Source organism: Streptomyces sp. NPDC039430, from assembly GCF_055639435.1.
The window spans coordinates 74,685-130,337 of record NZ_JBVKAK010000020.1 but is presented as its reverse complement, the minus strand read 5'-3'; the positions used below and the strand labels follow the sequence as shown (position 1 = coordinate 130,337).

The following is a 55,653-nucleotide window of genomic DNA, read 5'->3' as shown; positions in this document are numbered from 1 at the left end:
AGTTCTCGATCGGGTCGAGGATCTTCCAGGACAGCTCGACCTCCTCCACCCGCGGGAAGAGGTTCGAGTCGCCGAGCAGCACATCGAGGATGAGCCGCTCGTACGCCTCGGGGCTGGACTCCGTGAAGGACTCGCCGTACGCGAAGTCCATCGAGACGTCCCTGACCTCCATGGAGGTGCCGGGGACCTTCGAGCCGAACCGCATGGTCACGCCCTCGTCCGGCTGGACGCGGATGACCAGGGCGTTCTGCCCCAGCTCCTCCGTGGCCGTGTGGTCGAAGGGGGAGTGCGGCGCGCGCTGGAAGACCACCGCGATCTCGGTGACCCGGCGGCCGAGCCGCTTTCCGGTACGGAGATAGAACGGGACGCCCGCCCAGCGGCGGTTGTCGATCCCCAGCTTCACCGCCGCGTAGGTGTCGGTCTTCGACTTGGAGTCGATGCCGTCTTCCTGGAGATAGCCGACGGCCTTCTCGCCGCCCTGCCAGCCCGCGGCGTACTGCCCGCGCACCGTGCCCTCGGCGAGATCCTTCGGCAGCCGCACGGCGCCCAGCACCTTGGTCTTCTCCGCGGCCAGCGCGTCCGCGTCGAAGGAGGCGGGCTCCTCCATCGCGGTCAGCGCGAGCAACTGGAGGAGGTGGTTCTGGATCACGTCACGGGCGGCGCCGATGCCGTCGTAGTAGCCGGCCCGGCCGCCGATGCCGATGTCCTCGGCCATGGTGATCTGGACATGGTCGACATACGACCGGTTCCAGATCGGCTCGAAGAGGGTGTTGGCGAACCGCAGCGCCAGGATGTTCTGGACGGTCTCCTTGCCCAGATAGTGGTCGATCCTGAAGACCTCGTTGGACGGGAAGACCTCGTGGACGACCTTGTTCAGGTCCTGCGCGGACGCCAGGTCGTGGCCGAACGGCTTCTCGATGACCGCGCGCCGCCAGGAGCCGTCGGTCTGGTCGGCCAGCCCGTGCTTCTTGAGCTGCTGGACGACCTGCGGGAAGAACTTCGGCGGTACGGAGAGATAGAACGCGAAGTTGCCGCCGGTGCCCTGCGTCTTGTCGAGATCGGCGATCGTCGCCTTCAGGTTCTCGAACGCGTTGTCGTCGTCGAAGTCGCCCTGGACGAAGCGCATCCCCTGGATGAGCTGCTGCCAGACCTCCTCGCGGAACGGCGTGCGCGCGTGCTCCTTTACGGCGTCGTGCACCTCCTTGGCGAAATCCTCGTCCTGCCACTCACGGCGTGCGAAGCCGACGAGCGAGAAGCCCGGCGGCAGCAGACCGCGGTTGGCCAGGTCATAGATGGCAGGCATCAGCTTTTTTCGGGACAAATCGCCCGTGACGCCAAAGATGACCAGGCCCGACGGCCCCGCGATACGCGGGAGCCGTCGGTCCGCGGCGTCACGGAGCGGGTTCGCTCCGTGGGTTGCGGTCAAGGGATCAGCCCTCCGAAGGGGCGAGGCGCTTGAGCTCCGCCTCGGTCGACTTGAGCAGGTCGTTCCAGGCGGTCGCGAACTTCTCGACTCCCTCGTCCTCCAGCAGCTGGACGACGTCGTCGTACGAGATGCCCAGCTTCGCGACGGCTTCGAGGTCCGCGCGCGCCTGGTCGTACGTACCGCGCACGGTGTCACCGGTGATCCGGCCATGGTCCGCGACGGCTTCGAGCGTGGCCTCCGGCATGGTGTTCACCGTGTGGGGTGCCACCAGCTCGTCGACGTACAGCGTGTCCTTGTACGCCGGGTCCTTGACGCCGGTCGAGGCCCACAGCGGACGCTGCTTGTTGGCCTGCGCGCGGTCCAGGGCGGCCCAGCGCTCGGAGGAGAAGACCTCTTCGTACGCCTCGTACGCCAGCCGCGCGTTGGCCAGGGCCGCCTTGCCGCGGGCCTCCTTGGCCTCGGGCGTGCCCAGCGCGTCGAGCCGCTTGTCGATCTCGGTGTCCACGCGGGAGACGAAGAAGGACGCCACCGAGTAGATCTTGGACAGGTCCAGGCCGGCGGCCTGCGCCTTCTCCAGACCCGCGATGTAGGCGTCGATGACCTCGCGGTAGCGCTCCAGCGAGAAGATCAGCGTGACGTTGACGCTGATGCCCCGGCCGATCGTCTCGGTGATCGCGGGCAGACCGGCCTTGGTCGCCGGGATCTTGATCAGGGTGTTCGGGCGGTCCACCAGCCAGGCCAGCTGCCTGGCCTCGGCGATGGTCGCCTTCGTGTGGTGCGCCAGCCGCGGGTCCACCTCGATGGAGACCCGGCCGTCCTGGCCCTGCGTCGCGTCGAAGACCGGACGCAGGATGTCGGCGGCGTCGCGGACGTCCGCCGTGGTGATCATGCGGATGGCTTCCTCGACGGTGACCTTGCGGGCGGCGAGATCGGCCAGCTGGGCGTCGTATCCGTCGCCCTCCGAGATGGCCTTCTGGAAGATCGACGGATTGGTGGTGACGCCCACCACGTGCTGCTGATCGAGCAGTTCGGCGAGGTTGCCGGACGTGATCCGCTTGCGCGAGAGGTCGTCGAGCCAGATCGCGACGCCTTCGTCGGAGAGGCGCTTGAGTGCGTCTGTCATGAGAGTTCCATCTCCTACTGTTCGTATATAAGGCGTCAGCGCGCCGAAGCCGCCAGAGATTCCCGTGCCGCCGCGGCCACCGCGTCCGCGGTGAAGCCGAACTCGCGGAAGAGGACCTTGCCGTCGGCCGAAGCGCCGAAGTGCTCCAGCGAGACGATGCGTCCGGCGTCGCCCACGAAGCGGTGCCAGGTGAGCCCGATGCCGGCCTCGACCGCCACCCGCGCCCTCACGGCGGGCGGCAGAACGCTGTCCTTGTACTCCTGGTCCTGCTCTTCGAACCACTCGACCGACGGCATCGAGACCACCCGGGCCGGGATACCGGCGGACTGGAGCTGCTCACGCGCCTCGACGGCCAGCTGCACCTCGGAGCCGGTGCCGATCAGCACGACCTGCGGAGCGCCGCCCTCGGCCTCGAACAGGACGTAACCGCCCTTGGCCGCGTCGTCGTTGGCCTCGTACGTCGGCACACCCTGACGGGTCAGCGCCAGACCGTGCGGAGCGCCCTTGTCGTGCCGCTTGAGGATCTCGCGCCAGGCGATCGCCGTCTCGTTGGCGTCGGCGGGGCGGACGACGTTCAGACCCGGGATGGCCCGCAGCGCGGAGAGGTGCTCGACCGGCTGATGCGTCGGGCCGTCCTCGCCGAGACCGATCGAGTCGTGCGTCCAGACGTAGGTGACCGGCACCCGCATCAGCGCGGCCAGCCGGACGGCCGGACGCATGTAGTCGGAGAACACCAGGAAAGTGCCGCCGTAGATACGGGTGTTGCCGTGCAGCGCGATGCCGTTCATGGTCGAACCCATGGCGTGCTCGCGGATGCCGTAGTGCACCGTGCGGCCGTACGGGTCCGCCTCCGGCAGCGGGTTGCCCGCCGGGAGGAACGACGACGTCTTGTCGATCGTGGTGTTGTTCGAACCCGCGAGGTCGGCGGAGCCGCCCCACAGCTCGGGGATGACCTCACCGAGCGCCTGGAGCACCTTGCCGGACGCGGCGCGCGTCGCGACGGACTTGCCGGTCTCGAAGGCGGGGAGCTTCTCCTCCCAGCCCGCGGGCAGTTCGCCGGCCCTGACCCGGTCGAACGTCGCCGCGCGCTCCGGGTTGGCGGTACGCCAGGCGGCGAAGGTCTTCTCCCACTCGGTACGCGCCTCACGGCCGCGGTCGAGCGCCTCACGGGTGTGCGCGAGCACCTCGGCGGAGACGTCGAAGGACTTCTCCGGGTCGAAACCGAGCACCTTCTTGGTGGCGGCGACCTCCGCCTCGCCGAGCGCGGAGCCGTGCGCCGCCTCGGTGTTCTGCGCGTGCGGGGCCGGCCACGCGATGATCGAGCGGGCCGCGATGAACGAGGGGCGCCCGGTCTCCGCGCGCGCCGCCTTCAGCGCCTCGTGCAGACCCGCCGGGTCGAGGTCGCCGTTGGGCAGCTGCTCGACGCGCTGCACATGCCAGCCGTACGCCTCGTACCGCTTGAGGGTGTCCTCGGAGACCGCCGTCTCCGTGTCACCCTCGATGGAGATGTGGTTGTCGTCCCAGAGCAGGACCAGATTGCCCAGCTTCTGGTGGCCGGCCAGCGAGGACGCCTCGGCCGAGATGCCCTCCTGGAGGCAGCCGTCACCGGCGATCGCCCAGATGGTGTGGTCGAACGGGGAGGTGCCGGGCGCGGCGTCCGGGTCGTACAGACCGCGCTCGTAGCGGGCGGCCATCGCCATGCCCACCGCGTTCGCGACGCCCTGCCCGAGCGGTCCCGTGGTGGTCTCCACACCGACGGTGTGTCCGTACTCCGGGTGGCCCGGGGTCTTCGAACCCCAGGTGCGGAAGGACTCCAGGTCTTCGAGTTCCAGACCGTATCCGGCCAGGTAGAGCTGGATGTACAGGGTCAGGGACGAGTGGCCCGCCGAGAGGATGAACCGGTCGCGGCCGGTCCACTGCGCGTCGGCGGGATCGTGCCGCATCACCTTCTGGAAGAGCAGATAGGCGGCGGGGGCCAGGCTCATGGCCGTACCCGGATGGCCGTTGCCGACCTTCTGTACGGAATCCATGGCCAGGACGCGGGCGGTGTCGACTGCCCGGCGGTCCGAATCGGTCCACTCGAGCTCTGTGGTGGTCGGCTTGGTGCTCACCCTGAGTCAGGGCTCCTCTCCACATGATCGAATCCCGGTGTCTGAGGGCGCACCGGTTCGCTGTCGAGCCTACCCGCAGCGACAGTCATCTTTCCGAGCGTGTTTCCAGGGTGCGGCGCCGCCGGAGAGTTCGCCTCCCGGCGTCTCGGAGTTCACCTTCCGGCAGGTCGTGAGGACCATTCCGGGAGGGCTTTCCGTGGTGTTTCGCACCACCCACCCCCGCGAAGATCGGCATGAGGGCAACGTCTAGAGTGGCGTGGTACGCGCAAGTCTTTACCGGGCCTTCACGCCCGGAGCTTGCTGGGATTTCTCTGTCAGGGGTGTGCGTGACGGCCGTCGAGTCCCGACCCGCAGGGGTCGCTCTGACTCCGAGCTCGGGCGGCCATCGGCCGTTCGGCGCCCGCGTCAAGGCATTCGTGGTGCTGACCAAGCCGCGGATCATCGAACTGCTGCTCATCACCACCATTCCGGTGATGTTCCTCGCCGCGCAAGGTGTGCCGAATCTGTGGCTGGTGGTCACCACCTGTGTCGGAGGCTATCTCTCCGCCGGTGGCGCCAACGCGCTGAACATGTACATCGACCGTGACATCGACGCCCTGATGGACCGTACGTCGCAGCGTCCTCTCGTCACCGGCATGGTCTCGCCGCGCGAGGGGCTGGTGTTCGGCCTCACGCTGGCCGTGGTCTCGACCCTCTGGTTCGGACTCCTGGTCAACTGGCTGTCGGCGGCCCTCGCCCTGGGCGCGCTGCTCTTCTACGTCATCGTCTACACGATGATCCTCAAGCGCCGTACCTCGCAGAACATCGTCTGGGGCGGTATCGCGGGCTGCATGCCGGTGCTGATCGGCTGGTCGGCGGTGACCAATTCGGTGTCCTGGGCCGCCGTCATCCTCTTCCTCGTCATCTTCTTCTGGACGCCGCCGCACTACTGGCCGCTCTCCATGAAGGTGCGGGACGACTACGCGCGCGTGGGCGTTCCGATGCTCCCGGTCGTCGCCAGCAACCAGGTCGTGGCACGCCAGATCGTCCTCTACAGCTGGGTGATGGTCGCGGTCTCGCTGCTGCTGACCCCCCTGGGGTACACCGGCTGGTTCTATACGACGGTCGCGCTGGCGTCCGGCGGTTACTGGCTCTGGGAGGCGCACGGACTCCAGTCGCGCGCCAAGGCCGGTGAGACGGGCGCCAAGCTCAAGGAGATGCGGCTGTTCCACTGGTCCATCACCTATGTGTCGCTGCTCTTCGTGGCCGTGGCCGTGGATCCCTTCCTGCGCTGACGCGCCCCTGTACCGCACCGACTTGCTCCACCGACGGGTGGGGCGCGTGGCCAAGGCCACGCGCCCCACCCGTCGTCGGTTGATCTACCCGTGGGTAGCATCCCGTTCATGGCAGAGACCCAGCAGACAGAGCAGAGCGACGCGGCCGACGAGAGCAGGGCACTGGCCCGGCGGGCGGCGCGCGACGAGCGCCGGGCCGCCCGGCTGGCGAAGCGGATCGGCGCATTCGCCGGCCGGCACGGCGGCGCGGAGGGGCAGCTCGCGTACCTCGGACAGGCCGGTACGCGCATCGTGCTCGTCGGTGAGGACGGCGGCTGGGGCGATCTCGTCGCCCCCTCGCACGCCATCGCGAGCAGCGCCGCCGAGAAGGCGGGGCTGACCCTGCACGAGTCCTTCGACGGCGAGTTCGCCGCCAAGGTGCGCACGGGGCCGTACGAATGGAAGCGGATGGCCGGACTCCAGCTCGGTGGCCGCGAAGCCTGAGGGCGTCGGGAGAGGTCAGGGCGTTCTGAAGCCTGAGGGCGTCGTGGGACGGAGGGGCGCCCTCAGGCGTCCGAAAGGCGCCACCCGAGCGCGAGTTACCCGTTAGGACAGTAGGAGTACGGTCCACGACGGGAAACCCGATGATCGAAACAGCGTCCCTGGTGGACCAGTACTGCCACGGCGTACTCCGCACGGAACTGGGCCTCGGCGCCTTCGAGGCCCAGCTCGGCGTAACGGCGCGCGCTCCCGCGCCGGGCACCACGTTCTTCGACACCCAGACCGGGTTCGCCGTCCGGCGCTGGTGCCCGCCACTGCTCGGTCTTGAGCCGCACTGCCCGCCCGCCCGCTATCTCGCGCGCCGCCGGGAGCTGGGCGTACTGGAAACGGGACGCCGGCTGCTGCGCTCCACCGGGATCTCCACCTATCTGGTGGACACCGGACTGCCCGGCGATCTGACCGGGCCCGCCGAGATCGCCGCGGCGGGCGCGGCCGAGGCGCGGGAGATCGTCCGGCTGGAACCGCTGGCGGAACGGGTCGCCGATGTCGCGGGAGGCGCGGGCACCTTCCTGGCCGGCCTCGCGGAATCCGTGCACGCGGCGGCGGACTCCGCCGTCGCCTTCTCCTCCGTCGCCGGGGCCAGGACGGGCCTCGCCGCCTCGCCCGAGCCACCGGGGCCGGGGGAGGTACGGGGCGCGGCGGGCCGCTGGCTGGCCGGGCGCCGGGCCGGTGGCCCGCTCACCGATCCCGTACTGCTGCGGCATCTGCTCTGGATCGCGGTCGGCTCGGGACTGCCGCTGCAACTGCACGCGGGCGGCGCCACCGACACGTATCCGCGCGACGGCCACGCCGACCCGGGGGCGCTCACCGGCTTCGCGGCGGCCACGGCCGGGCTCGGCACCGATCTCGTCCTGCTGAACGGCTATCCGTACCACCGGCACGCGGCCCATCTGACGAGCGTCTTCCCGCATGTGTACGCGGATCTGGGGCCGGTACTGGCGCGGACCGGGGCCGGGGCCGCGGCCGTGCTCGCGGAGATCCTGGAGCTGGCGCCGTTCGGCAAGCTGCTGTTCTCCAGCGGCGCGCGCGGGCTGCCCGAGCTGCATGTGGTGGGCGCCCAGGTGTTCCGGGAGGCGCTGGAGCGGGTCCTCGGGGGCTGGGTGGGCGACGGAGCGTGGGCGTTACGGGACGCCCAGCGCGTCGCCAGGATGATCGCGGCCGGCAACGCCCACCGGCTCTACGGACTGCCGGACGCTCCCTGACCGCTCGCCGCCGCTTCGTGCACGGGCGTTTTCCGGCCGTGCTTCTCGGACCGCTTGTTTCTCAGGCCGCTAGCTTCCCGGACCAGCTTCCCGGACCAGCTTCCCGGACCGCTTCTCAGACCGCCGAGAGCGTCGGGTCCGACTGCGCGGGGATCTCCGTCGCCACCCGCGGCCGCTCGCGCAGGCTCATCGCCAGCCGCAGAACGGCGATCCACACCAGGCAGGAACCCAACATATGGGCGCCGACCAGGACTTCGGGGAGGTCGGTGAAGAACTGCACATAGCCGATGCCGCCTTGCGCCAGCAGCACGAGCAGCAGCTCACGAGCGCGCGCCCGGGTGTCCGCGGGGGCGTCCACCACCCGCAGCACCAGCCACATCGCCACCGCCAGCGCGCAGACGATCCAGGCGAACACCGCGTGCACATGGGCGGTGGTGGCCCAGTCGAACGGCATCCGGGGCACATCGCTGCTGTCACCGGCGTGCGGGCCCGAGCCCGTCACCGCCGTACCCGCCGCGATCAGCACCACCGCGGCGCCCACCAGCGCCCAGGACAGCTTGCGCACCGGGCGCGGGACGCGCGGCCGGGGCGCGCCGTCGCCCTCGCGGGTGCGCAGCCAGGTCAGGGTGGTGACGGTGAGCAGGATGCTGGCGAGGAAGAAGTGCCCGGCGACGGTCCACGGGTTGAGGTCCATCCACACCGTGATCCCGCCGATCACGGCGTTGCCCATCACGATCCAGAACTGCGACCAGGCGAGCCGGGTCAGCCCGCGCCGCCGCGGCTCGGCGGAGCGCGCCGCGATGATCGCCCAGCCGACCGCCGCGCACAGCACGTAGGTCAGCATGCGGTTGCCGAACTCGATCGCGCCGTGCAGCCCTTGCTCGGGGGTGGCGAAGAGGCTGTCGTCCGTGCACTTCGGCCAGGTGTCGCAGCCGAGGCCGGAACCGGTCAGCCGGACGGCGCCGCCGGTGACGACGATGACGACGCTCATCACGACGGCGGTGAGCGCGGCGCGCTGGAGCGTACGGGGTGAAGGCGTCCAGCGCTGGGCGATATACGCGAGGGGGGTCAACACGGCAACCATCGTAGGACGGAGCTTGTGCAGCTTTTCACGAGGGGTACGTATGCCGCGTCCCGGCGTCCCGCCCAACCGCTGCCGACCCGCTCCCGCGCCTACTCCCAGCGGAAGAACGCGCCCGCCGCGCCGAGGCCGAGCGCGGCCCAGACCGCGAGAATCCCGAGATCGCCCCACGGCAGCGCGGCGCCGTGCTGGAGCACCTCGCGCAGCCCGTCGGAGAGCGCCGATATCGGCAGCAGCCCGAGCACCGAGCGCGCCGCGTCCGGGAACTCGTCCAGCGGCACGATCACCCCGCCGCCCACCAGGAGCAGCAGGAAGACCAGGTTCGCGGCGGCCAGCGTCGCCTCCGCCCTGAGCGTGCCGGCCATCAGCAGCCCGAGCCCGGAGAAGGCGGCCGTGCCGAGGACGAGCAGCGGCAGCACGGCGAGCGGGCTGCCCCCGGGGGACCAGCCGAGCGCGAACGCGATCACCGTCAGCAGCACGATCTGGAGCACTTCGGTGACCAGCACGGAGAGTGTCTTGGCGGTCATCAGGGCCCAGCGCGGCAGCGGCGACACCGCGAGCCGCTTGAGCACTCCGTACCGCCGCTCGAAACCGGTGGCGATGGCCTGGCCGGTGAACGCCGTGGACATCACGGCCAGCGCGAGGACGCCCGGGGCGAGGAAGTCCACCGCCCTGTCCGCGCCGGTGTCGATGATGTCGACCGTCGAGAAGAGAACCAGCAGCAGCGACGGAATGATCACCGTCAGCAGCAGCTGCTCGCCGTTGCGCAGCAGCAGCTTCGTCTCGAACGCCGTCTGCGCCGCGATCATGCGCGTGAGCGGGGCGGCGCCGGGCGCGGGGGCGTAGGTGCCGGTGCCGCGCGTGCCTGTACCGCGCGTACCCGCGCCGCTCGTGCCGGTGCCGCTCGCGCTGGTGGTCATGAACGCAGCTCCTTGCCGGTCAGTTCGAGGAAGACGTCCTCCAGCGTGTGCCGCTCCACGGAGATCCCGTCCGCCATCACGCCGTGCTGCGCGCACCAGGAGGCCACCGTCGCGAGCAGCTGCGGATCGACCCCGCCGTTGATCCGGTAGACCCCCGAGGACAGCTCGTCGGCGGTGGTGCCGTCCGGCAGCGCCTTCAGCAGGGAGCCGAGGTCGAGCCCGGGGCGTCCGGTGAAGCGCAGGGTGTTCTCCGCGCCGCCCCGGCACAGCTCCTCGGGGCTGCCCTGGGCGATGACCCGGCCCGCGTCGATGATCACCACATCGTCCGCCAGCTCCTCGGCCTCGTCCATGAAGTGCGTGGTCAGCACCACGCCCACGCCGTCGGAGCGCAGCTCGCGTACGAGATCCCAGGTGGAGCGGCGGGCCTGCGGGTCGAGGCCGGCGGTCGGCTCGTCCAGGAAGACCAGCTCGGGGCGGCCGACGACGGCCAGGGCCAGCGCGAGCCGCTGCTGCTGGCCGCCGGAGAGCCGCCGGTAGGTGGTGCGTCCGCAGCCGCCGAGGCCGAGCCGCTCGATCAGCGCGTCCACGTCGAGCGGGCGGGCGTGCAGCCGGGCCATATGGCGGAGCATCTCCTCGGCGCGCGCCCCGGAGTACACGCCGCCGGACTGGAGCATCACGCCGATGCGCGGGCGCAGCCTGGCGGCGTCGGCGACGGGGTCCAGGCCCAGGACGCGCACGGATCCGGCGTCCGGCGCGCGGTACCCCTCGCAGATCTCGACCGTGGTGGTCTTGCCGGCTCCGTTGGGGCCGAGGACGGCGGTGACCGTACCGGCACCGACCGTGAGATCGAGGCCGTTCACCGCGGTCCTGGCCCCGTACCGCTTGACCAGGCCCCGTACCTCGACGACCGGCTCTCGGGAGGTCCGGCCCGCGGCGGAGCCGCTTTCGGGCAGCCGGTCATCCGGGAAGTCGCTGTACATGCCGGGAAGTCTAGGCAGCCGGACAGGGCCTCAATCCCGCGGGGGTGAAACGGCGATCGCACGCCATTCGGAGCCCCGACTTCCGGGTGCGCACGACCATCACAGTGGCATGAAGCGCCCGGAGGCGAACCGAGCCCTCTATAGATTAGGTAACCCTAAGTGATGAAGCGCACCGGAAGCGGGCTTCCACCTCGGTTGTCAGGACCGGAGGAATTACGCAACAATGGCGTTGTGAAATACGTTGGCGAGGCTTCCCGGGAGGAACTCGCGACCGGCGAGCACTCCACTCGCAACCGGGTCGCGCGGTCCATCCTGGACCACGGCCCGTCCACCGTCTCCGATCTGGCGGGGCGCCTCGGGCTCACACAGGCGGCCGTCCGCCGTCATCTGGACGCGCTGGCGGCCGACTCCGTGGTGGAGCCCCGTGACCAGCGGGTCTACGGCTCGCGAGGGCGCGGCAGGCCCGCCAAGGTGTTCGCCCTGACCGACTGCGGCCGGGACGCCTTCGACCAGTCCTACGACCAGCTCGCCGCCGACGCCCTGCGCTGGATCGCGGCCGCCGCCGGCGGTGGCGAGCGGGGCGAGGCGGCCGTCGCCGCTTTCGCCCGTGCCCGTATCGCCGGCCAGTCCGAGGGCTACCGGGAGGCGGTCGAGGCCGCCGAGCCCGGGAAGCGCACGGAGGCACTCGCCAGGGCGCTGAGTGCCGACGGGTACGCTGCTACGGCGCGTAGCGCGCCGAACCGGCAGGGCGAGCAGCTCTGCCAGCACCACTGCCCGGTCGCGCACGTCGCCGAGCAGTTCCCCCAGCTGTGCGAGGCGGAGACGGAATTCTTCTCCCAGCTGCTCGGGACCCATGTGCAGCGGCTGGCCACCATCGCCCATGGCGACGGGGTCTGCACGACCTTCATTCCCCGCGCCACCCCACAGACCACCCATCACGCTTCTGAAAGCACAGCCGGGAGGAACCCCGCATGACGCTCCCCACGGAGACTGCCCACCCTGAGCTTGAGGGTCTGGGTACGTACGAATTCGGCTGGGCCGACTCCGACGCGGCCGGCGCCGCTGCCAAGCGCGGTCTCTCGGAGGCTGTCGTCCGCGACATCTCGGAGAAGAAGAACGAGCCGGAGTGGATGCTCAAGCTGCGGCTCAAGGGTCTGCGCCTGTTCGACAAGAAGCCCATGCCCAACTGGGGCTCGGACCTGTCGGGCATCGACTTCGACAACATCAAGTACTTCGTGCGGTCCACCGAGAAGCAGGCGGCCTCCTGGGAGGAACTGCCGGAGGACATCAAGAACACGTACGACAAGCTCGGCATCCCGGAGGCGGAGAAGCAGCGCCTCGTCGCCGGTGTCGCCGCCCAGTACGAGTCCGAGGTCGTCTACCACCAGATCCGTGAGGACCTGGAGGAGCAGGGCGTCATCTTCCTGGACACGGACACCGCGCTGAAGGAGCACCCGGAGCTCTTCCAGGAGTACTTCGGGACGGTCATCCCGGTCGGCGACAACAAGTTCGCCTCGCTGAACTCGGCCGTGTGGTCCGGCGGATCGTTCATCTACGTGCCGAAGGGCGTGCACGTCGACATCCCGCTCCAGGCCTACTTCCGTATCAACACGGAGAATATGGGCCAGTTCGAGCGGACGCTGATCGTCGTCGACGAGGACGCCTACGTCCACTACGTCGAGGGCTGCACCGCCCCGATCTACTCCTCGGACTCGCTGCACAGCGCCGTGGTCGAGATCATCGTCAAGAAGGGCGGCCGCTGCCGCTACACGACGATCCAGAACTGGTCGAACAACGTCTACAACCTGGTCACCAAGCGGGCCGTGGCCTACGAGGGCGCGACCATGGAGTGGGTCGACGGCAACATCGGCTCCAAGGTCACCATGAAGTACCCGGCCGTCTACCTGATGGGCGAGCACGCCAAGGGCGAGACCCTGTCCATCGCCTTCGCGGGCGAGGGCCAGCACCAGGACGCCGGCGCCAAGATGGTCCACATGGCCCCGCACACCTCCTCGAACATCGTCTCCAAGTCGGTGGCGCGCGGTGGCGGCCGTACCTCGTACCGCGGTCTGATCGAGATCGGCGAGGGCGCCGAGGGCTCCAAGTCCAATGTGCTCTGCGACGCGCTGCTGGTGGACACCATCTCACGCTCCGACACCTACCCGTACGTGGACGTCCGCGAGGACGACGTGTCCATGGGCCACGAGGCGACCGTCTCCAAGGTCTCCGAGGACCAGCTCTTCTACCTGATGAGCCGCGGTCTCTCCGAGTTCGAGGCCATGGCCATGATCGTCCGCGGCTTCGTGGAGCCGATCGCCAAGGAGCTGCCCATGGAGTACGCGCTGGAGCTCAACCGGCTGATCGAGCTGCAGATGGAGGGGTCCGTCGGCTGACCGCCGCCCGGCCCTCGCCCGACCAGCAGCGCCCGTAATCCCTTACGCAGAGGCAGAGAGAGAGCACGACGACAGCCATGGCTGAGGCTCAGAACATTCCGGTGGGCTCCACGACCGCCGGTTCGATCGCGGTGGCCGCCGAGTCGACCGTCGCCACGCGCATGAGCGCGCCCCCCTCCTACGATGTGGCGGACTTCCCCGTCCCGCACGGCCGCGAGGAGGAGTGGCGGTTCACGCCGCTGGAACGGCTGCGCGGTCTGCACGACGGCAGCGCCGTCGCGCGGGACGGCGGCGTCACGGTCGAGGTGACCGCCCCCGAGGGCGTCATCGTCGAGACCGTCGGCCGTGACGACGCGCGGGTCGGCAAGGCCGGCATCCCGGTGGACCGGGTCGCCGCCCAGGCGTACTCCTCGTTCGAGAAGGCCTCGGTCGTCTCGGTGCCCAGGGAGACCGTGGTGAGCGAGCCGATCCGGATCGCCGTCCGCGGCGAGGGCGGGGTCTCGTACGGTCACCAGATCATCGAGCTGGGAGCCTTCGCCGAGGCGGTCGTGGTCATCGACCACACCGGGGACGGCGTGCTCGCCGCCAATGTCGACTACCTCATCGGGGACGGCGCCAAGCTGACCGTCGTCTCCGTACAGGACTGGGACGACAAGGCCGTCCATGTCGCCCAGCACAACGCGCTGGTCGGCCGCGACGCCTCGTTCAAGTCGATCGTGGTCACCTTCGGCGGCGATCTCGTACGGCTCCAGCCGCTCGTACGGTACGCGGGCACCGGCGGCGAGGCCGAGCTGTTCGGCCTCTACTTCACGGACCGTGGCCAGCACCAGGAGCACCGTCTCTTCGTCGACCACAACACCCCGCACTGCAAGTCCAACGCGGCCTACAAGGGCGCTCTCCAGGGCACGGACGCGCACGCCGTATGGATCGGTGACGTGCTCATCCGCGCCGCGGCCGAGGGCACCGACACCTATGAGATGAACCGGAACCTCGTCCTCACGGACGGCGCCCGGGTCGACTCGGTGCCGAACCTGGAGATCGAGACCGGTGAGATCGCCGGCGCCGGCCATGCCTCCGCCACCGGCCGGTTCGACGACGAGCAGCTCTTCTACCTGATGGCCCGCGGCATCCCGGAGACCGAGGCCCGCCGGCTGGTGGTCCGCGGCTTCTTCGCCGAGCTGGTCCAGAAGATCGGCCTGCCGGATGTCGAGGAACGTCTGATGGCCTCGATCGAGGCGGAGCTGGAGGCGTCGGTCTGATGGCCTACGTCCGAGTCTGTGGGCTGGGCGAGCTGGAGGAGGACACCCCGAAGAGGGTGGAACTCGACGGCACGCCCGTCTCCCTCGTCCGCACCGAGGGCGAGGTGTTCGCGATCAACGACATCTGCTCGCACGCGAACGTGTCCCTCTCCGAGGGCGAGGTCGAGGACTGCATGATCGAATGCTGGCTGCACGGCTCCAGCTTCGACCTCCGTACCGGAAAGCCGTCCGGCCTGCCCGCGACGCGCCCCGTCCCCGTTTACCCCGTAAAGATCGAAGGGGACGATGTGCTCGTCTCCGTCACCCAGGAGTCCTGAGTCACCCATGGCAACGCTTGAAATCCACGACCTGCACGTCTCCGTCGAGGCGGAGAACGGCCCCCGCGAGATCCTCAAGGGCGTCGACCTGACCGTCAAGCAGGGCGAGACCCACGCCATCATGGGCCCCAACGGCTCCGGCAAGTCGACCCTCGCGTACTCCCTCGCGGGCCACCCCAAGTACACGATCACCGGTGGCACCGTGACCCTGGACGGCGAGGACGTCCTGGAGATGACCGTCGACGAGCGCGCCCGCGCCGGTCTCTTCCTCGCCATGCAGTACCCGGTCGAGGTCCCCGGCGTCTCCGTCTCCAACTTCCTGCGCACCTCCGCCACCGCCGTGCGCGGCGAGGCCCCCAAGCTGCGTACCTGGGTGAAGGAGGTCCGGGAGACCATGGAGCGTCTCCAGATGGACCCCTCCTTCGCCGAGCGCAACCTGAACGAGGGCTTCTCCGGCGGCGAGAAGAAGCGGCACGAGATCCTCCAGCTCGAACTGCTCAAGCCCAAGATCGCGATCCTCGACGAGACCGACTCCGGCCTCGACGTCGACGCGCTGCGCGTGGTCTCCGAGGGCGTCAACCGCGTCCGCGAGAGCGGCGAGGTCGGCACCCTGCTGATCACGCACTACACGCGGATTCTCCGCTACATCAAGCCCGACTTCGTGCATGTCTTCGCGCAGGGCCGGATCGCCGAGTCCGGCGGTGCGGAGCTGGCCGACAAGCTGGAGAACGAGGGCTACGAGGCGTACGCGAAGGGCGGCCCCGTGAGCGGAGTGAACTCAGAGGAGGATGTCGCGTGACACGGCTGCCGGGCCTTCTCACAGGATCGGATCGGCTGCTCGACGAGGCGATCCGCAAGGATTTCCCCATCCTCGACCGGGTGATCCACGACGGCAAGAAGCTCGTGTACCTGGACTCCGCGGCGACCTCGCAGAAACCGCGCCAGGTACTCGACGCGCTCAACGAGTACTACGAGCGGCACAACGCGAATGTCCACCGCGGGGTGTACACCATCGCCGAGGAGGCCACGGCGCTGTACGAGGGCGCCCGTGACAAGGTCGCCGCTTTCATCAACGCGCCGAGCCGCGACGAGGTGATCTTCACCAAGAACGCCTCCGAGTCGCTCAACCTCGTGGCGAACATGCTCGGCTGGGCGGACGAGCCCTACCGGGTGGACCACGAGACCGAGATCGTCATCACGGAGATGGAGCACCACTCCAACATCGTGCCGTGGCAGCTGCTCTCGCAGCGCACGGGCGCGAAGCTGAAGTGGTTCGGCATCACCGACGAGGGCCGCCTCGATCTGTCCAACATCGACGAGATCATCACGGAGAAGACGAAGATCGTCTCGTTCGTGCTGGTCTCCAACATCCTGGGCACGCAGAACCCGGTCGAGAAGATCATCCGGCGCGCGCAGGAGGTCGGCGCGCTGGTCTGCGTCGACGCCTCGCAGGCCGCCCCGCACCAGGTGCTCGACGTACAGGCGCTCCAGGCCGACTTCGTCGCCTTCACCGGCCACAAGATGGCCGGCCCGACCGGGATCGGCGTTCTCTGGGGCCGCCAGGAGCTGCTGGAGGACCTGCCGCCGTTCCTGGGCGGCGGCGAGATGATCGAGACCGTGTCGATGCACTCGTCGACGTACGCCCCGGCGCCGCACAAGTTCGAGGCGGGTACGCCCCCGATCGCCCAGGCCGTCGGTCTCGGCGCGGCCGTGGACTATCTCACCGCGATCGGCATGGACAGGATCGCCGCGCACGAGCACGCCATCACCGAGTACGCGGTGAAGCGGCTGCTGGAGGTCCCCGGCCTGCGGATCATCGGCCCCGAGACGGCCGAGGACCGCGGCGCCACGATCTCCTTCACGCTCGGCGACATCCACCCCCACGATGTGGGCCAGGTCCTCGACGAGCAGGGCATCGCGGTCCGGGTCGGCCACCACTGCGCGCGGCCGGTCTGCCTGCGGTACGGAATTCCCGCGACCACGCGAGCGTCTTTCTATCTGTACTCCACTCCGGCCGAGGTCGACGCTCTGGCCGAAGGGCTTGAGCACGTCCGTAACTTCTTCGGATGAGGACCTGAGAGGGCAGGGGCAGTTCGTGAAGCTGGATTCGATGTACCAGGACGTCATCCTGGACCACTACAAGCACCCGCACGGGCGCGGTCTCCGGGACGGCGACGCCGAGGTGCACCATGTCAATCCGACGTGTGGTGACGAGATCACGCTGCGTGTCCGGTACGAGGGTTCGCTGATCGCGGATGTGTCGTACGAGGGCCAGGGCTGCTCGATCAGCCAGGCCAGCGCGTCCGTACTGAACGACCTCCTGGTCGGCAAGGAACTGGCCGAGGCGCGGAAGATCCAGGGCGCCTTCCTGGAGCTGATGCAGTCGAAGGGCCAGCTGGAACCCGACGACGCGATGGAAGAGGTGCTGGAGGACGCGATCGCGTTCGCCGGCGTCTCGAAGTACCCCGCCCGCGTGAAGTGCGCGCTGCTGAGCTGGATGGCGTGGAAGGACGCGACGGCCCAGGCCCTGGGCGACAGTGCGACGAAGGAGACGGCATGAGCGAGAACGAGACCCTGACGATCAAGCCGGCCTCGGAGGACGAGGTCCGTGAGGCGCTGTACGACGTCGTCGACCCCGAACTGGGCATCGACGTCGTCAACCTCGGTCTGATCTACGGCATCCACATCGACGATTCCAATATCGCCACCCTGGACATGACCCTGACGTCGGCGGCGTGTCCGCTGACCGATGTGATCGAGGACCAGGCGAAGGCGGCGACGGACGGCATCGTCAACGAACTCAAGATCAACTGGGTCTGGATGCCGCCGTGGGGCCCGGACAAGATCACCGACGACGGCCGCGAGCAGCTGCGCGCGCTGGGCTTCAACGTCTGAGCGACTGAGCGTCGGACCACGCGAGAGGGCCCCATGATCCCGGCCGGATCATGGGGCCTTTCGTGTCTTCCAGCCGTGGGCGGGGGTTCCGGCGGCTTCGGCCAGGGTGGGGGCCAGGTTCTCGGTGCGGATGCGCTGGTCGACGTAGAGGAGGTTGAGCACCAGCTGGGGGAAGGTCGTCGTGAGGAACTGCATGATCAGCTGGGCGACCAGGATCAGCAGCAGCAAGCCGCTCACGGCCACGAGGATCTGTCCGGCCGTCGGGTCGCCGCCGAGGGCGGACGGCGTCAGCGGATTGCCGACGGTGGTCAGCGCGTTGATCAGCTGCTGGATGACGAAGCCCGCGAGGGACGCCATGGCGAAGGCCAGCAGCGAGATGCCGCAGATCCGCCACCAGGCGCCGCGCACCAGGCCGGCCGAGCGGCGCAGGGACGCGAGCGGGCCGCGGGATTCGATGACGGCGACGGCGGGGGCCAGGCTGAGACGGACCCAGAGCCAGACCGCCGGCGGCGTGACCGCCAGGGCGCCGAGGAAACCCAGCGGTATCAGCCAGAACAGACTGGCGGGTGAGCCGTCCATGGCGATGTAGGTGATCAGCGTGGCGGTGAAGCCCAGGGTGAGCAGGGCCACCGGCAGGACGGCGATCAGCCCCGTGAGGATCACGGCGCCGAGGACCGCGGGGAACCGGGAGAGCGCCCGGCGCCAGACCGCGCCGAAGGTGGTGGGGCGGCCCAGGACGGCGCTCTGGACGACCGAGGAGCAGGCGGCCTGGACGACCGCGTTGGCGACGAGCAGGATTCCCATGCCGAGGAGCCAGACGCAGCCGAACGCGATCAGCAGCGGCCGGACGTCGTCCCAGGACGGATCCACGCCGTGGGGTGTGTCGACGACCTCGCGCAGTCGGTCACCGACCAGGGCATAGGCGACGGCCAGCGCGGTCGCCACGGCTGCCACGGCCATGCCGTACACCGCGGCGGCCACCCCGAGCAGCTGCTTCCAGTACCCGCCTATGGTGGCGAACGCGCCGCCGAGTATGTCGCCGAGGCTGAGCGGGGCGAGGGGTATCACCCCGGGCTTGGGAGGCGGGGGCGGAGGCGTCCAGCCGCCCCAGCCGTAAGGCCCGCTTCCATAGGGCCCGTTCCCGTACGGCCCGCCGGGCCCGTTCCCGTACGGTCCGCCCTGACCACTTCCGTACGGCCCGCCGGGACCGCTCCCGCGCCCGCCACCGCCGCCCCACCCCGTCGTGCCCTGCGCCACCGCTGCTCCGCTCCCGCTGCTCCGATCCGGATGACACACCGTAACCGGTGGGTCCGACAGTGGGATGCCGGGACGGTGTGTACAGCCGTACGCATCGATGCGTACACTCGTACGCATGGGATACGGACTGCTTGCCGCGGCGATCGCGGCGGAGGTGGCCGCGACATCGGCCATGAAGTACAGCGAGGGCTTCACCAGGCTGTGGCCCTCGCTGATCACCGTCGTGGGCTACGTCATCGCCTTCGCCCTGCTCGCGCAGACCCTCAAGACCATTTCCATCGGCACCGCCTACGCGATCTGGGCGGGTGTCGGCACGGCGGCCATCGCCGCCATCGGGATGGTCTTCATGAACGAGTCACCGGCGCCGGCGAAACTGCTGGGCATCGGCCTCGTGATCGCGGGCGTCGTCGTGCTCAACCTCGGAGGGGCCCACTGATGACCCGCCGTTACGACCCCGACCGGCGCCAGCGGATCATCGACGCCGCGATCCGGGTGGTCGGGCGGGGCGGAATCGCCGGACTGAGCCACCGCACCGTCGCCGCCGAGGCCGATGTGCCGCTCGGCTCCACCACGTACCACTTCGCCTCGCTCGACGAACTGCTGATCGCCGCGCTGCGGCAGACGAACGACAGCTTCGCGGCGGCCGTGCGGGAGAGCGGCGCCCTCGCGGATCCGGACTGCGACATCGCCGGTGAGCTGGCCCGGATCACCGGGGAGTGGCTCGCCGGAGACCGTACCGGCGTGGAGCTGGAGTACGAGCTGTATCTCGCGGCGCTGCGACGGCCCGCGCTGCGCCCGGTCGCGGGGGAGTGGTGCGCCGCGCTCGGGGACGAGGTGGCCAGGCGCACCGATTCCGTCACCGCGCGCGCGGTGGTCGCGCTGCTGGACGGGATCTGCCTCCAGGTGCTCCTCACGGACGCGGTGTACGACGGCGAACGCACCCGCGAGATGCTGACGCGGCTGATCCCGTCGGCGGCCTGACCCGCGTGGCGAGCGTGGCCAGCAGAGGCGAGCGAGGCGAGACTCGCGGGAGCGCCTGGGCCGCCCGTCCGTCCCGCCCGCCCGTCCGTCCCGTCCGTCCCGTCTCCCTCTCCCGGGCGGGAGATCACGTGGCGATGCGCCCGTCACCTGAGACCGGTTCGCCCGCGCCCCGCCGGGACCGTTAAGTTCGGAGCATGACCGACACGTCTTCCTCCAGTTCCCCCCGCACCACCGGCGCCGTCGCCGCCGGCCTCGCCACCCTCGCCGAGGACGGCACCGTCCTCGACACCTGGTTCCCCGCCCCCGCGCTCGCCGCCGAGCCCGGCCCGGCCGGCACCGAGCGGCTGACCGCCGAGCGCGCCGTGGAACTGCTCGGGGAAGGCGCCGCCAAAGCCATCGGTCCCGACGCCCGCCGCGGGGTCGAGGTCGTCGCCGTCCGTACGGTCATCACCTCGCTCGACGACAAGCCGCTGGACACGCACGACGTGTATCTGCGACTGCATCTGCTCAGCCACCGGCTCGTCCAGCCGCACGGCCAGAGCCTGGACGGCATCTTCGGTCTGCTCGCCAATGTCGCCTGGACCTCGCTCGGCCCGGTCGCCGTCGACACGCTGGAGACGGCACGGCTCAGCGCCCGCGCCGAGGGGCTGCACCTCCAGGTGACCTCGGTCGACAAGTTCCCGCGGATGACCGACTACGTCGCCCCCAAGGGCGTCAGGATCGCCGACGCGGACCGCGTACGGCTCGGCGCGCACCTCGCCGAGGGCACCACCGTGATGCACGAGGGCTTCGTCAACTTCAACGCGGGCACCCTCGGCACCTCCATGGTCGAGGGCCGGATCTCGGCGGGCGTCGTCATCGGCGACGGCTCGGACATCGGCGGCGGCGCCTCCACCATGGGCACCCTCTCCGGCGGCGGCAAGGAGCGCATCGTCATCGGCGAGCGCTGCCTGATCGGTGCCGAGGCGGGCATCGGGATCGCGCTGGGCGACGAGTGCGTCGTCGAGGCGGGGCTCTATGTCACCGCCGGGACGCGCGTCACGCTGCCCGACGGCCAGATCGTCAAGGCCCGTGAGCTGTCCGGCGCGAGCAATATCCTCTTCCGCCGCAACTCGGTGACCGGCGCGGTCGAGGCCCGTCCGAACAACGCGGTCTGGGACGGTCTCAACGAGGTCCTCCACAGCCACAACTGATCAGCCACGACGAGATCAGCCGTAACTGATCGGCCACGACCGGTCCCGGCCGATCGCGACCGGTATCAACTGATCACAGCGGGGGCGGCGGTGGAGCCGACCAGCTCTCCGTACGCCGCCAGCAGCCCGTCGGCCGTCTCCCGGCCGGCGGGCCGCAGTGGTTCTCGGACCGGTCCGCCGGGCCGGCCGAGCGCGCCCAGCAGCGCCTTCGCGGTGACCGTGCCGGGGAGTCCCGAGGCCATCATCAACTCCGCCAGCGGAAGGGTGAGTTGATTGAGCCGTACGGATTCGGTGACCGCTCCCGCGTCATACGCGTCGAGCGCGGCGCGCAGCGGGCGGGGCGCGGCGTTGGCGACCGTACTGACGAAACCGGCGCCGCCGACCGCGTACAGCGGCAGATTCAGCTCCTCGCACCCGGAGTAGTACGCGAGCGAGGTGCGGGCGATCACCTTGGAGCTGCCGAGCAGGTCGTACGCGCAGTCCTTCACGGCGACGACGCGCGGGTGCGCGGCGAGGCGGAGCATGGTCGCGGGCTCGACGCGGGTGCCGGTGCGGCCCGGGATGTCGTACAGCATCAGCGGGATGCCCGACGCGTCGGCGATCCGCAGGAAGTGCGCCTCCACATCCGCCTGCGGCGGGCGGCTGTAGTACGGCGAGACCACCAACAGGCCGTCGGCCCCGGCCTGTTCGGCCGCCCGCGCGAGGGCCAGGGTGTGCCGGGTGTCCGCGCTGCCGACGCCCGCGACGACGGCGGCCCGGCCGCCCACCTCGTCGCACACCGCGCGTACGAGGGCGGTCTTCTCGGCGTCCGTGGTGGTGGGCGACTCCCCGGTGGTGCCGTTGAGGACCAGCCCGTCGCATCCCTCGTCCACCAGCCGGCCGGCGAGTTCGCGGGCGCCGGGCAGATCCAGCTCTCCGTCGGCGGTGAACGGCGTGACCATCGCGCAGAGGGCGCGGCCGAAGGGGCGAGGTGTGCTCATGGTGGCAGTGTCCGCCGAGCGAATGTGAAGGTCCACTTAGATTTGCTTCGGGTGAGAGTGAAGCAGCGCTAAAGGTGGTGGTCCCGGGCCGTCTGGCATGATCGGCGAGTGCTTCGCAGGGGGCGGGGCGGGGGAGAGGGGCGCATGGCACGGATACGCCGAACGGCCGCGTTGGCGGCGGGCTCATTGGTCCTGATCGCGGGGGCGACCGGATGCTCCGACATCAGGAACGAGATCGACGCCGCGCGGGGCGGGGGCGGGGGCGGGGGCGCGGGCACGCCGGCCGCGGCGGCCTCCGAGCCCTCGGCGGCGCTGTCCGCCGAGCCGCCCCCGGACCGGCCCGCGGGCCCCGAGCCCTGGGAGGCCACCGGTCCCGGCCGCTGTCTCGCCTCGGGGGTGGCCGTCAGCCATGGCATGGTGAACGCCGCCATGGGGATCCGGGCCGTATCGGTCGGGCTGCGGAACTGCGGGACGAAGCCCTACCGGGTCAACGGCTACCCGGAGATCGGTGCCCTGGACGAGGACCGCGAGCCGGTCGGCCTGAAACTGGTCCAGGGGAACGAGAGCACCGGCGCGGCCGATGACCCGGGGCCGAGGGAACTGACCCTGGCGCCGGGGGAGTCCGCCCGGTCGGTGTTGCGGTGGAACAACCGGATCACCGAGTCGGGGGCCCACTCGACCGGCTCCTATGTGGTCGTCGCGGCGGCGCCCGGCGAGGAACGCGAAACGCTCCCGCTGCCCCTGGACATCGGCTCGGACGGCGAACTGCGTGTCACCGCGTGGGCGCTCTCGGAGACCCCGGAACCGTCGTGAACGGGCGGGCGGGAGCCCGTACACCGGACTCCGATATCGGCATCGAAGAGTGATCGCTGGTCCGTTCGGAATGGGGCAGGATGCGTACCATGACGCGTACGCTCCGCTCCTCACCGCTCCTGGTGTTATCGCCCCCCACGCTCGCGACGGCCGTACGCGGATCCGGGGACGGCCACGCCTCCGACTACCGCGTGCCGAAAGGCTCTTCGGGGTAGCAGAGGCCGGACTGTCAGTGGGTGCTGGTGCAATGGAGACATGGAGGGCATGGAGAGCATGGACACCGAAAACGCCGATCGGGGCGATGCCGACCAGGGTGGGACAGGCCGGGGCGACGCCGGAGAAGGCGCGGCCGACGAGGGTGAACTCGCCGCATTGCGCACGGCCTTCCCGGCGGAGGGCTGCCTGCCACCTCTGGGCTGGGACGGAGTGCGCGCCTTCGAGCGCGAGCACGGAATCGTCCTGCCCGAGCCGTACCGCACGCTGGTCGCGGAGATCTGCGACGGCTGCAGCGACGGGCCCGCGGATATCGACGGGCTGATACCCCTGGCCGCGCTGCCCGCCGACTGGGGATGCGACCAGACGCAGCGGGATCTCGCGAAGCCCTTCCCGCTCACCGAGGCGTGGGTGTGGGAGGACGACCCCCGGCCGTACGAGGAGATAGAACCGCTCATCGACGAGGTCTCCAACTACGGGAGCGTCGTGCTGGGCACGGACGGCTGCGGGATGTACTGGCATCTCGTCGTCAGCGGTGCGCACCGGGGACGGATCTGGACCATCAGCGATGTGGGCGCGGCGCCGTTCGGGGCGGCCTTCGGGCACACCACCGCGGAAGACGGCTTCGCGGGCTGGGTGGCGCACTGGGCCACCACACGCAGGCCGTGGTTCGACGTCGTGGTCTGACGGGGTGACGGTGGCCGCGGCCTGTTGACCTCAACCGCACTTCACATTTGAGCATGGTGGCCGAAGGCGCACCGCGGGGGTGCGCCACAAGGAGGTTCCACCGTGTCCGTGCGCCTCGGCACCGTTCCCGAGATCACCCGCCCCGGCGTGGGGCTCGTCCTGGTCAGCACCTGGCGCGTCGGCACGCCCGAGCGGCAGCGGGCCGCGGTCGACGCCATCACCCGGGCCTGGCGGAGCAGGGAGTGGCCGGACGTCGGCCTGCTCTCGTACAGCGTCAGCACCGGCGACGACGGGGACACCCTGCGCCACTACTCGCAGTGGCGCGACCAGGAGGCGTACGACGCGTTCGTCCGCACCTACCGGGACGAGCGCAACGCCGAGATCGACGCCGCCGTGCCCGGGATCGAGCGGATGGGGCTGCGCGCGTACGAGCTGTACCGCAGCGGGACCCCGGCGGAGGGGGAGACCAGGGTCCCCGGCTGTGTCGTGCTCGTGGACGTGGAGTTCGAGGGGCCCGACACCGAACGCCGGAAGAGCTGGGTCGACACGGTCTTCGAGGCCCTCGACGGCGATCCGGCCACGCCCTCCGGCGGGATCTCGGCGCACTTCCATCTCAGCACCGACGGCACACGCGTACTCAACTACGCGGAGTGGGAGAGCGCCCAGGCGCACATCGACGCGCTCAACGCCCCGGGGGACGGCGTCGGTTCCGCCACCGAGCAGTGGAAGCGGGTGCGGACCTACCCCGGGCTGAAGCGCAGCACGGTGACGCGGCACACCCCCGCGGTCAGCCTCAGCGCCGGCTGAGCGCGGCGCCCGCGGTCAGCCGCGGCGTACGGCGCCGCCGGGTGCGGTGGCCCGGCCGCGTGTGGGGTCGGGCCGGACCACCGCGGCTCATCAGGGGCGGAAACGCAGGACCTGCGGGTCGTGGTCGCTGTTCTGCCGGGCGAACTCCGCGTTGATGTGCACGCTGTCGTAGTCGAACGCACCGGAGGTGATCGAAGGACTGGTCAGGATCTGGTCCAGGACCTGCGAGTTGCCCTGGTAGACATACGAGTAACGCTCCCCGGCCGGCAGGGACTTGATCGCCGGATACAGCGCGCCGCCGTCGGCCAGCGCCTTGGCCGCCGCCGAGAACTCGAAGTCGTTGATGTCGCCGACGACGAGTACGTCCGCGTCCCGCTGCGCCGCGAGGATGTCCTTGACGAACGCGTTCACCGACCGGGCCTGCTGGAGCCGCTGGACCTCGGAGGAACGGTTCACCGGCTGATGGTGCGAGGTCAGCCCCTCGTCCCCGCCCTTCGAGGCGAAGTGGTTCGCGATGACGAAGACCGTGCGGCCGCGGAAGGTGAACTCCCCGGCCAGTGGCTTGCGGCTGTTGGTCCAGGCCGCGTCGGCGGGGTCGACCCGGCCGGGAGAGAGCGTCAGCGCCGCGCGGCCGTGTGTGCGGACGACCCCCGTGGCCGTCGTCGCGTCCCCGCCGGGGCGGTCGGTGAACGAGACCCGCGCCGGGTTGTAGAGGAAGACCTGACGGATGTTGCCGCCGGGCTCGCCGCCGTCCTTGTTGTTCTCCGGGTCGATGGTGCGCCAGGCGTAGGAGGGGCCGCCGGCCGCGGTGATCGCCGCCGTGAACTTCACGATGGCCTCCTCGGCGGACACCGTGCCGTCGTTTGTCGCGCCCGTACTGTCCTGGATCTCCTCCAGCGCCAGGATGTCCGGCGAGGAGAGGTTCCGCACGACCGCGCCCGCGAGCGCGTCGAACTTCTCCTGAGGGTCCGAGGGGTCGAGGTTCTCGACGTTGTACGTGGCGACGGCCAGCTCGCTCCCGTGCTGCGGGCGGGTGGTCTCGGGCTTCAGCTTCCTGTCCGTGACCGTGCCCAGCGTGCGGGCGACGAGCGTGTAGCCGCCGAACTGGTTGTAGTCCAGGGGGCCTTCGGTGATACCGGACAGCGTGTCGCCGACGTTCGCCGCCGGGAACGGGCTCTGGGCCGCGGGCGCGAGCTGCTGGATCTGGAGCCGGCCGGTGTTCTGCGAGGTGTACGAGCCGTAGACCGTGCCACCGCGGCGGTTGTCGTTCTCCCGCGGCTTGACCGTCACCCACAGCTCCGCGTACGGATCGGTCGCGCCGACCACGCGTGAACCGCCGATACGGACGTTCATGCCCTCCAGCGACTCGTACAGGTCAAGCGCGTAGTGGCGCGGCTCCAGCCGCAGGCCGTTGACGCTGCCGCCCGCCGCCGGATCACCCTTCGGCGCGTACGCCGAGGGCACCGACCTCTCCGAGATCGCGACCGGCGCGGGCAGCGGGTTGCCGGAGGAGACGACCGTCACCGTCGGCGAGGCGATCTGGGTGACCGACTGGTTGCCCGAGGCCGCGCCGCCCGGGATGTACTCGCCGACCGTGCCGGAGACCTTCACCGCGTCGCCCACGGCGACGGCCGGCACGGAGTTGGTGAAGACGAAGACGCCCTCGCTCGTGGCGGCGTCGCGGTCGGGCTCCGGATCCTGGATCCAGAACCCCCGGGAACCGGAGGTACGCACGCCGGTGACGATGCCGGGCACCTCCGCCACCGGCGTCCCCACCAGCGGGGATATCCGGCCGGTTCCCTGGATGCCATGGATACGGACCCCGGAGGAGGCGGCGGAGGCGGGGGCGCCCGCGAGCAGCCCGGAGGCCATCGCGAGGGCGACGAGGGCCGGGACAGCGGCCGTTCTCGGTACGGAAGAAGGCATGAAGGCACTCCGGAAGACGAGGGAGGGGTGTTCTACGCGCGTCAATCTCTTGGCTGCGGCGGTCAGTTGTCAAGGGCCCCCGGGCGTCCGGGCGTTGTCGCGTACATGAACCGGGTGGGATAGGTCCAAATGCGTCTACGCTGGGGGCCGCATCGACCGCGTACGCCACAAGGAGAACCACCAGATGCCCGGAGACCGCCCCACCCTGCCGCCGGTGCGACTGCCCTCGGACGCGGAGCTGGCGCGGGACGCGCTCGCCGCGCCACTGCTCGCCCGCGCGGTACGGCTCGCCCGCTGGGCCGGGCCGACGACGCGCGTGGGAGCCGGCGGTGAGCTGGTCGACGAGCAGCTGCCCGCCGCGGCGGAGGTGCTCGGCCTCGGTGACGAGCTCTCGGAGGGCGACGGCGAGGCGTACGCCGGCGAGGCCTGGCGGGTGGCGGTCGACACGGGCCTCGTGGAGGTCGACGACCCGGACGAGGACGGCGGGCCGGACGGCGCCGCCGACACCGAGGGCCGCGTCACCACGGGCGAGCAGCTCGGAGTGCTCACCTCCGGCGGCCCGCAGGACATCCTGTCGCTCTGGCTGGATGCCCTGGACGTCGTCTTCGCCGACGCGACCGCGCCCGTACTGGACGATCTCGCCGCGGCCATCGGCGACGACGGCGAGATCGATCTCGAATCGCTGGACTGGGACCCGGAGCTGGAGGCGGAGTTCCTGGAGGGCGTCCTCGGCAACCTCTATCTGCTCACCCTCGCGGAGGGCGGCGGCGAGGGGCCGGTGCCCCTGCCCGTCCTCGCCGCGTCGATGATCGTGCCCGACGACATGGGCGAGCCCACCGACGACATCCTGGAGCAGGTGTCCGAGGCGATGATGCGGCTGGACGACCAGTTCCGGCTGCTGGAGCCGATCGGGCTCGTCTCGTACGTACCGGTCGACGAGGCGCTGATGGCGGAGGACACGGAGGACGGCCCCGACGCGTCGCTGCCCGTCGGCGAGGAGGACGTCGCCCGGTACGGGATGGTCCGGCTGACGCCGCTCGGGCTCTACGGGATCAGGTCCCGGATGCTGGAGGCGGGGGTCGACGCGCCCGCGGTGGGCGACCTCGCGGACAAGGACGCGCACGCGCTGCTGGACGGCGTCGCGCACTTCCCCGAGCTGTCCGCGCGCGCGGAGACGGAACAGTGGCTGACCCGGCGCGCGCCGGCCGAGGCCGCACGCGAACTCCTCGCCGCCGCGCGCGGCACGGACCCGGGCGCGCCGCTGCGCCGCCTGCACTGCCAGCAGGCGCTGTCCCTGGTGGGCGCGGAGGCGGAGGCCGCGGTACGGGAGGTCCTGGACGACGCCGAACTGGGCGGCCTGGCCCGCGTCTGGCTGGCCGAGCTGGGCGCGGGTGATGTGCCGCCGCCGCCCGAGTCGATGATCTTCTGGCTGGCCATCGACACGATCGCCGCGCAGCTGGACGCGGAGGGCGAACCGGACGAGCTCCAGGAGCTGGTCGAGGGCCTGGTGGGGCAGCACAGCGGGTTCTTCGAGGCGGCGTGGCGGGTGGAGCATCCGGCGACGGCGGAGGTGCTGGAGGCGATGGGGCGGCTGCATCGGGACAGGGCGGCGTCGAAGGACGCGCGCAAGGCGGCGTTCAAGGCGAGGTCGCGGGGGTAGGGGGGCGGTCGCCGGGTTGCGGTTGCGGTCGCGTTGTCGTGGGCCGGGGTGTGGGGGCGGTGCGGCCCGGTGGTCATGGCAAAACGCCGTCTCGGTCGCGGTGAGTGGGCCGGTGCGGTCCGGTGGGCCTCGCCCGCTGCTCTGGTAGCGGACCGGGTGGGGAGTGTGCCGCCGCCTCCCCCGCCCGCCCTCGCGCACGGCCCCGTCGCTTGTGCGGGTGGTGAAGGGGGGCGCGCAGGGGTCGTGGCCGGGACGTAGAGCGTGATGTGTGGCGCGCGGACGCCCGAACCATCGACGGGCCGGAGTCGCGCCGTACATCATGCAGTCCCGGGCGCGAGCCCCGGAGCGCACCCCGGCGACAACCCGCACCCGGAAACCGGCCCCAGCCGAAGACGACCGCACCCCGGACCACATGCCCGCACCCGGAAACCGGCCCGGCGCCGGAGACGAGCGCGTATCGGACCACGAGCCCGCACCCGGCGACGTACGCGCGCTCCCGCCGAGGCGAACCCGGACCACGCCCGCTCACCGCAGGTGCGACGCTCCGTTGAGGTCCAGGATCGTTCCCGACGACCACTCCGCCCCCGGCGACGCCAGCCACACCACCGCCCCCGCGATCTCCTCCGCCGTGCCCACCCGCCCGAACGGGCTCTGCGCGCGGATCGACTCGCCCTCCTCGCCGGTGAGGCGGGACGCCACGCGTTCCGTGGTGAAGAAGCCCGGGGCCACGGACGCGACGGCGATGCCGTGCGGGGCCAGGGAGACCGCCAGGGACTGGCCCAGGGCGTGGACCGCCGCCTTCGTCGCGCCGTAGGCCGGGTGGTCCGGTTCGCCGCGGAACGCGCCCCGGGAGCCGATGTTGATGATCCGGCCGGGCGTCCCGCGGTCGATCATGGAGCGGGCGGCGCGGTGGCTGAGCAGGGCCGTGCCCAGCAGGTTGACGGACAGGTGGCGCTGCCAGGCGGCCGCCCAGTCGTCGTAGGACGTGGTGGGCAGCGGGTGGGGCTCGTTGACGGCCGCGTTGTTGACGAGGACGTCGATCCCGCCGAGCGCCTCGGCCGCCTCGTCCGCGACCCGCGCCGCGCCCGCCGGGTCGGCGATGTCGCCGCCCACCAGCGCGTGGCCGGTGCCGGCCAGCGAGTCCAGGGTGTGGCGGGCGTCGGCGGCGCGGGTCGCGTAGTGGACGGCGACGTGGTCGCCCTGCGCGGCGAAGGCGCGGGAGACGGCGCGGCCGAGGCCGCGGGACGCGCCGGTGACGAGGACGCGGCGGCCGGTGGACGGCAGATTCATGGGGAAGCGGGCCTCTCGATGTCGGGCGGTGTTCAAGCGCTGTTTATCCGCGGGCGGGAGCGTCGGGAGCGTACCCCTGACCCCCGTGCCCCTTCAGGAGACCGCGATGCCGCTGACCCGCAGGGAATTCACCGGAAGATCCGCACTGACCGGGGCGGGGCTCGTCCTCACCGGTGCCACCGGGGCGTTCGCCACCGCGCCTGGCGCGCTGGCGGCGGAGGACGCTCCCGAGGTCGCCTCCGGGCCCGCGCCGTCGCCCGGTTACGGGCCGCTCGTCCCCGACCCGCGGGGAACGCTCGCGCTGCCGGCCGGATTCTCGTACCGGGTCATCACGCACAGCGGGGTGACCAAGCTGGAGACCGGCGAGGACACCCCGTCCAACCATGACGGCACCGCCACGTTCGAGGGGCCGCGCGGGGTGGTGCTGCTGGTCAACAACCACGAGCTGGACGGTCCGAGGGGCGACTACGAGTTCCCGGTGCCGCTCACCGAGGGGCTGGTCTACGACCCCGCCGCGGCCGGGGGCTGCACCATCGTCGAGACGCACCGCGACGGCCGTACCGCGGAGTGGGTCGGTATCGCCGGCACCTCCACCAACTGCGCGGGCGGACGCACCCCGTGGGGCACCTGGCTCACCTGTGAGGAGAACTCCGACCGGGCCGGTGAGAACGGCATGACCAAGGACCACGGGTATGTCTTCGAGGTCGACCCGTACGACCGCCGCGCCAACCGGGACCCCAAGCCCATCAAGGCGTTCGGCCGCTACGACCACGAGGCCGTGGTCATCGATCCCCGTACCGGCTACGCCTATCTGACGGAGGACGCCTCCGAGCCCAACGGGCTGTTCTACCGCTGGGTCCCGCCGCACGGCTTCAAGCACGGGCGGGGGCAGCTGCGGCGGCTCGCGGACGACGCGGGGGTGCTCCAGGCGCCCCGCTGCTTCGACGCGGGCGGCCGTTTCGTGGACGACCTCTCGCGCGCCGCGAAGATCGGCACCGTCTACGGCGTGGACTGGGTGGACGTGCCGGACCGGGACGGCAGGACCGTGGCCGTACGGGAGCAGTTCGACGGCGAGGACGTCACCCGGGCCAGGAAGCTGGAGGGCATGTGGTGGGCGGACGGCGGCGCGTACATCGTCTCCTCGTACGCCCGTGACGAGAGCCCCGGCGTGCCGCACGACGGACAGGTGTGGTTCTACCACCCGCGCCGCCGCACGCTGACGCTCAAGGTGCTGCTGGGCGTCAACGCCGACCCGGACAAGGACGGCGCCTTCGACGGGCCGGACAACATCACCGTCTCGCCGTACGGCGGGCTGGTCATCGCGGAAGACGGCGAGGGCCTCCAGCATCTCTTCGGGGCGACGGAGCGCGGACGCACGTATCCCATCGCGCGCAATGACCTCAACGACAGCGAGTTCACGGGTGTCGTGTTCTCGCCGGACGGCCGCACGCTGTTCGCCAACATTCAGGAGCCCGGCATCATGCTGGCCATCACCGGCCCGTGGCGGCGCACTCCCCGGGACTGACCGCGGCTCCGGAAGGGGTGATCCGGGCGCCCGTCGGTGGCCGGGCATGGCGCGTCGGGGCTCCTTGGGCGCATACTCAAAGTAATGACAAAGTCAGCCGGATCCCGGCGCCACCTGCCGTCCAGTCCCTTCAACCGCCAGGCCCCGGCCTCAGCCCCGCCCGAGCAGTTCGATGTGGGAGACCGTGTCTCGCATGATCAGTTCGGGTTGGGAAGGGTCATCGGAGTCGAGGGCGAACATGCCGTGCTCATCGATTTCTCGGGGCGACAGGGGAGGATCCTGAGCCCCTTCGCCAAGCTGACCAAGCTCTGAAGCCCCGACCCCGGAGCTTGGAGGCCGTGCCCCCGGGCCGCCGCGGACCCTCAGGACCCGCGACGGCGCGGGGGCATCGTGCCATCCGCTTTCGGGGGCGGCCAGGAGCACAGGTCAGAGGATCTTCGCGGCGGGCTTGACCATGCCCCGGACCGTACGGGACTTGACGAACTCCCCCAGACCGGTCATTTCCCACTCGCCGGAGAACTGCCGGATCAGCTTCGCCATCAGCACCCCGGTCTGCGGCTCGGCGGTGGTCAGGTCGAAGCGCACCAGTTCCTCGTTCGTGGCCGCGTCGATCAGCCGGCAGTACGCCTTGGCGACCTCGGTGAACTTCTGGCCGGTGAAGGAATTGACCGTGAAGACCAGGCCGGTCGCCTCGTCGGGGATCCGGCCGAGATCGACGACGATCACCTCGTCGTCGCCCGCGCCCTCGCCCGTGAGGTTGTCGCCGGAGTGCTTGATCGCTCCGTTGAGGATGGAGAGCTTGCCGAAGTAGCAGCTGTCCAGGTGGTTGCGGTTCGGGCCGTAGGCGATCACGGACGCGTCGAGGTCGATGTCCTTGCCGCGGTAGGCCGGCTCCCAGCCGAGGCCCATCTTGACCTGCGTGAGCAGCGGACGGCCGCCCTTGACCAGCGAGACCGTCTGGTTCTTCTGGAGGCTGACCTTGCCCTTGTCCAGATTGATCTTGCCGCTGCCGGGCGGGGCGGCGGGGGCCGGGGGAGCGGCGGGCGGGGCGGCGGGGGCCGGCGGAGCGGCGATACGCGGATCGGCTCCCGCGTGGGAGCGGGCGGGCGCCGGGGCCGCGACAGGGGCCGCGGCCGGGGCGGGCTCCTCCACGGAGACGCCGAAGTCGGTGGCGATCCCGGCCAGCCCGTTCGCGTACCCCTGGCCGACCGCGCGGACCTTCCACGCCCCGTTGCGCAGATAGATCTCCACGATCACCAGGGCGGTCTCGGCGCCGAGCTGGGGCGGCGTGAACGTCGCGAGCGCGCCGCCGCTGCCCGCGTCGCGGATCGTGGCCGTGGGCTCGACGCCCTGGAAGCTCTGCCCCGCCGCGTCCGGGCTGGCCGTGACGACGATCTTCTCGATGCCGGCGGGCACGGCGCTGGTGTCGACGACGATCGCGTCGGGCGCCGTGCCCCCGCCGGAGCGGTAGCTCACGCCGGGGCCCGTCGGCTGGTTGTAGAAGATGAAGTCGTCGTCTGAGCGCACCTTGCCGTCGGCGGTGAGCAGCAGGCCCGATACGTCGAGCCGCACGGGAGCGGCGACGTCCACCGCCACATGGGCGGTGGGAAGAGGGATGTTCGAGCCGGGGGTCATAGCTGTCATGCCAGACGTAACGAACGACCCCGCTTTGCCGTTCCCTTACCTTCGGCCGATCGGCCCCTCGGCCGCCCCGGGGCCCGGCGGTCTCAGTGGGGCCACCGCGGCGGGTCGGTGGCGAACGTGCCGCCGAGGAAGGCGTGGTCCCGGTTGTCCGGGTCGAGGTCGCCCTGTGCGGCGATGAGCTTCTCGGCGAACTGCTCCGAGTCGTCCTGGGGCTCGTACCCGAGCGCCCGCGCGCTCGTGAGGTCCCACCACAGCCGGGTGTTGGCGGAGGAGCCGTAGACGACGCTGTGGCCGACGTCCTCGGCGGTGAGGGCGGCGTGGAGGAGCCGCGCGCAGTCGCCTGGGCTCAGCCAGACGGAGAGCATGCGGACCGTACTGGGCTCCAGGAAGCAGGAACCGATCCGTACGGAGACGGTCTCCAGACCGTGCAGGTCCCAGTAGAGCTGGGCCAGGTCCTCGCCGAAGCACTTGGAGAGGCCGTAGAACGTGTCGGGGCGGCGCGGGGTGTCGACGGGGATCAGCGGGTCGTCCCCCCGCGGGCGCGGGGTGAAGCCGACCGCGTGGTTGCTGGAGGCGAAGACCGTGCGCCCGACGCCCTCGGCGCGGGCCGCCTCGTACAGGTTGTACGTACCCTCGATGTTCGCGCGCAGGATCTTGTCGAAGGTGGACTCCAGCGAGATGCCCGCGAGATGGATGATCGCGTCGACGCCCCGGACGGCTTCGCGCAGCGCGTCCTTGTCCGCGAGGTCGGCGGTGATGGCCTCGGGCTCGCCCTCGATGGGATTGGCGTCGAAGAGCCGCAGCTCGTAGCCGTACGCGGGCAACAGGCCCCGCATCAGGGTGCCGAGGCCGCCGGCGGCGCCGGTGAGCAGGACGGTACGGGGTGCGGGCATGGGGGAGATCTCCTCGCGGCTCGGGCCGGACGCACGGATTTCTGGACTCAGACCCGTGGATGGAATTCACATGCGTGGACAAACTAAGGAGTGGGGCGGAGTACCGTCAAGTCTCGTCCGGAGGGCGGGAATCCGCCTCTGGGTTGCGGTTTTCCGTCTTGACCCGCGGTCCGCGACTGCCCTAGCGTGGCGTTGTTCAGAGATATGGACATCGATCACAATTGTGCACGAGCGGTCGCCGCTCGACGCATGGCCCAGGGAGCGCCCGTGACCTCAGCCCCGCTCACCGCCCGCCTGACACACGTGGCCGGGCCGCTGTTCTTCCCCGTCACCGCGTACGGGCCCGACGGCGCGCTCGACCTCGACGCGTACCGCGCGCATGTCGGCGAAGGTGTCGCCGCGGGGGCCGCCGCCGTCTTCGCGTGCTGCGGCACCGGCGAGTTCCACGCCCTCACGCCGGAGGAGTTCCGCGCCTGCGTGGCCGTGGCCGTCGAGGAGACCGCGGGCCGCGTCCCGGTCGTGGCCGGCGCGGGCTACGGCACGGCGCTCGCCGTCCAGTACGCGGGGATCGCCGAGGAGGCCGGCGCGGACGGACTGCTCGCGATGCCGCCCTATCTGGTCGTCGCCGACCAGGAGGGCCTGCTGCGCCACTACACCGCGCTGGCGGGCGCCACCTCGCTGGAGACGATCGTCTACCAGCGCGACAACGCCGTCTTCACCCCCGAGACCGTCGTGGAACTCGCCCGGGTGGACGGCATCGTCGGCCTCAAGGACGGATACGGCGACCTCGAACTGATGCAGCGCATCATCAGCGCCGTACGCACCGAGGAGCCGGACCGCGACTTCCTCTACTTCAACGGCCTGCCCACCGCCGAACTCACCGGCCTCGCCTACCGGGGCATCGGCGTCACGCTCTACTCCTCCGCCGTCTTCTGCTTCGTCCCCGAGATCGCGCTCGCCTTCCACCGGGCGCTGACCACCGGCGACGACGCCACCGTGAACCGTCTGCTGGACGGCTTCTACCGCCCCCTGGTCGAACTGCGCGGCAAGGGACGCGGATACGCCGTCTCGCTCGTCAAGGCGGGCGTCCGGCTGGGCGGACGGGAGGTCGGGGAGGTACGGCCGCCGCTGAGCGAACCGCAGCCCGCGCACATCAAGGAGCTGGCCGAGATCATCGAGCGGGGCCGGGCCGCGCTGCGGAGCGGCGACGGAGGCGAGGACGGACGCGCGGACGGGAACGAGAACGCAAGCGCGGACGGAAGCGCGGACCCGGACCGCGCGGGCACCGGGACCGGCACGGAAGGCGGCGCCGCGTGAAGACCTCGGCCTTCCTCTACCCCTGGGACGTGCTCGGCGATCCCGACGCCCCCGCCAGGATCGCCGACCTCGGCGTCCGGCAGGTCACCCTCGCCTCCGCCTACCACTCCACCCGCGCGCTGACCCCGCGCCATCCGCGCCACCGCGTGGTCACCGCGGAACACAGCGCCGTCCTCTACCCGGTGGACGACGCCCGCTGGGCGCGCCACGAACTGCGCCCGTACCCCGCCGGGTCCTGGGCCCCCGGCGACGCGTACGGCGAGGCCGCGGCGGCTCTGGCCGACGCCGGACTCGACGTGCACAGCTGGGTGGTCCTCGCGCACAACTCCCGTCTCGGCGCGGAGCATCCCGGCACCTCCGTGGTGAACGCCTACGGCGACCGCTATCCCTGGGCGCCCTGCGTCGCCAGGCCCGAGACCGGCGCGTATCTGGTGGAGCTGGCGGCCGAGGCGGCCGTACGCCCCGGGGCGCGCGGTACCGAGCTGGAGTCCTGCGGCTGGTACGGGCTCGCGCATCTGCACGCCCACGACAAGATCGCGGGCGTCGGCCTCGGCGACGCGGCGCAGTACCTGATGTCACTCTGTTTCTGCGCCGTCTGCCGGGAGGGATACGCGGGCCTCGGGGCCCCGCCCGACGAACTGGCCGCCGCCGTGCGCAGCGCGCTGCGGCCCGTCTGGGCCACCGGCTCCGCCGAGTCGGGCTGGTCCTCCGTCGAGAAGCTCCTCGGCGCGGATCTCGCCGCCGTCACCGCCGAGTGGCGCGGTTCGGTCGCCCGTACGCTCCAGGAGCGGGCGGTCGCGGCCGTACGGGCGGCAGCCGGGCCCGGCTTCCAGGTGCTGCTGCACGCCGATCCGGCGTCGTACCACGTCGGCGCCAACGCCGGGGTGGACCCGGCGCACATCCTCGGGGTCGCGGACGGGGTCGTCCTGCCCTGTACGGGGGGCGCGGCGGAGGCGATGCTGAGCCCGTTCGCCGGACACGCCACCGGGGAATCCGTCCTGGCCGCCAACTTCACGGTCGTCACGGGCATGGGCGGCCAACCGGCCGCTCTCGCCGACGACGCGGCGCGGGCGAGGGCGCTCGGCGCCACCGAACTGCGGCTGTACCACGCGGGACTGGCGTCGGACACGGATCTGAAGACCGTCACGAAGGCGCTCTCAGACCTCGGTGGCTGAGCCACCGGGCGGACGCTGTCGCGGGGTCTTCCTCCGCGCGTGACCGGGGGCGGCCGGCGCCCATGCGGTGAGCAGCCCGGCCGCTCCGGTCAGCGGCAGCAGTACGGCCGGGTCGGCCAGCGCGATCAGCCCCGCGCCGAGCGCGAGCACCAGTGCGTTGGGCACATACATCTGCGTGTGGGCGGTGGCCGCCGTCCGGCCCACGACCGCGGCCGGGACCTCGCGCCGCACCGCCGTCAGCGCCGCGATCAGCACGCACGGCAGCCCGGCGCCGACCCCGGCGGCGCTCGCCGGCACCACCGCGTCGTACGGCAGCGCCCGCGCCGCCACGGCCGTCGCGAACAGCGCGATACCGGCGGCGGCGAACACCCTCTCCGGCCGCCGCCGCAGCAGCGGGCCCGCCACCAGCCCCGCCAGTACGGACCCGGCGCCCTGCACTCCCGTGCGCCTCCCGCACGTCTCCTGTACGGGCCGTACGGGCCGTACGGGCTGTGTGGGCTGTACGGGCGTCAGCGTGGCCTCTGAGGACGCGGTCGGCACATCGGGCGATTCGCCCTACTCCCGGATACGGAAAGGGCCTTGGACGGGCTCCAGGCGGCTCAGCGCGGCATCGGGGCGGCTCCGTGCGGCACCGGGCCGGTGGGGGGCTGAGCGTTCTCCGTAACGCCCGTGAAGCATGTGCTCAATGGGGCAGTCATCGACGGCTGATGAAGTCCAGCCTGCACCCCCCGCACGGCACGCACCTTCCGGAGGTTCCGTTGAGCCAGCCTCAGCCACCCGCACAGGAGCAGTTGGACGCCTACATACGGACCAGGCTGGCGCTGGCCGGCGTCGACCTCGATCTGCTGCCCACGCGGTTCGACCCCGCTACCGGCGTGCCCACCCGTGACCAGGCGCTGCGCTCGCTGCGGACCTTCGTGGCCACGGTTCCCGCGGCCATAGCGGGCTGGACGCCGCCGGTGAGCGGTGCGCCGGCCGCCGCGTACGCGCAGCAGGCCGCGCCGCCGCTGCTCTATCCGTCGATCACCGAGGCGTGGACAGGAAAGGCGGACGGACGATGAGCCGCGCCGTCAACCGCCGGATCTTCCTGGCCGGTTCGGCGGCCGTGACCGGCGCCGTCGTGAGCGGCACCGCCCTCGCGCCGCCCGCCGCCGCCCTCTCCCCGGCGAGTGCCAAGAGCGCCGAGAGCGCCAAGACCGCCGAGAGCGCCAGGAGTGCCACGCCGTACGTCCCCGACCTCGACGCGGCCGGCATCGAGGTGCGTGACGCGGCGCGCCGCGACCCCACGGAGGCGACCCTCGCCGAGGCCGCGGTCCTGATGAGCCGCCGCAAGCTGACGTCCACCACCCTCGTCGAGGCGTATCTCGACAGGATCGAAACCTACGACTCCACCTATCAGGCGTACGCCGAGGTGACCGGCGAGGCCGCGCTCGCCGCGGCGCGCAGGGCCGACCGGAGCGGCGGCCGGCGCGGGGTGCTGACCGGCATCCCGCTCTGCGTCAAGGACAACTACTTCACGCGCGGTGTGCCGACGCGCTGCAACTCCCAGATCTTCGCGGACCTCGTCCCCGGCCACGACGCCACCGCCGTGGCGCGGCTCACCGCCGCGGGCGGCATCGTCCTGGGCAAGGGCCAGATGGGCCCGCTCGCCACCACCCGCGCGACCACCCCGAACGGGACGGTCACCACCGTCAACGCGTGGACGCCGGACAACCCGGCCACCGATCCTGGCGGTTCCTCCACCGGTCCCGCCTGCGCGGTCGCCGGCCGGCTGGCCTCGTCCTCCATCGGTACGCAGACGGGCGGATCCATCGTCCTGCCCTCCAACCGGCAGAACCTCACCGGGCTGAAGCCCACCATGGGCCGGATCTCCGCGTACGGCGTGATCCCCCTGTCGTACACCCGGGACCATCCGGGACCGCTGGCGCGCGACGCGATGGACGCGGCGCTGATGCTCGCCGTGATGGCGGGGCCCGACGCGCACGACCCGCGCACGCTCGGCCTGCCCCGCCTGCCCGATCTCGTACGGGCCGCGACCCCGGTGGTCTCGCGGGGCGGCGCCGTACGGATGCGCAGGGCCACCCGGATCGGGGTGCCCGCGGACTTCCTCGGCGCCGAGACGGCGGTGCGCGGGGCGTTCCTCGACCGGCTCGACGCCCTCCCCGGCGTGACGCTGGTCGACATCACCTATCCGGCCGACTGGGCGCTGCTGACCGGCACGTTCAACGACGCGCGGCTGTCCGAGCGGACGGAGCCGTTCCGGCACTGGCTGCGCGAGGACCCGGCCTTGTTCGGCGTCTCGCTGCTCAGCTGGCTCCAGGGGCTGATGCTCTCGGGCGACGAGTGGATCACCGCGCAGCGGGCCAAGAACCATCTGCTCCGCGAGGTCCTCGACGGTGTTCTGTCCCGCTGCGACGTGCTGCTCCAGACGGGACCCGTGCCGTTCGACATCCTCGGGCTGCCGGAGATCGCGTTCCCCATCGGGTTCACCGCGGGGCTTCCGTCCGGGGTCATCCTCGGCGGCGCGCCGTACGAGGAGGACCGGCTGCTGGAGGTCGCGGCGGCCTATCAGGCGGTGACCGACTGGCACACCCGGCGTCCCGCCGACCCCGCGGCCCCGGCGGCCCCCGGGCCGAGCGCCCGGCGCGCGGCGGGCGCGGGCCGGCCGCGGCTCACGGCCGAGGAGGCGGCGGCCCGGAGCGCGTAGCGGTCCTCGACCGGTCCTGCTCGATCCCTCTCCCCCCGGCCGTGCCACAGGGCGCGCACGGCCGGGGGGGAGAAGGGGGAACCCGGTCGCCCGGTCACCTCGGGCAGGTCATCTCAGCTCACCCGGTCATGGTCATTTCAGCGCCGCCGTCATCATCTTCTGCGCGATCGGCGCGGCCAGACCGTTCCCGCTGACCTCCGAACGCGCCGCGCCCGAGTCCTCCACGACGACCGCCACGGCCACCTCCTTGCCGGTGGACGAGTCCTTCGCGTACGAGGTGAACCACGCGTACGGCGTGTTGACGTTGTCCACGCCGTGCTGCGCCGTGCCCGTCTTGCCGCCCACCTCGGCGCCGTCGATCCGCGCGTTCGTCCCCGTACCGTCCTCGACGACCGTGACCATCGCGCTGCGCAGCTGCTCGGCCGTCGACGAGGAGACGATCCGCCGCGTATCGCCGTCCTGGTACGACTGGAGCGTGTCCCCGCCCGCGTCCACCACCTTCGACACCATGTGCGGCGCCGCGAGCAGCCCGTCATGGGCGAGGGCCGCCGAGACCATGGCCATCTGGAGCGGGGTCGCGGTCACATCGAACTGGCCGATCCCCGTCAGCGCCGTCTGCGCCGGGTCCATGCCCGACGGATACACGCTCTCCGAGGCGCGCACCGGCATGTCCTGTGTGGTGTCGCCGAAGCCGAACTTCTCCGCCATCGCCCGCACCTTGTCCTGGCCGAGGTCGTCGGCCATCTTCGCGAAGACGGTGTTGCAGGAGTATTCGAGGGCGGTGCGGAGGGTGGCGTTCTCGCATGGCGCGGAGCTGTTCTCGTTGCGCAGGACGGTGGTCGTGGTGGGCAGGGTGTACGGATCGGGGCTGTCGGTCCGTTCGTCGACCGAGCCGTACAGACCGTCCTCCAGCGCCGCCGCCGCGACCACCAGCTTGAATGTCGAGCCCGGCGGCAGCGGCTGTCGCAGGGCGCGGTTGACCAGCGGCTTCTCCGCGTCCCCCGTGAGCCGCTTCCAGGCGTCGCCGTCGGTGGTGCCGCTGATCTCCGTGGGGTCGTACGAAGGGGTGCTGACCACGGCGAGCACCCGGCCGGTCGCCGGGTCGATCGCGACGGCCGCGCCCTTCTTGCCGCCCAGCGCGCGGTATCCGGCCTCCTGCACGGCGGGGTCGATCGTCGTCAGGACATCGCCCGGCGCGGTCTGCTTGCCCATGATCGCGTCCAGCGGGTTCTTCAGCCGGCTGTCCGTCCCGTCCAGGACGCCGGAGTAGATGCCCTCCAGCTGGGTGGAGCCGTACGCCTGTGAGCTGTAGCCCGTGACGGGCGCGTAGAGCGCGCCGTCCGTGTACGTGCGCTCGTACGCCAGATCGCCGCTCGCCGTCTTTCTGGAGCCCGTGACCGGCGAGCCGGCCACGATGATGTCACCGAGCGGCTGCGCGTACTGCGCCATGATGTTCCGCCGGTTGTGCTTGTCGTCCGCGAGGGCCCTGGCCTCGTACGCCTGCACCCAGGTGGCCCGCACCAGCAGGGCGAGCACCAGCAGCAGACAGATGACCGCCGTGTGTCTGATCGTCTTGTTCATCCCGTATGAGGGACGAGCGGCGGCGCGGACGGCGTTCCCGCCCCGCACGCTTCTCAGGAATTCCTCATCCGCGATCCCTCAAGCCGGGGGCGGGCGGGCCGGGGACCTGTCCGGGACCCGGCAGGTCAGAGCCGCCGGGTGGCGAGCGTGAGCCGGTCGCGCGCGTCGAACAGCGTGTCCTTGATCATCTGCTCGTGTCCGGGGGTGAGCCGGGCCACCGGCACCGAGCAGCTGATCGCGTCCCGCGCCGGTGTCCGGTAGGGGATGGCGATACCGAAGCAGCGCAGCCCGAGCGTGTTCTCCTCGCGGTCCACCGCGTAGCCCTGCTCGCGTACGGTGTGCAGCTCCTCGATGAGCTTCTCGCGGTCGGTGATGGTGTGCTCGGTCAGGGCGGGCAGGGTCTCCGGCAGCAGCTTGCGCACCTGCTCGTCGCTGTGGGTGGCCAGCAGCGCCTTGCCGAGCGAGGTGGAGTGGGCGGGCAGCCGGCGGCCGACCCGGGTGAACGGCCGCAGATAGTGCTGGGACTGGCGGGTGGCGAGATAGACGACGTTCGTGCCGTCGAGCCGCGCGAGGTGGATGGTCTCGCTGGTGTCGTCGGAGAGCCGGTCCAGCGTGGGGCGGGCGGCGGCGACGACCTCGTCACCGTCGATGTACGAGGTGCCGACCAGCAGCGCCCGTACGCCGATGCCGTACCGCGTGCCCGTCGCGTCCGTCTCCACCCAGCCCAGCTCGACGAGCGTGCGCAGCAGCATGTAGAGGCTGGACTTGGGGTAGCCGACCGCTTCCTGGACGGCGGCGAGCGAGTGCATGCCGGGGCGTCCCGCGAAGTACTCCAGCAGCTCCACCGTCCGCACAGCGGACTTCACTTGTGCCCCACCGGTCTCCGCGCTCGACATCGTTCCTCGCCCCTTCTCGCCCACTGGACTTGCTCTCCTGACCACTCTTGACCACACGGAACGCGCGGAAATAGAGTCCCTAAGGATTCACCATCTAGAACTCTGTTCAGAATACCGAACAAGTTCCGAGAGGTGGCAACGGTCCGTACGTCGCCCGCTCGGTCGGTACGTCAGTACATCGGGAACATCGGGAACTTCGGTACGTCGGTACGTCGGTACGTCGGGAAGGAAAGTCGCGGTGGCAGCAGCATCAGTCTGGAGTGTCGACCCCCGAACAGGGAAGCAGCGCGAGCAGGTCGCGCACGAGGCGACGGCGGAGGAGGTCGACCGCGCGGTGCGCGGCGCGCACGCCGCTCGTACGGCGCTCGCCGACCGTACCGCGCGCGCCGCTCTGCTCCGTACGGCGGCCGATCTGCTCGACGAGGCGGGCGGGCACATCATCGAGGCCGCCGACGCGGAGACCGCGCTCGGCCCCGTCCGGCTCACCGGCGAACTCGCCCGGACCACCGCCCAGCTGCGGGCCTTCGCGGAGGTCGTCGACGAGGGGGCCTTCCTCGACATCCGCATCGACCACGCCGACGCGGACCGCACCCCGCCCTGGCCCGATCTGCGCCGCTGGAAGGTGCCGCTCGGGGTCGTCGCCGTCTACTCCGCGAGCAACTTCCCGCTCGCCTTCTCCGTGCCGGGCGGCGACACCGCGAGCGCGCTCGCGGCGGGCTGCCCCGTGGTCGTCAAGGCGCACCCGGACCACCCCGCCACCTCCGAACTGTGCGTCTCCGTGCTGCGCAGGGCCGCCGCGGCGGCGGGGCTGCCCGAGGACGTGGTGACTCTGGTGCACGGCTTCGAGGCGGGCGTCGAGCTGGTACGCCACCCGCTGGTGTCGGCGGCCGGCTTCACCGGTTCCGTCCGCGGCGGACGCGCGCTCTTCGACGCCGCCGCCGCCCGGCCCACGCCCATCCCCTTCCACGGCGAGCTGGGCTCCCTCAACCCCGTCGTGATCACCGAGGCCGCCGCGGCCGAGCGCGCCGAGCAGATCGGTGCGGGGCTGGCCGGCTCGATGACGCTGGGGGAGGGGCAGTTCTGCACCAAGCCCGGATTCGTCCTGGCCCCGGCCGGTGAGCGGGGCGACCGGCTGGTGAAGTCCCTGACGGCGGCCGTCAGCGAGACCGAGCCCGGCGTACTGCTCGACCACCGGATGCGGGACGCCTTCGTCGCGGGCGTACGCGAACGGGCCGCACTGCCCGGCGTGGACGCCCCGATCACGCCAGGCGCCGGCGGCGAACACACGGTCAGCGCGGGCTTCCTGACCGTGGACGCGGAGCTGCTGGCCACCGGGGGAGCGCACGATCTGCTGCTGGAGGAATGCTTCGGACCGGTGACCGTCGTCGCGCGGTACACCTCACGGGACGAGATCACCTCGGTGCTCTCGCGGCTCCCCGGCAACCTCACCGCCACCCTCCAGCTCGCCGAGGAGGAGGCCGACGGAACCGCGCCCGGCGCCGCCGGACTGCTCGCGGAACTGACCCCGCTGGCCGGACGCGTCCTGGTCAACGGCTGGCCGACCGGTGTCGCCGTCGCGCCCGCACAGCACCACGGCGGCCCCTACCCGGCCACCACCTCCACCTCCACCTCGGTCGGTGCCACGGCGATCGAGCGCTGGCTGCGCCCGGTCTCGTACCAGTCCACCCCGGCCGCGCTGCTCCCGCCGGAGCTGCGCGACGACAACCCCCTGGACCTGCCGCGGCGGGTGGACGGCCGTCCGGAGAACTGACCCACGAGAGCCGGGCGCCGAGCATGGGAAGCACGACATGGGAAGCACGACATGGGAAGCACGGCATGGGGAGTACGGCACGGGGAGCACGGCATGGAGAGTCGAGTCGAGAACTGTGAGCCGAGAACGGTGAGCCGAGCATATGAATGACCGGACGATCGACCTGCCAGGACTGCCGTTCCCGCTGCGGCCGTACGGCCCCGAGGGCGCGTGGCACTACGCGGACGGAGCGCTCACCGGCCGGGCGGGCGCCCGTCAGGACCGCTTCGTACCACCGGCGGGCGCGTCCCTGGAGCCCGCCTCCGACGCGCCCCGTCTGCTCGGCACCCCGGACGGCGACTTCCAGCTGATCGCCCGCGTCACGGTCGGCTTCGCCGCCGCCTTCGACGCGGGGGTGCTCACCCTGGAGGCCGACGCGCGGAACTGGGCGAAGCTCTGCCTGGAGCTGTCCCCGGAGCGCCCGACGATCTGTACGGTCGTCACCCGCGGCCACTCCGACGACGCCAACTCCTTCGTGGTGGACGGCGACAGCCACTGGCTGCGGATCAGCCGCACCGGCCGGGCGTTCGCCTTCCACGCCTCCCCGGACGGCGAGCGGTGGACCTTCGTCCGGGTGTTCACGCTGGGCACGGCCGAGCAGGCCGCGGCGGCGCGCGTCGGCTTCCTGGCGCAGTCGCCCACGGGCGACGGGTGCGAGGTCACCTACGACAGGATCGCCTTCCGGCCGGAGGGGCTCGCGGACGCGCGGGACGGCAGCTGAGACCCCACCGCGCCGGGGGCGCGCCACCGCGCGCCGGGGAACCGGCCGCCGCTCCCGGCGCGTCCCCGGCCCTGTGAACATCCCCATGACCCAGCCCATGAGCACCCCGGCGATCAGGACCGCGGTGCCGGGCGACCTCGACGCCGTCGCGGCTCTGCACGCCGAGGCCCGTGCCACGTACTACCGCGGCCATCTGCCGGAGGACGACTACGACGGCCCGGCCGAGCGTGCCCGTACCCGCGCGGGGTGGGCGCGGGCCCTCGCCGGGGAGGACCCGGAGGCGGCGGTCCTCTGTGCCCTGGACGACACCGTGCTCACGGGCATCGCCGCGTACCGCCCGGTCGAGGGCGTCCTGACGCTCACCCAGTTCCATGTCGCCCCGGCGAGATGGCGCCGCGGCATCGGCGGCGCGCTGCACGCCGCGTGCGTCGGCGCCTGGCAGCGCGCCGGCGCCGGTACGGCACGGCTTGAGGTGTACGAGCACAACACGCGCGCCCAGTCCTTCTACGCCCGCCAGGGCTGGTACCCCGACCCGCACCAGCCGCGCCATGACACCCACCTCGTACTGCGGTTCGAGGTCCCGGAGCCTTGATGGCCGGCCCGGAGGGCAATGTGTACAGCGGGTAAGTCACCCGATGGGGTGGAAGGTCATCGAGTGGCGCATAAGGAGCGGTTAAAGACCGGTCGGCCGGGATAGGTTCGGTCTCCTCGTGAGCCGGCTCCGGGTGAACTCCGTGGCCATGAGTGGGTCTCCGAGCGAGTGGACGCTCCCCGCGAAGAATGTGAAGAGACGGCATGCCCGACCCTGAATTGCCCGACCCGGACCCCGACGAACCCGGCGAACCCGGCGAACCCCACGTCGCGGCGTCCGGCCCGGCCCCCGGCCGCCGGCCCGAAAGGCCCGGTCCGGCCCCCGGCCCGGGATCCGAAAGGCCTGGTCCGGCCCCTGGTCCCGCGTCCGAAACGCCAGGCCCGGCCCCCGGTCCCGACTCGGCCACCCCCGCCCTGGCCGGCTCCACGATCGCCGTCAGCGGAGCCACCGGCTTCCTCGCCTCGTACCTGCTGCTGCATCTGCTGCCGCAGGGCACCCGGGTGGTGGCGCTGGTGCGCAAGCCCGCGCACCGGGCCATGGCCTCGCTCATGCTGGCCCTGCGTTCGGCCGGGGCGCCGGCCGAGACCGTACAGCGGGTGGCGCGTCAGGTGCGTGCCGTCCAGATCACCCTCGACCGCCCCCGGCTCGGCCTGTCCGAGGGCGAGTTCCAGACGCTCGCGGACAGTGTGGACGCCGTTCTGCACTGTGCCGCCCTGACCAAACTGCACGGAGACGCCTGGGAGTTGCACCGGACCAATGTGGAGGGCACCCGGCAGATCCTCGCACTGGCGGCGGCCGGCCGCCGCGCCCCGCATCTGTTCCATGTCAGCACCGCGTTCGTCGCCGGAGCACGCTTCGACGGCCTCGTACCCGAACGGCAGTTGCAGGCCGACGGCTTTCTCACGCCGTACGAGGAGTCCAAGCACCGAGCCGAGCGGCTGGTCCATGAGTGGGCGCGTACGCGGGGCCGGAGCGCCACGGTCTTCCGGCCCAGTGTGCTGATCAGCGACCGGGCCGCGCTGCCCTGCGCACCGCAGCACACCTACGCCGTGCTGGCCGCCAAGCTGACCCTCTTCCTGAGGCACGGCCCCCGGGCCCTCGTCGAGTCCTCCGCGCCGCTCGACGCCACGGGACGACTGACGATCCGGCTGCTGGGCGCTCCGGACGCCAGCATCAACCTGCTGCAGGTCGATGACGCGGCCCGCGCGATGCTGCGCCTCGCCGAGCAGGTGACCACCACCACGAGCACGCCGGACGCACCGCCCGGGGCGCGCGTCCACCACATCGTGCATCCGACCGAGACGCCGGTGACGCGCGTGAACGAGGCGCTCCAGCGCCGCGTGCCCTGGCTGCGCCTCGCGCTGGTCTCCGACCGGCCCTACCCCAGCGGCCTGGAGCGTGCGGTGGATCTGTACGGCGCCGAGGCCACGGCCTATCTCGGGCCGCGGCGGCGCTACGAACGCACCAGCCTGTGCGAGCTGGAGCGCCGTCGGCTGGTCCGTCCCCCGGCGCCGGTCGACAACCCCTATCTGGACGCCGCACTCACCCCGCCCGCCATGGCCCGCTGACGCGGCCGGCCACCCGAGGAGACACCATCAGCGATTCGACGCGAGACCGGTTCACCGTTCTCGGCCGCGAACTCCCCGGGACCGGGGCGGACTTCGCGGCGGCCGTGACGCCGGCGCGGGCCACGCGGGCCACGGACGTCGTCGGGCGACCGCGTGCGACAGCGGCCGGGGCCTCATGACCGCGCGTCACGCCGCCCTCGTCCTCACCACCGCATGACGGGCGCGCCCTCGCCGGCCCAGGGGCCGGTCCCGCTGGCCTGTCCGGCCCTGCACGAGCGCGGATTCACCGCCGCCGCGCGGCGCCTCACCGCACCGGACGGGCCCGCCCTGCGCCCGGTCACGCTCGGCGGCGGTCTGCGCGCGTGGGCCGCCACCGGCCCCGCCGTCGCGCGCGGCGTTCTCACCGACCCCCGGCTGACCAATGACATCGGTGAGGTGGGCGGGCCGGTACAGGGCTTCCCCGACCGCCGCTACCCCGAGGACTTCTTCGCCCACGCGCCGCAGCTGCTCTCCGCGTCCGGGGAACGCCACCGCGGGCTGCGCCGTATCGTCGCGCCGTACTTCACCGCCGCCGCGACGGAGCGTACGGGCGCGCGGCTGCGGGACGCGCTGGACCGGATCATCGGCTCGCTGGCCGGGCGCGGCCGGATCGACATCGTCACCGATCTCGCCCTGCCCCTGGCCGGGGCGACGGCCGGGGAGATCCTCGGTATCGTCCCCGAGCGGCGCGACGCGGCGGTGACGGCCGCCCTCGCCGCCAGTGGCGCGGTCCCGGGCACCGAGGAGGCCCGGTCGGCCCACCACGTCTTCGCCCAGACCGTCCTGCACATCATCGGCGCCGCGCGCCGCTCCCCGGACCCCAGTGCCGCCACGGCGCTGCTGCACGCCCGGCAGACCGGGCGGATCGGCAACGCCGAACTGGCCGGAATGCTCGGCATGCTGCTGATCGGTACGGTCGACTCACTCTCCACCGTCGTCCCGTCAGGCGCCCTCATGGCCTTGCGGCGCCCCGAGGTGCGGCACGGTCTCGGCACCGGTCACGGCGGCGGCCCCGCGTACACGACGGCGGTCACCGAGGAGATCCTGCGGCTGAACCCGCCCTTCCAGCACACGGGTTGGCGGTTCACCCGGGACGACTGCGTGCTCGCGGGCATTCCGCTGCCGCGCGGCGCCGTGGTCGTCACGTCCGTACTCGCGGCCAACCTCGACCCCGCCGCCTGGCCGGACCCGCTGCGCGCCGACCCGCTGCGTGGCGACCCGGCGCGGGCCGACGCGCACCGCCGTACCGTCGCAGGTCATCTCTCCTTCGGGCACGGCCCCCACTACTGCCTCGGCGCGGCGCTCGGACGCCGGCTCGTGCACGAGGCGCTGACGGGCCTTTTCCGCCGCTTCCCGGGGCTGAGTCTCGCCGCCCCTCCCGACGGACTCACCTGGCACGGCACCTGTCTGCGCCGGCTCGACCGGCTTCCCGCGGACACCTGCCCCCGGACCCTGTAGGCGCTCGCAGGGGCCGGTGGAAGAGACAGATTCTACTTAGCTTAGGCTTGCCTAAGTATCTGTGATCGTGGGTGTGTCCGTGCTGCCCACGACAACCTGAAGGACACGCATGCCAGCCTGGTTCACCCGCGCGCGTCGTCGGACGCTCGCCGCCTCGGCCACCGCCGCCGCGTTCGCGCTCGTTCTCGGCGGCTGCTCGTCGAGCGACCCGGAGCCCGCCGCCGCCTCGGCCGGGAGCGACGGGGCCGGAGCCTTTCCGGCCACGATCAAGAGCGCCCTCGGCGACGCGAAGATACCCGCACAGCCCGAACGCGTCGTCACGTTGGGGCAGGGGTCGGCCGAGACGGCCATCGCGCTGGGCCACACACCGGTGGGCATCGAGAGCTATGCGTGGGGCAGCGACAGGACCGGCTATCTGCCGTGGATCCACGAGGCCGTGACCAAGGCGGGCGACCAGCTGCCGACCCAGTTCGCGGGGGGTGAGGACATCGACCTGGAGGCCGTCACCGAGCTCGAACCCGATGTGATCCTGGCCCCGTGGTCGGGCGTCACCCAGGAGCAGTTCGACATCCTCTCGGACGTCGCGCCGACCGTCGCCTACCCCGATCTGGCGTGGAGCACGAACTGGGACGAGCAGATCGAGATCATCGCCAAGACGCTGGGGCAGCCCGCCGAGGCGAAGACCCTCATCTCGGAGATCGAGAAGCAGTTCGCCGACGCCGCCGCGACCCGGCCGACGTACAAGGACGTCTCGTTCTCGTACATCTACACCTCCGGGCCCGGCACCCTCGGTGTGTTCCAGAGCGAGGAACAGCGGGTCGAGATGGTGTCGTCCCTCGGGCTCACCGTCGACCCGGTCGTGAACACCTTCAAGGAGACCAAGGGCACCGACTCGGCGCTGATCGGCCTGGAGAACGCCGAGAAGCTCGCCGGCAGCGATCTTGTCTTCACGTTCTACACCGACGCCAAGACCCGCGAGGAGACCGAGGCGCAGAAGCTGTACGCCGCGATCCCGGCCGTCAGGCGCGGCTCCGTGGTCGCCAGTGCCGACAACTCCTTCGTCACGGCGTCGTCGATCATCAACCCGCTCACGGTCCCCTGGGTCATCGACCGCTATCTGCCGCTGATCGACAAGGCCGTCGCCAAGCTCGGCCGGTGAGCCGGACCCGACCGGTGCGTCGAGTACGGCCCATGACCCGAGCCGGCCCGGAGAGACGTGCCAGGAGCGGGCGGACCAGCACCTCACGGCGGGTGTACGCCCTGCTCATCGGGGTGGCCGTGCTGGCGTGCGCCCTGCTCGCGAGCGTCATGTTCGGCAGCAGGACCACCTCGTTCGGCGACGTCCTCGGCGTACTGTCCGGCACCGCCGACCCGTATGTCACCACCGTCGTCGAGAGCCGCTACCCGCGGACCGCGCTCGGACTGCTCGCCGGGCTCTGTCTCGCCGTCGCCGGCACCCTGACGCAGGGCGTCACCCGTAACCCGCTGGCGGACCCCGGGCTCCTCGGCATCAACGCGGGCGCCGCCGCGAGCGTCGTCGCCGCGACCGCGTTCCTGGGGGCCTCGGGCGCCATCGACACCATGTGGTGGGCGCTGCCCGGCGCCCTGCTCGCCGGACTTGTCGTCCACGCCATCGGATCGGCGGGGGCGAGTACGACCCCGGTGCGGCTGGTGCTCGCGGGGGCGGTGCTCTCCGCTGTGCTGATGGCGTTCATCCAGGCCGTCACACTGAGCCGGCTGAAGGTTTTCGACAGCTACCGCTACTGGGTGGTCGGCGCCCTCGGCGGCAGGGACTTCGACGTCCTGCTGCCGGTGCTGCCGTTCGCCGCGTTCGGGCTGGTGATCGCCCTGCTGCTGGGCCCCGCCCTCAACACGATGGCGCTCGGCGACGAGTCCGCCGCGTCCCTCGGGGCACACCCGGCGCTCGTGCGCGGGGCCGGACTGTTCGCGGCGACGCTGCTGAGCGCGGCGGCCACCGCGGCCGTCGGCCCCATCGCCTTCGTGGGACTGGCCGTGCCGCATCTGGTGCGGGCGCTGGTCGGGGTCGACTTCCGGCTCCAGATCGCGTTCTCGGCCGTCGCCGGCCCCGCGCTGCTTCTCCTGGCGGATGTGGTGGGCCGGGTCGTCCTGCGCCCACAGGAACTGATGGTCGGTGTGGTGACCGCGTTCATCGGGGCGCCCGCGCTGCTCTACGCCGTACGCCGGATGAGGGGGACCGCATGACGACGCCCAGGACCGCGTCCCGGACCGGGGCAACGGCCCGGCCGCCCGGCTGTCTGACGATCGGTCGCGTCGTGGCGCTGCCCGTCCGCCGTGTCTCGGTGATCACCGCGGCCGTCCTGCTGTTCCTGATCGTCGCGGGCGCGGTCGCCACACTCTCGCTGGGGCGGCTCGGTATCCCGCTCGCCGATCTCGCGGGCGCCGTCACGGGCGGAGCGCAGGGGAAGGACGCGTTCGTCCTGGAGCGGCTGCGCGGCCCGCGGCTCGTGGTCGCGGTGGGCACCGGCGCGGCGCTCGGCCTGTCGGGCGCGCTCTTCCAGTCCGTCACCCGTAACCCGCTGGGCAGCCCCGACGTGATCGGGCTCAACGCCGGGGCGGGGGCCGGCGCCGCGATCGTGGCGCTGTTCCTGCCGGGGGCGCTGCCGGTACCGATGGGCGCGCTCGCCGGTGCCGTACTCGCCATGGTGCTGGTGTACGTATCGACCGGAAGCGGATTCCGGAACCCCGGGCGGCTCGTCGTGGCCGGTATCGGGGTCGCCGCGATCGCCACGGCGGTCATCCAGTACGTGGTCTACGCGGTGGAACGGGACAAGGCGTCCGTCCTCACCGCCTATGTCAACGGCAGCCTGGCGGCGCGGTCCTGGGACGACGCCGGGACGATCTGGCTCGTGCTGCTGGTCGTGGCGCCGCTCACCGCGCTCATCGCACGCCGTCTCGGCATCGGCGAGATGGGCGACGAGCTCGCGGGCGGGCTCGGCTCCCGGCCGGGGACGACGAAGAGCGTCGCCGTCACCCTGTCGATCGTGCTCTCGGCGGGAGCGGTCGGCGTCGCGGGCCCCATCGCGTTCGTCGCGCTGGTCGCGCCGCAGACCGCCAAGCGGCTCACCCGCGGCTCCGGCCCGCATCTGACGCTGTCCGCGCTGGCCGGCGCGCTGCTGCTGGTGCTCGCGGATCTCGCGGCGCAGCGGCTGCCCCTCTTCGAGGATCTGCCCGCCGGCATTTACACGATGGCCGTCGGGGGCGTGTACCTCGGATATCTGCTGATCCGCGAATGGAGAAGAGGAATACTGTGACGGCGGCGCCGGCGGGCGCACAGAAGAGCGATTTCCCGACTGCTTTCGGGTGACGCACCGGCCTTTGAGCCTCCGCGCTCGGGCCATGTCGTGGAGCCTCATGGCGTCACGACGAAGGAGTCACTCCGCATGCGTCCTCGCACCACTCTGGCCGCCGCCATCGGCGCCCTCGCCCTGCTTGTCGCCGTACCCGGCTCCGCTTCCGCGGCCGAAGGCGAATTCACCTATATCTATACGGACATCGCGGGAAAGCCGCGGGTCGGGGGAGTGGTGAACCCCGGCGACCGGGTCTGCGTCACCATCCCGGAAGCCGCCGGTGAATACGTACCGCCCGCGCATACGCCCCGCAACCACACGACGGCCTCCGCGCTCGTCTTCACCGGTCCGGACTGCGACGGCGAGCAGTACAGCCTGCGCCCCGGCGGCTCGGCGAGCGAGCGTCTCAAGCTGCGGTCCGTCGTGTTCTTCCAGCGTTCCTAGCGTTCCTGGCGTTCCCGACGAAAGCGCCCCGCCCCGTCCGGCTCACCGAGCCGGGCGGGGCATTCCGCTGTCCTGGAATTCACCGGTCCTCGGGGGAGGGAGTGGCCGCTGTTTCAACCGTCCGGGAAAGCGGGCAATCATGCGTCGTCGTTCCGCGGGTCAGTACTTTCCGTGGGCCAGTACATTCCGTGGGCCAGTACTTTCCGTGGGCCATGACGCCGAACAGGAGACCCAGCATGGAATACGAAATGCGCGCGGAGTACGCGGAGGGCGCCTCACCCCATGACCCGGAACCCCGGTTCGAGGTCTGGCACATGGCACGACTGGACGGGACGACCGCGCTGTGCGGGCGCGAACTGGAGCCGGACGCCGCCAGACAGAGTGCGCACGCGTGGGGCACACCCGCGGGGCGGCCCCTCTGCCACGCCTGCGGCGCCTCGTACATCCACCAGGTGCCGCACGACGTCCCGTGAGGGACCGGGGGGCCGAGGGGCCGGGGGGCCGGGGGGCCTGGGGCGGGCCGGGAATCCCACGGGCCGCGGACGCGTTGCCGTAGCGCCGGAGGCTGCCTCCGGCAGACCTTCGGCAACGACACCCACGACCCTGGAGAGAAGCGGAAACATGCGCGTCGAGATCTGGAGCGACATCGCCTGTCCCTGGTGCTACATCGGCAAGGCCCGGTTCGAGAAGGGGCTCGCCGCCTTTGCCCACCGGGACGAGGTCGAGGTGGTGCACCGGTCGTTCGAGCTGGATCCGGGGCGCGCCAAGGGGGACACCGGGCTGGTCGTCGACATGCTGGCGGCCAAGTTCGGGCGCAGCCGTACGGAGGCGCTCGCCATGGAGGAGGGCGTCGCCGCCAACGCGCGCTCCGAGGGGCTCGGGTACCGGATCGAGGGGCGCGATCACGGCAGTACCTTCGACATCCATCGGCTGCTGCATCTCGCCAAGGCCAGGGGCCGCCAGGACGAACTGCTGAACCTCGCCTACCGGGCGAACTTCGCCGAGGAGCGCTCCGTCTACGACCAGGAGACCCTGGTGGCCCTCGCCGTCGAGGCCGGTCTGGACGAGGCGGAGGCCCGCGGGGTGCTTGCCGACGCGGACGCGTACGCCGACGCGGTGCGGGCCGATGAGCGCGAGGCGGCCGAACTGGGCGCGAACGGCGTGCCGTTCTTCGTGCTCGACCGGCGTTACGGCGTCTTCGGCGGGCAGCCCGCCGAGGTGTTCACGCAGGCGCTTGAGCAGGCGTGGCAGGGGCGGGTGATCACCCCCGTCGGCGGGGCGTCGGCGGACGCGGCGGTCTGTGACACGGACGGCGCCGACGGCTCCTGCGCGATTCCGCAGGCCGGGGCCCATTCATAAGGATTGCTTGGGAGTGCCCTTCAGCCATGCGCGATTGACTATGAGGTGGCCGGGTTCCAGGGTGGGTTCATGGACTCCCTGGGAGGCGCAGAGTTCGCGCCGGATACGACATATCTGAATACGTCGAGCTGCGGTCTGCTGCCTCGCAGGTCGGTCGAGGCCGTGCAGGCGCTGGCCAGGGAGAACGGGACCGGCCGGGGCGGTGAGGGCGCGGGCAGTTTCGAGACCGTGGGCGCCGCGCGCGACTCCTTCGCGCGGCTGGCCGGGGTGCCCGCCGAGCGCGTCGCGGTGGGCGGCTCGGTCGCCGTCCATGTCGGACTGATCGCGTCCGCCCTGCGGCCCGGCGACGAAGTCCTCTTCCCCGAGGGCGAGTTCAGCTCGGTCGTCACCCCCTTCGCGGTCCGCGGTGACCTCGTGCTCCGGTACGCGCCGCTGGAGAAGCTGGCCGCGGAGGTGGGGCCGGGCACCGCGCTGGTGGCCTTCTCCGCGGTGCAGTCCGCTGACGGCAGGGTCGCCGATCTGCCCGCGCTCCGGGCCGCCGCGGCGGCGCACGGCGCCCGTACGCTGCTGGACGCGAGCCAGTCGGCCGGCTGGCTGCCGCTGGACGCCGGGGCGTACGACTACACCGTGACCGGCGGGTTCAAGTACCTGCTCTGCCCGCGCGGTACGTCCTTCCTCACCGTGACCGAGGAGGCCCAGGAGGCACTGACGCCCCGGCACGCGGGCTGGCTGGCCGCCGAGGACGTCTGGGGCAGTACGTACGGGCCCGTCGAGCGGCTGGCCACCACCGCGCGTCGCTTCGACGAGCCGCCGGCCTTCCTCTCGTACTACGGCGCCGAGCGGTCCCTCACGCTGCTGGAGGAGATCGGCGTCGACGCGATCCACGCTCATGACACCGCGCTCGCCGCCCGCTTCCGCGCGGGGCTGACCGGGCTCGGCCATGAGCCGGTGCCCGGCGAGTCGGCGATCGTGTCCGTCCCGGGACTGACGCACCGCCACCCCGATCTGCGCCGGGCCAAGGTGGCGGTGTCGCTCCGCGCCGGGTACGTGCGGGCGTCGTTCCACCTCTACAACACGACGGCCGACGTGGACCGGGCGCTGGACGTGCTCGCCGGCTGAGGGCGGCCGGCGGGACTCCGGACGTACGCGTCCAGGTGCGGTCCTGCTCTCCGGCCGGACAGGCCCTGGAGGAACGTCCCAGGAAGCCCCGGGTCCGTTCGTGGGAGGGGTGGTCGAGCACCTCCCGGGGCGTCACCGTCTCACCCGGCAGCCGCTTCCGCGTCGCGTACGACCGCCCCCCATGTCCGCATCGCCACCAGCGGGCTCACGGAGGACCCGGGAGCCCTGGACGAGACGGCGTCACTGATCGCACCGGCCGCCTTCGCCGCGGCCGGCCGGATGGACTGACGACCGTTCCGGGCAGTCCGCCGTCACCCCGCAGAGGTTGGCCTCGACCTTGGCGAGCAGCCGGGCCAGCTCCGCCTGTTCGGCGTCGTCGAGTCCCGCGAGGGTGTGCTTCTCCAGCTCCGTCCAGGCGTCCGCCACCTCGGAGCGCAGCGCGCAGCTGTCGCCGGTGGCCGTGACCAGTACGGCGCGCCGGTCCTGGGGGTCGGCGGAGCGCTCTACGTACCCCGCGTGGTCGAGCCGCTGGAGCATCTTGGTGACCGTCGAGGGGTCCAGATCCATCGCCTTGATCAGCTCGGACTGCCGTACCGCGTCCGCGTCCCACAGATGCATCATCAGGAACTCCTGCCCCGGGTAGAGGCCGGTGCGCCGCAGCAGTTTCCCCGCGGCGATGCGGTGCAGCCGGGCGACCCGGGAGAGGGCGTGGCTGACCGGGCCGCCGCGCGCGGCGCCGGGCGGTCCGACGGGACAGGCGGGGTCGCCGGAGGTCGTGGGCGGGTCCGAAGTCATGGTGACGAGTTTAACTTGGTCGGCCAATTATCGACCCCGGGAATGGACTAGGGTGACGGGCGGTTGATTACTTGGCCGACCACATAACGTGTCTGCCGTGTGTCGCGCCGCAGCGCCGCGCTCGTTCGTCCCGTCCTTTCACGACCGCTAGGGGAGCCCCCATGACCACCGCGTTCGACCCGATCGACCTGTCGGGTACGCAGCTCACCAACCGCATCGCCATGGCCCCGATGACCCGCAGCCGCGCCTTCGGCCCCGGTCACTCGCCCACCGACTCGACGGTGGAGTACTACGCGCAGCGGGCCTCGGCGGGGCTGATCATCACCGAGGGCACCCAGCCGTCCGTGGTCGGTCAGGGCTACCCCGACACTCCCGGACTGCACAGCACGGAGCAGATCGCGGCCTGGCGCAAGGTCACCGACGCCGTACACGCCAAGGGCGGCAAGATCTTCGCGCAGATCATGCACGCGGGCCGGATCGGCCACCCGGTCCTGCTGCCGGAGGGCCTGGTCCCGGTCGGCGCCTCCGCCGTCGCCGCGCCGGGGCAGGTCTTCACGCATGACGGCCCCAAGGACTTCATCGCCCCGCGCGAGCTGACCTCCGACGAAGTACGCGAGACCATCGCGGACTTCGCCGCGGCGGCCCGCAACGCGATCGAGGCCGGCTTCGACGGGGTCGAGCTGCACGGCGCCAACGGCTATCTGATCCATCAGTTCCTGGCCCCCAACTCCAATCTGCGCACCGACGAGTGGGGCGGCTCCGACGAGGCCCGCATCCGCTTCGCGGTCGAGGTGACCCGCGCGGTCGCGGCGGAGATCGGGGCCGAGCGGACCGCGATCCGGGTCTCGCCCGGCAACCCGTACAACGGCGTGTCGGAGCCCGACCCGGAGCCCGTGTACACCGCGCTGGTCAAGCAGCTGGAGCCGATCGGCCTCGCCTATCTGCATCTGATCGAGAACAACCGTGAACTGACGGTCGCGCTGCGCAAGCTGTTCTCGGGGACGCTCATCCTCAACGCGGCGACCGAGGGCTTCACCGGCGCCGGCGAGCTGGCGCTGATCGAGGACGGCACCGCGGATCTGCTCTCCTTCGGGGCGCTCTTCCTCGCCAACCCTGATCTGCCGGCCCGGCTCAAGGCGGGCGGCCCGTACAACGCCCCCGACCCGGCCTCCTTCTTCGGCGGCGACGACAAGGGCTACATCGACTACCCGGCCCTGGAGAGCTGACCCGGACCGGCCGATGAGAAGGGGGGGGGGGGGGGGGGGGGGGGGGGGGGGGGGGGGGGGGGGGGGGGGGGGGGGGGGGGGGGGGGGGGAGGGGGGGGGGAGGGGGAGGGGGAGGGTATGCGCACGA

53 protein-coding genes (1 of these 53 cut by a window edge) are annotated in these 55,653 nt (G+C 71.6%); 37 read left to right on the top strand and 16 right to left on the bottom strand.

Annotated elements, in window-relative coordinates:
* The 3 genes in view from zwf to tkt are tightly spaced (at most 35 nt apart) and all read right to left on the bottom strand, a layout consistent with a single transcriptional unit that may run on beyond the window.
* On the bottom strand, positions 1-1,426 hold the 5' portion of the coding sequence (gene zwf, locus ACZ7LS_RS33030) for a glucose-6-phosphate dehydrogenase (RefSeq protein WP_382530985.1). The gene continues 107 nt to the left of window position 1, outside the view; only the first 1,426 of its 1,533 coding nucleotides appear in the window; the start codon lies at positions 1,424-1,426; its stop codon lies off the left edge, out of view.
* Between the two features lie 4 nt (positions 1,427-1,430).
* Positions 1,431-2,549 carry a transaldolase gene (gene tal / locus ACZ7LS_RS33025; RefSeq protein ID WP_382530987.1) on the bottom strand — a complete coding sequence of 373 codons (1,119 nt, stop codon included), beginning with the start codon at positions 2,547-2,549 and terminating at the stop codon, positions 1,431-1,433.
* A 35-nt stretch (positions 2,550-2,584) separates the two neighbouring features.
* Positions 2,585-4,660: a transketolase gene (gene tkt / locus ACZ7LS_RS33020; protein WP_382530989.1), complete on the bottom strand. Its 2,076-nt coding sequence runs from the start codon at positions 4,658-4,660 to the stop codon at positions 2,585-2,587.
* Between the two features lie 326 nt (positions 4,661-4,986).
* On the opposite strand from tkt, the gene ACZ7LS_RS33015 reads away from it, so the two are divergent.
* The 3 genes from ACZ7LS_RS33015 (at position 4,987) to ACZ7LS_RS33005 (ending at position 7,676) form a co-directional block, all read left to right on the top strand.
* Positions 4,987-5,934 carry a heme o synthase gene (locus ACZ7LS_RS33015; RefSeq protein ID WP_382530991.1) on the top strand — a complete coding sequence of 316 codons (948 nt, stop codon included), beginning with the start codon at positions 4,987-4,989 and terminating at the stop codon, positions 5,932-5,934.
* Between the two features lie 108 nt (positions 5,935-6,042).
* Positions 6,043-6,417, top strand: coding sequence for a hypothetical protein (locus ACZ7LS_RS33010; RefSeq protein ID WP_382675002.1), 375 nt, complete (start codon positions 6,043-6,045; stop codon positions 6,415-6,417).
* A 140-nt stretch (positions 6,418-6,557) separates the two neighbouring features.
* Positions 6,558-7,676, top strand: a complete 1,119-nt coding sequence (locus ACZ7LS_RS33005; protein ID WP_382529842.1) for an amidohydrolase family protein — start codon at positions 6,558-6,560, stop codon at positions 7,674-7,676.
* 115 nt (positions 7,677-7,791) lie between these two features.
* Here ACZ7LS_RS33005 and ACZ7LS_RS33000 read toward each other — a convergent pair whose 3' ends face one another.
* The 3 genes from ACZ7LS_RS33000 to ACZ7LS_RS32990 all read right to left on the bottom strand — a co-directional run bounded on the left by ACZ7LS_RS33000 (position 7,792) and on the right by ACZ7LS_RS32990 (position 10,657).
* Entirely contained in the window at positions 7,792-8,760 is a 969-nt protein-coding gene (locus ACZ7LS_RS33000; protein ID WP_382529844.1) for a COX15/CtaA family protein, read from the bottom strand.
* 89 nt (positions 8,761-8,849) lie between these two features.
* Positions 8,850-9,677 (bottom strand): ABC transporter permease, encoded by an 828-nt coding sequence (locus ACZ7LS_RS32995; protein WP_385137007.1) that lies wholly within the window; start codon positions 9,675-9,677, stop codon positions 8,850-8,852.
* Entirely contained in the window at positions 9,674-10,657 is a 984-nt protein-coding gene (locus tag ACZ7LS_RS32990; protein ID WP_385137005.1) for an ABC transporter ATP-binding protein, read from the bottom strand. Before ACZ7LS_RS32990 ends, ACZ7LS_RS32995 begins: the two co-directional genes overlap by 4 nt.
* 231 nt (positions 10,658-10,888) lie before the next feature.
* Here ACZ7LS_RS32990 and ACZ7LS_RS32985 point away from each other — a divergent pair, with 231 nt between their 5' ends.
* From ACZ7LS_RS32985 to ACZ7LS_RS32950, 8 genes are all read left to right on the top strand, one after another.
* Positions 10,889-11,632, top strand: a complete 744-nt coding sequence (locus ACZ7LS_RS32985; RefSeq protein ID WP_382529850.1) for a helix-turn-helix transcriptional regulator — start codon at positions 10,889-10,891, stop codon at positions 11,630-11,632.
* The gene (sufB, locus tag ACZ7LS_RS32980; protein ID WP_382529852.1) at positions 11,629-13,050 is read left to right on the top strand and encodes a Fe-S cluster assembly protein SufB; all 1,422 of its coding nucleotides are present in this window, start codon (positions 11,629-11,631) and stop codon (positions 13,048-13,050) included. Before ACZ7LS_RS32985 ends, sufB begins: the two co-directional genes overlap by 4 nt.
* A gap of 77 nt (positions 13,051-13,127) precedes the next feature.
* On the top strand, positions 13,128-14,309 hold the full coding sequence (sufD, locus tag ACZ7LS_RS32975; RefSeq protein WP_382529853.1) for a Fe-S cluster assembly protein SufD: 1,182 nt from the start codon (positions 13,128-13,130) through the stop codon (positions 14,307-14,309).
* Positions 14,309-14,626 carry a bifunctional 3-phenylpropionate/cinnamic acid dioxygenase ferredoxin subunit gene (locus tag ACZ7LS_RS32970; RefSeq protein ID WP_129769626.1) on the top strand — a complete coding sequence of 106 codons (318 nt, stop codon included), beginning with the start codon at positions 14,309-14,311 and terminating at the stop codon, positions 14,624-14,626. Before sufD ends, ACZ7LS_RS32970 begins: the two co-directional genes overlap by 1 nt.
* Positions 14,627-14,633: 7 nt before the next feature.
* Entirely contained in the window at positions 14,634-15,425 is a 792-nt protein-coding gene (sufC, locus tag ACZ7LS_RS32965; protein WP_356517190.1) for a Fe-S cluster assembly ATPase SufC, read from the top strand.
* Complete coding sequence (locus ACZ7LS_RS32960; RefSeq protein ID WP_382529856.1) at positions 15,422-16,696, top strand: cysteine desulfurase; 1,275 nt, start codon at positions 15,422-15,424, stop codon at positions 16,694-16,696. The genes sufC and ACZ7LS_RS32960 overlap by 4 nt, the downstream gene beginning before the upstream one ends.
* A gap of 25 nt (positions 16,697-16,721) precedes the next feature.
* Positions 16,722-17,186, top strand: a complete 465-nt coding sequence (gene sufU, locus ACZ7LS_RS32955; RefSeq protein WP_382529858.1) for a Fe-S cluster assembly sulfur transfer protein SufU — start codon at positions 16,722-16,724, stop codon at positions 17,184-17,186.
* Entirely contained in the window at positions 17,183-17,521 is a 339-nt protein-coding gene (locus ACZ7LS_RS32950; protein WP_129769630.1) for a metal-sulfur cluster assembly factor, read from the top strand. The genes sufU and ACZ7LS_RS32950 overlap by 4 nt, the downstream gene beginning before the upstream one ends.
* 48 nt (positions 17,522-17,569) lie before the next feature.
* On the opposite strand, the gene ACZ7LS_RS32945 is transcribed toward ACZ7LS_RS32950, so the two are convergent.
* On the bottom strand, positions 17,570-18,589 hold the full coding sequence (locus ACZ7LS_RS32945) for a DUF7847 domain-containing protein (protein WP_385137002.1): 1,020 nt from the start codon (positions 18,587-18,589) through the stop codon (positions 17,570-17,572).
* A gap of 304 nt (positions 18,590-18,893) precedes the next feature.
* Here ACZ7LS_RS32945 and ACZ7LS_RS32940 point away from each other — a divergent pair, with 304 nt between their 5' ends.
* From ACZ7LS_RS32940 to dapD, 3 genes are all read left to right on the top strand, one after another.
* On the top strand, positions 18,894-19,214 hold the full coding sequence (locus ACZ7LS_RS32940; RefSeq protein WP_382529862.1) for a DMT family transporter: 321 nt from the start codon (positions 18,894-18,896) through the stop codon (positions 19,212-19,214).
* Complete coding sequence (locus ACZ7LS_RS32935; RefSeq protein ID WP_385137000.1) at positions 19,214-19,759, top strand: TetR/AcrR family transcriptional regulator; 546 nt, start codon at positions 19,214-19,216, stop codon at positions 19,757-19,759. Before ACZ7LS_RS32940 ends, ACZ7LS_RS32935 begins: the two co-directional genes overlap by 1 nt.
* Before the next feature lie 194 nt (positions 19,760-19,953).
* On the top strand, positions 19,954-20,952 hold the full coding sequence (dapD, locus tag ACZ7LS_RS32930) for a 2,3,4,5-tetrahydropyridine-2,6-dicarboxylate N-succinyltransferase (protein ID WP_385136999.1): 999 nt from the start codon (positions 19,954-19,956) through the stop codon (positions 20,950-20,952).
* A gap of 65 nt (positions 20,953-21,017) precedes the next feature.
* Here dapD and dapA read toward each other — a convergent pair whose 3' ends face one another.
* Positions 21,018-21,932, bottom strand: coding sequence for a 4-hydroxy-tetrahydrodipicolinate synthase (gene dapA / locus ACZ7LS_RS32925; RefSeq protein ID WP_382529867.1), 915 nt, complete (start codon positions 21,930-21,932; stop codon positions 21,018-21,020).
* A gap of 144 nt (positions 21,933-22,076) precedes the next feature.
* On the opposite strand from dapA, the gene ACZ7LS_RS32920 reads away from it, so the two are divergent.
* The 3 genes from ACZ7LS_RS32920 (at position 22,077) to ACZ7LS_RS32910 (ending at position 24,452) form a co-directional block, all read left to right on the top strand.
* Positions 22,077-22,745 carry a DUF4232 domain-containing protein gene (locus ACZ7LS_RS32920; RefSeq protein WP_382674979.1) on the top strand — a complete coding sequence of 223 codons (669 nt, stop codon included), beginning with the start codon at positions 22,077-22,079 and terminating at the stop codon, positions 22,743-22,745.
* A gap of 273 nt (positions 22,746-23,018) precedes the next feature.
* Entirely contained in the window at positions 23,019-23,645 is a 627-nt protein-coding gene (locus tag ACZ7LS_RS32915) for an SMI1/KNR4 family protein (RefSeq protein WP_382529870.1), read from the top strand.
* A gap of 102 nt (positions 23,646-23,747) precedes the next feature.
* Entirely contained in the window at positions 23,748-24,452 is a 705-nt protein-coding gene (locus ACZ7LS_RS32910; RefSeq protein ID WP_385136996.1) for an antibiotic biosynthesis monooxygenase, read from the top strand.
* Between the two features lie 90 nt (positions 24,453-24,542).
* On the opposite strand, the gene ACZ7LS_RS32905 is transcribed toward ACZ7LS_RS32910, so the two are convergent.
* The gene (locus ACZ7LS_RS32905) at positions 24,543-26,378 is read right to left on the bottom strand and encodes an endonuclease/exonuclease/phosphatase family protein (RefSeq protein WP_385136995.1); all 1,836 of its coding nucleotides are present in this window, start codon (positions 26,376-26,378) and stop codon (positions 24,543-24,545) included.
* A gap of 184 nt (positions 26,379-26,562) precedes the next feature.
* Between ACZ7LS_RS32905 and ACZ7LS_RS32900 the strand changes: the two genes are divergently transcribed.
* A complete protein-coding gene (locus tag ACZ7LS_RS32900; protein ID WP_385136994.1) occupies positions 26,563-28,038 on the top strand; it encodes a hypothetical protein in 1,476 nt (491 codons plus the stop codon).
* A gap of 525 nt (positions 28,039-28,563) precedes the next feature.
* Here ACZ7LS_RS32900 and ACZ7LS_RS32895 read toward each other — a convergent pair.
* On the bottom strand, positions 28,564-29,328 hold the full coding sequence (locus ACZ7LS_RS32895; RefSeq protein WP_382529877.1) for an SDR family NAD(P)-dependent oxidoreductase: 765 nt from the start codon (positions 29,326-29,328) through the stop codon (positions 28,564-28,566).
* Between the two features lie 106 nt (positions 29,329-29,434).
* On the opposite strand from ACZ7LS_RS32895, the gene ACZ7LS_RS32890 reads away from it, so the two are divergent.
* Together ACZ7LS_RS32890 and ACZ7LS_RS32885 are read left to right on the top strand one after the other, a co-directional pair.
* Positions 29,435-30,853 (top strand): alkaline phosphatase PhoX, encoded by a 1,419-nt coding sequence (locus ACZ7LS_RS32890; protein WP_382675010.1) that lies wholly within the window; start codon positions 29,435-29,437, stop codon positions 30,851-30,853.
* Positions 30,854-30,937: 84 nt separating this feature from the next.
* Positions 30,938-31,165: a hypothetical protein gene (locus tag ACZ7LS_RS32885; protein ID WP_129769642.1), complete on the top strand. Its 228-nt coding sequence runs from the start codon at positions 30,938-30,940 to the stop codon at positions 31,163-31,165.
* A gap of 114 nt (positions 31,166-31,279) precedes the next feature.
* On the opposite strand, the gene ACZ7LS_RS32880 is transcribed toward ACZ7LS_RS32885, so the two are convergent.
* Together ACZ7LS_RS32880 and ACZ7LS_RS32875 are read right to left on the bottom strand one after the other, a co-directional pair.
* Positions 31,280-32,497: a TerD family protein gene (locus ACZ7LS_RS32880; protein ID WP_385136991.1), complete on the bottom strand. Its 1,218-nt coding sequence runs from the start codon at positions 32,495-32,497 to the stop codon at positions 31,280-31,282.
* A gap of 83 nt (positions 32,498-32,580) precedes the next feature.
* A complete protein-coding gene (locus ACZ7LS_RS32875) occupies positions 32,581-33,390 on the bottom strand; it encodes an NAD-dependent epimerase/dehydratase family protein (protein WP_382529881.1) in 810 nt (269 codons plus the stop codon).
* Positions 33,391-33,657: 267 nt separating this feature from the next.
* On the opposite strand from ACZ7LS_RS32875, the gene ACZ7LS_RS32870 reads away from it, so the two are divergent.
* Positions 33,658-34,707, top strand: a complete 1,050-nt coding sequence (locus ACZ7LS_RS32870) for a 5-dehydro-4-deoxyglucarate dehydratase (protein WP_385136989.1) — start codon at positions 33,658-33,660, stop codon at positions 34,705-34,707.
* Positions 34,704-35,882 carry a hypothetical protein gene (locus ACZ7LS_RS32865; protein ID WP_385136987.1) on the top strand — a complete coding sequence of 393 codons (1,179 nt, stop codon included), beginning with the start codon at positions 34,704-34,706 and terminating at the stop codon, positions 35,880-35,882. The genes ACZ7LS_RS32870 and ACZ7LS_RS32865 overlap by 4 nt, the downstream gene beginning before the upstream one ends.
* Here the strand turns inward: ACZ7LS_RS32865 and ACZ7LS_RS32860 are convergent.
* Positions 35,865-36,422 carry an MFS transporter gene (locus tag ACZ7LS_RS32860; protein ID WP_385136985.1) on the bottom strand — a complete coding sequence of 186 codons (558 nt, stop codon included), beginning with the start codon at positions 36,420-36,422 and terminating at the stop codon, positions 35,865-35,867. The two genes, ACZ7LS_RS32865 and ACZ7LS_RS32860, sit on opposite strands and share 18 nt — an antisense overlap.
* 218 nt (positions 36,423-36,640) lie before the next feature.
* On the opposite strand from ACZ7LS_RS32860, the gene ACZ7LS_RS32855 reads away from it, so the two are divergent.
* Positions 36,641-36,943, top strand: a complete 303-nt coding sequence (locus ACZ7LS_RS32855; protein WP_382529889.1) for a hypothetical protein — start codon at positions 36,641-36,643, stop codon at positions 36,941-36,943.
* On the top strand, positions 36,940-38,589 hold the full coding sequence (locus ACZ7LS_RS32850; protein WP_385341730.1) for an amidase: 1,650 nt from the start codon (positions 36,940-36,942) through the stop codon (positions 38,587-38,589). The genes ACZ7LS_RS32855 and ACZ7LS_RS32850 overlap by 4 nt, the downstream gene beginning before the upstream one ends.
* 132 nt (positions 38,590-38,721) lie before the next feature.
* Here the strand turns inward: ACZ7LS_RS32850 and ACZ7LS_RS32845 are convergent, their stop codons facing one another.
* Positions 38,722-40,170 carry a penicillin-binding transpeptidase domain-containing protein gene (locus ACZ7LS_RS32845; RefSeq protein WP_382872009.1) on the bottom strand — a complete coding sequence of 483 codons (1,449 nt, stop codon included), beginning with the start codon at positions 40,168-40,170 and terminating at the stop codon, positions 38,722-38,724.
* Positions 40,171-40,295: 125 nt separating this feature from the next.
* Positions 40,296-41,066: an IclR family transcriptional regulator gene (locus tag ACZ7LS_RS32840; protein WP_382529895.1), complete on the bottom strand. Its 771-nt coding sequence runs from the start codon at positions 41,064-41,066 to the stop codon at positions 40,296-40,298.
* 238 nt (positions 41,067-41,304) lie between these two features.
* Between ACZ7LS_RS32840 and ACZ7LS_RS32835 the strand changes: the two genes are divergently transcribed.
* From ACZ7LS_RS32835 to ACZ7LS_RS32780, 12 genes are all read left to right on the top strand, one after another.
* The gene (locus ACZ7LS_RS32835; RefSeq protein WP_382872012.1) at positions 41,305-42,837 is read left to right on the top strand and encodes an aldehyde dehydrogenase (NADP(+)); all 1,533 of its coding nucleotides are present in this window, start codon (positions 41,305-41,307) and stop codon (positions 42,835-42,837) included.
* Positions 42,838-42,979: 142 nt separating this feature from the next.
* Positions 42,980-43,597, top strand: coding sequence for a DUF1349 domain-containing protein (locus ACZ7LS_RS32830; protein ID WP_382674951.1), 618 nt, complete (start codon positions 42,980-42,982; stop codon positions 43,595-43,597).
* An 85-nt stretch (positions 43,598-43,682) separates the two neighbouring features.
* Positions 43,683-44,189 carry a GNAT family N-acetyltransferase gene (locus tag ACZ7LS_RS32825; RefSeq protein WP_385137302.1) on the top strand — a complete coding sequence of 169 codons (507 nt, stop codon included), beginning with the start codon at positions 43,683-43,685 and terminating at the stop codon, positions 44,187-44,189.
* A gap of 203 nt (positions 44,190-44,392) precedes the next feature.
* Complete coding sequence (locus ACZ7LS_RS32820; protein WP_382529902.1) at positions 44,393-45,757, top strand: SDR family oxidoreductase; 1,365 nt, start codon at positions 44,393-44,395, stop codon at positions 45,755-45,757.
* 213 nt (positions 45,758-45,970) lie between these two features.
* The gene (locus ACZ7LS_RS32815; protein WP_385137304.1) at positions 45,971-47,254 is read left to right on the top strand and encodes a cytochrome P450; all 1,284 of its coding nucleotides are present in this window, start codon (positions 45,971-45,973) and stop codon (positions 47,252-47,254) included.
* A gap of 109 nt (positions 47,255-47,363) precedes the next feature.
* Entirely contained in the window at positions 47,364-48,413 is a 1,050-nt protein-coding gene (locus ACZ7LS_RS32810; RefSeq protein ID WP_385137306.1) for an iron-siderophore ABC transporter substrate-binding protein, read from the top strand.
* Between the two features lie 32 nt (positions 48,414-48,445).
* Entirely contained in the window at positions 48,446-49,477 is a 1,032-nt protein-coding gene (locus ACZ7LS_RS32805) for a FecCD family ABC transporter permease (RefSeq protein ID WP_385137308.1), read from the top strand.
* Positions 49,474-50,547, top strand: coding sequence for a FecCD family ABC transporter permease (locus ACZ7LS_RS32800; protein ID WP_385137310.1), 1,074 nt, complete (start codon positions 49,474-49,476; stop codon positions 50,545-50,547). The genes ACZ7LS_RS32805 and ACZ7LS_RS32800 overlap by 4 nt, the downstream gene beginning before the upstream one ends.
* A 129-nt stretch (positions 50,548-50,676) precedes the next feature.
* The gene (locus tag ACZ7LS_RS32795; RefSeq protein ID WP_382529912.1) at positions 50,677-51,027 is read left to right on the top strand and encodes a hypothetical protein; all 351 of its coding nucleotides are present in this window, start codon (positions 50,677-50,679) and stop codon (positions 51,025-51,027) included.
* 236 nt (positions 51,028-51,263) lie between these two features.
* Positions 51,264-51,500, top strand: a complete 237-nt coding sequence (locus ACZ7LS_RS32790; RefSeq protein ID WP_382529913.1) for a hypothetical protein — start codon at positions 51,264-51,266, stop codon at positions 51,498-51,500.
* Between the two features lie 148 nt (positions 51,501-51,648).
* Entirely contained in the window at positions 51,649-52,386 is a 738-nt protein-coding gene (locus tag ACZ7LS_RS32785) for a DsbA family oxidoreductase (RefSeq protein ID WP_385137312.1), read from the top strand.
* Positions 52,387-52,455: 69 nt separating this feature from the next.
* Positions 52,456-53,505 (top strand): aminotransferase class V-fold PLP-dependent enzyme, encoded by a 1,050-nt coding sequence (locus tag ACZ7LS_RS32780; RefSeq protein WP_385137314.1) that lies wholly within the window; start codon positions 52,456-52,458, stop codon positions 53,503-53,505.
* A gap of 240 nt (positions 53,506-53,745) precedes the next feature.
* Here ACZ7LS_RS32780 and ACZ7LS_RS32775 read toward each other — a convergent pair whose 3' ends face one another.
* Positions 53,746-54,300: a MarR family winged helix-turn-helix transcriptional regulator gene (locus ACZ7LS_RS32775; protein WP_382880018.1), complete on the bottom strand. Its 555-nt coding sequence runs from the start codon at positions 54,298-54,300 to the stop codon at positions 53,746-53,748.
* 161 nt (positions 54,301-54,461) lie between these two features.
* Here ACZ7LS_RS32775 and ACZ7LS_RS32770 point away from each other — a divergent pair, with 161 nt between their 5' ends.
* Positions 54,462-55,526, top strand: a complete 1,065-nt coding sequence (locus ACZ7LS_RS32770) for an alkene reductase (protein ID WP_385137316.1) — start codon at positions 54,462-54,464, stop codon at positions 55,524-55,526.
* The last annotated feature ends 127 nt before the right edge of the window (positions 55,527-55,653 follow it).

Excerpts from the sequence above, each read along its gene's own strand:
- tal (WP_382530987.1), bottom strand. The coding sequence starts at position 2,549 with ATGACAGACGCACTCAAGCGCCTCTCCGACGAAGGCGTCGCGATCTGG.
- ACZ7LS_RS33010 (WP_382675002.1), top strand. The coding sequence starts at position 6,043 with ATGGCAGAGACCCAGCAGACAGAGCAGAGCGACGCGGCCGACGAGAGC.
- ACZ7LS_RS33005 (WP_382529842.1), top strand. The coding sequence starts at position 6,558 with ATGATCGAAACAGCGTCCCTGGTGGACCAGTACTGCCACGGCGTACTC.
- ACZ7LS_RS33000 (WP_382529844.1), bottom strand. The coding sequence starts at position 8,760 with ATGGTTGCCGTGTTGACCCCCCTCGCGTATATCGCCCAGCGCTGGACG.
- ACZ7LS_RS32995 (WP_385137007.1), bottom strand. The coding sequence starts at position 9,677 with ATGACCACCAGCGCGAGCGGCACCGGCACGAGCGGCGCGGGTACGCGC.
- ACZ7LS_RS32990 (WP_385137005.1), bottom strand. The coding sequence starts at position 10,657 with ATGTACAGCGACTTCCCGGATGACCGGCTGCCCGAAAGCGGCTCCGCC.
- sufB (WP_382529852.1), top strand. The coding sequence starts at position 11,629 with ATGACGCTCCCCACGGAGACTGCCCACCCTGAGCTTGAGGGTCTGGGT.
- sufD (WP_382529853.1), top strand. The coding sequence starts at position 13,128 with ATGGCTGAGGCTCAGAACATTCCGGTGGGCTCCACGACCGCCGGTTCG.
- ACZ7LS_RS32970 (WP_129769626.1), top strand. The coding sequence starts at position 14,309 with ATGGCCTACGTCCGAGTCTGTGGGCTGGGCGAGCTGGAGGAGGACACC.
- sufC (WP_356517190.1), top strand. The coding sequence starts at position 14,634 with ATGGCAACGCTTGAAATCCACGACCTGCACGTCTCCGTCGAGGCGGAG.
- ACZ7LS_RS32950 (WP_129769630.1), top strand. The coding sequence starts at position 17,183 with ATGAGCGAGAACGAGACCCTGACGATCAAGCCGGCCTCGGAGGACGAG.
- ACZ7LS_RS32940 (WP_382529862.1), top strand. The coding sequence starts at position 18,894 with ATGGGATACGGACTGCTTGCCGCGGCGATCGCGGCGGAGGTGGCCGCG.
- ACZ7LS_RS32935 (WP_385137000.1), top strand. The coding sequence starts at position 19,214 with ATGACCCGCCGTTACGACCCCGACCGGCGCCAGCGGATCATCGACGCC.
- dapD (WP_385136999.1), top strand. The coding sequence starts at position 19,954 with ATGACCGACACGTCTTCCTCCAGTTCCCCCCGCACCACCGGCGCCGTC.
- dapA (WP_382529867.1), bottom strand. The coding sequence starts at position 21,932 with ATGAGCACACCTCGCCCCTTCGGCCGCGCCCTCTGCGCGATGGTCACG.
- ACZ7LS_RS32920 (WP_382674979.1), top strand. The coding sequence starts at position 22,077 with ATGGCACGGATACGCCGAACGGCCGCGTTGGCGGCGGGCTCATTGGTC.
- ACZ7LS_RS32915 (WP_382529870.1), top strand. The coding sequence starts at position 23,019 with ATGGACACCGAAAACGCCGATCGGGGCGATGCCGACCAGGGTGGGACA.
- ACZ7LS_RS32905 (WP_385136995.1), bottom strand. The coding sequence starts at position 26,378 with ATGCCTTCTTCCGTACCGAGAACGGCCGCTGTCCCGGCCCTCGTCGCC.
- ACZ7LS_RS32900 (WP_385136994.1), top strand. The coding sequence starts at position 26,563 with ATGCCCGGAGACCGCCCCACCCTGCCGCCGGTGCGACTGCCCTCGGAC.
- ACZ7LS_RS32895 (WP_382529877.1), bottom strand. The coding sequence starts at position 29,328 with ATGAATCTGCCGTCCACCGGCCGCCGCGTCCTCGTCACCGGCGCGTCC.
- ACZ7LS_RS32890 (WP_382675010.1), top strand. The coding sequence starts at position 29,435 with ATGCCGCTGACCCGCAGGGAATTCACCGGAAGATCCGCACTGACCGGG.
- ACZ7LS_RS32885 (WP_129769642.1), top strand. The coding sequence starts at position 30,938 with ATGACAAAGTCAGCCGGATCCCGGCGCCACCTGCCGTCCAGTCCCTTC.
- ACZ7LS_RS32880 (WP_385136991.1), bottom strand. The coding sequence starts at position 32,497 with ATGACAGCTATGACCCCCGGCTCGAACATCCCTCTTCCCACCGCCCAT.
- ACZ7LS_RS32875 (WP_382529881.1), bottom strand. The coding sequence starts at position 33,390 with ATGCCCGCACCCCGTACCGTCCTGCTCACCGGCGCCGCCGGCGGCCTC.
- ACZ7LS_RS32850 (WP_385341730.1), top strand. The coding sequence starts at position 36,940 with ATGAGCCGCGCCGTCAACCGCCGGATCTTCCTGGCCGGTTCGGCGGCC.
- ACZ7LS_RS32845 (WP_382872009.1), bottom strand. The coding sequence starts at position 40,170 with ATGAACAAGACGATCAGACACACGGCGGTCATCTGTCTGCTGCTGGTG.
- ACZ7LS_RS32840 (WP_382529895.1), bottom strand. The coding sequence starts at position 41,066 with ATGTCGAGCGCGGAGACCGGTGGGGCACAAGTGAAGTCCGCTGTGCGG.
- ACZ7LS_RS32830 (WP_382674951.1), top strand. The coding sequence starts at position 42,980 with ATGAATGACCGGACGATCGACCTGCCAGGACTGCCGTTCCCGCTGCGG.
- ACZ7LS_RS32825 (WP_385137302.1), top strand. The coding sequence starts at position 43,683 with ATGACCCAGCCCATGAGCACCCCGGCGATCAGGACCGCGGTGCCGGGC.
- ACZ7LS_RS32820 (WP_382529902.1), top strand. The coding sequence starts at position 44,393 with ATGCCCGACCCTGAATTGCCCGACCCGGACCCCGACGAACCCGGCGAA.
- ACZ7LS_RS32815 (WP_385137304.1), top strand. The coding sequence starts at position 45,971 with ATGACGGGCGCGCCCTCGCCGGCCCAGGGGCCGGTCCCGCTGGCCTGT.
- ACZ7LS_RS32810 (WP_385137306.1), top strand. The coding sequence starts at position 47,364 with ATGCCAGCCTGGTTCACCCGCGCGCGTCGTCGGACGCTCGCCGCCTCG.
- ACZ7LS_RS32805 (WP_385137308.1), top strand. The coding sequence starts at position 48,446 with ATGACCCGAGCCGGCCCGGAGAGACGTGCCAGGAGCGGGCGGACCAGC.
- ACZ7LS_RS32800 (WP_385137310.1), top strand. The coding sequence starts at position 49,474 with ATGACGACGCCCAGGACCGCGTCCCGGACCGGGGCAACGGCCCGGCCG.
- ACZ7LS_RS32795 (WP_382529912.1), top strand. The coding sequence starts at position 50,677 with ATGCGTCCTCGCACCACTCTGGCCGCCGCCATCGGCGCCCTCGCCCTG.
- ACZ7LS_RS32790 (WP_382529913.1), top strand. The coding sequence starts at position 51,264 with ATGGAATACGAAATGCGCGCGGAGTACGCGGAGGGCGCCTCACCCCAT.
- ACZ7LS_RS32785 (WP_385137312.1), top strand. The coding sequence starts at position 51,649 with ATGCGCGTCGAGATCTGGAGCGACATCGCCTGTCCCTGGTGCTACATC.
- ACZ7LS_RS32780 (WP_385137314.1), top strand. The coding sequence starts at position 52,456 with ATGGACTCCCTGGGAGGCGCAGAGTTCGCGCCGGATACGACATATCTG.
- ACZ7LS_RS32775 (WP_382880018.1), bottom strand. The coding sequence starts at position 54,300 with ATGACTTCGGACCCGCCCACGACCTCCGGCGACCCCGCCTGTCCCGTC.
- ACZ7LS_RS32770 (WP_385137316.1), top strand. The coding sequence starts at position 54,462 with ATGACCACCGCGTTCGACCCGATCGACCTGTCGGGTACGCAGCTCACC.